Source organism: Peiella sedimenti, from assembly GCF_030504955.1.
In the GTDB taxonomy this organism is placed as follows: domain Bacteria; phylum Pseudomonadota; class Alphaproteobacteria; order Caulobacterales; family Caulobacteraceae; genus Brevundimonas; species Brevundimonas sedimenti.
Map to the genome: position 1 here is coordinate 275,415 of NZ_JAUKTR010000001.1, position 52,653 is coordinate 328,067.

General features: G+C 70.7%; 63 protein-coding genes (1 of these 63 cut by a window edge). 44 read left to right on the forward strand and 19 right to left on the reverse strand.

The genetic code is table 11. The features are described from left to right. Positions 1-288 precede the first annotated feature (288 nt). The 4 genes from Q0812_RS01340 to Q0812_RS01355 form a co-directional block, all read right to left on the reverse strand. A complete protein-coding gene (locus Q0812_RS01340) occupies positions 289-1,320 on the reverse strand; it encodes an endo-1,4-beta-xylanase (protein ID WP_302108493.1) in 1,032 nt (343 codons plus the stop codon). Next, positions 1,320-1,733, reverse strand: coding sequence for a flagellar FliJ family protein (locus Q0812_RS01345; protein WP_302108494.1), 414 nt, complete (start codon positions 1,731-1,733; stop codon positions 1,320-1,322). Before Q0812_RS01345 ends, Q0812_RS01340 begins: the two co-directional genes overlap by 1 nt. Beyond that, positions 1,730-3,082, reverse strand: coding sequence for a flagellar protein export ATPase FliI (gene fliI / locus Q0812_RS01350; protein WP_302108495.1), 1,353 nt, complete (start codon positions 3,080-3,082; stop codon positions 1,730-1,732). The genes Q0812_RS01345 and fliI overlap by 4 nt, the downstream gene beginning before the upstream one ends. Before the next feature lie 71 nt (positions 3,083-3,153). Further along, positions 3,154-3,627 carry a hypothetical protein gene (locus Q0812_RS01355; protein ID WP_302108496.1) on the reverse strand — a complete coding sequence of 158 codons (474 nt, stop codon included), beginning with the start codon at positions 3,625-3,627 and terminating at the stop codon, positions 3,154-3,156. 251 nt (positions 3,628-3,878) lie between these two features. Between Q0812_RS01355 and ctrA the strand changes: the two genes are divergently transcribed. Further along, the gene (ctrA, locus tag Q0812_RS01360; RefSeq protein ID WP_302108497.1) at positions 3,879-4,580 is read left to right on the forward strand and encodes a response regulator transcription factor CtrA; all 702 of its coding nucleotides are present in this window, start codon (positions 3,879-3,881) and stop codon (positions 4,578-4,580) included. Positions 4,581-4,641: 61 nt separating this feature from the next. On the opposite strand, the gene Q0812_RS01365 is transcribed toward ctrA, so the two are convergent. Further along, on the reverse strand, positions 4,642-5,124 hold the full coding sequence (locus Q0812_RS01365; RefSeq protein ID WP_302108498.1) for a hypothetical protein: 483 nt from the start codon (positions 5,122-5,124) through the stop codon (positions 4,642-4,644). A gap of 77 nt (positions 5,125-5,201) precedes the next feature. On the opposite strand from Q0812_RS01365, the gene Q0812_RS01370 reads away from it, so the two are divergent. Together Q0812_RS01370 and arsC are read left to right on the forward strand one after the other, a co-directional pair. Further along, positions 5,202-7,052, forward strand: a complete 1,851-nt coding sequence (locus Q0812_RS01370; RefSeq protein ID WP_302108499.1) for a M20/M25/M40 family metallo-hydrolase — start codon at positions 5,202-5,204, stop codon at positions 7,050-7,052. Positions 7,053-7,056: 4 nt separating this feature from the next. Then, positions 7,057-7,404 (forward strand): arsenate reductase (glutaredoxin), encoded by a 348-nt coding sequence (gene arsC, locus Q0812_RS01375; protein WP_302108500.1) that lies wholly within the window; start codon positions 7,057-7,059, stop codon positions 7,402-7,404. A 40-nt stretch (positions 7,405-7,444) separates the two neighbouring features. Here arsC and Q0812_RS01380 read toward each other — a convergent pair whose 3' ends face one another. Genes Q0812_RS01380 through chpT form a run of 3 tightly spaced genes read right to left on the reverse strand, consistent with a single transcriptional unit; the run spans position 7,445 to position 9,361 of the window. After that, positions 7,445-8,257, reverse strand: coding sequence for a CheR family methyltransferase (locus Q0812_RS01380; RefSeq protein WP_302108501.1), 813 nt, complete (start codon positions 8,255-8,257; stop codon positions 7,445-7,447). A 12-nt stretch (positions 8,258-8,269) separates the two neighbouring features. Then, positions 8,270-8,635 carry a response regulator gene (locus Q0812_RS01385; protein ID WP_302108502.1) on the reverse strand — a complete coding sequence of 122 codons (366 nt, stop codon included), beginning with the start codon at positions 8,633-8,635 and terminating at the stop codon, positions 8,270-8,272. A gap of 48 nt (positions 8,636-8,683) precedes the next feature. Continuing rightward, positions 8,684-9,361, reverse strand: a complete 678-nt coding sequence (gene chpT, locus Q0812_RS01390) for a histidine phosphotransferase ChpT (RefSeq protein ID WP_302108503.1) — start codon at positions 9,359-9,361, stop codon at positions 8,684-8,686. Between the two features lie 99 nt (positions 9,362-9,460). Here chpT and cysQ point away from each other — a divergent pair, with 99 nt between their 5' ends. Both cysQ and cysK read left to right on the forward strand, forming a co-directional pair. After that, positions 9,461-10,252 carry a 3'(2'),5'-bisphosphate nucleotidase CysQ gene (gene cysQ, locus Q0812_RS01395; protein WP_302108504.1) on the forward strand — a complete coding sequence of 264 codons (792 nt, stop codon included), beginning with the start codon at positions 9,461-9,463 and terminating at the stop codon, positions 10,250-10,252. A 108-nt stretch (positions 10,253-10,360) separates the two neighbouring features. Next, complete coding sequence (gene cysK, locus Q0812_RS01400; protein ID WP_302108505.1) at positions 10,361-11,329, forward strand: cysteine synthase A; 969 nt, start codon at positions 10,361-10,363, stop codon at positions 11,327-11,329. Between the two features lie 5 nt (positions 11,330-11,334). On the opposite strand, the gene Q0812_RS01405 is transcribed toward cysK, so the two are convergent. After that, positions 11,335-12,045 (reverse strand): hypothetical protein, encoded by a 711-nt coding sequence (locus tag Q0812_RS01405; protein ID WP_302108506.1) that lies wholly within the window; start codon positions 12,043-12,045, stop codon positions 11,335-11,337. A 158-nt stretch (positions 12,046-12,203) separates the two neighbouring features. Here Q0812_RS01405 and Q0812_RS01410 point away from each other — a divergent pair, with 158 nt between their 5' ends. The 11 genes from Q0812_RS01410 (at position 12,204) to Q0812_RS01460 (ending at position 22,207) form a co-directional block, all read left to right on the forward strand. Beyond that, complete coding sequence (locus Q0812_RS01410) at positions 12,204-12,761, forward strand: DUF4287 domain-containing protein (protein WP_302108507.1); 558 nt, start codon at positions 12,204-12,206, stop codon at positions 12,759-12,761. Next, on the forward strand, positions 12,758-13,369 hold the full coding sequence (locus Q0812_RS01415) for a TetR/AcrR family transcriptional regulator (protein WP_302108508.1): 612 nt from the start codon (positions 12,758-12,760) through the stop codon (positions 13,367-13,369). Before Q0812_RS01410 ends, Q0812_RS01415 begins: the two co-directional genes overlap by 4 nt. After that, the gene (locus Q0812_RS01420; RefSeq protein ID WP_302108509.1) at positions 13,366-14,382 is read left to right on the forward strand and encodes a hypothetical protein; all 1,017 of its coding nucleotides are present in this window, start codon (positions 13,366-13,368) and stop codon (positions 14,380-14,382) included. Before Q0812_RS01415 ends, Q0812_RS01420 begins: the two co-directional genes overlap by 4 nt. Positions 14,383-14,397: 15 nt before the next feature. Continuing rightward, positions 14,398-14,937, forward strand: a complete 540-nt coding sequence (locus Q0812_RS01425) for an ATPase (protein WP_302108510.1) — start codon at positions 14,398-14,400, stop codon at positions 14,935-14,937. Between the two features lie 30 nt (positions 14,938-14,967). Then, positions 14,968-16,170: a DUF2336 domain-containing protein gene (locus Q0812_RS01430; RefSeq protein WP_302108511.1), complete on the forward strand. Its 1,203-nt coding sequence runs from the start codon at positions 14,968-14,970 to the stop codon at positions 16,168-16,170. 173 nt (positions 16,171-16,343) lie between these two features. After that, complete coding sequence (locus Q0812_RS01435) at positions 16,344-16,778, forward strand: Ros/MucR family transcriptional regulator (protein ID WP_302108512.1); 435 nt, start codon at positions 16,344-16,346, stop codon at positions 16,776-16,778. 201 nt (positions 16,779-16,979) lie between these two features. Beyond that, positions 16,980-17,321, forward strand: a complete 342-nt coding sequence (locus Q0812_RS01440) for a helix-turn-helix domain-containing protein (RefSeq protein ID WP_302108513.1) — start codon at positions 16,980-16,982, stop codon at positions 17,319-17,321. Further along, positions 17,318-18,019: a DUF6456 domain-containing protein gene (locus Q0812_RS01445; protein ID WP_302108514.1), complete on the forward strand. Its 702-nt coding sequence runs from the start codon at positions 17,318-17,320 to the stop codon at positions 18,017-18,019. The genes Q0812_RS01440 and Q0812_RS01445 overlap by 4 nt, the downstream gene beginning before the upstream one ends. Positions 18,020-18,117: 98 nt before the next feature. Continuing rightward, entirely contained in the window at positions 18,118-19,233 is a 1,116-nt protein-coding gene (locus Q0812_RS01450) for an MBL fold metallo-hydrolase (RefSeq protein ID WP_302108515.1), read from the forward strand. Positions 19,234-19,302: 69 nt separating this feature from the next. Beyond that, positions 19,303-20,886, forward strand: a complete 1,584-nt coding sequence (locus Q0812_RS01455; protein WP_302108516.1) for a peptide chain release factor 3 — start codon at positions 19,303-19,305, stop codon at positions 20,884-20,886. 115 nt (positions 20,887-21,001) lie between these two features. Further along, entirely contained in the window at positions 21,002-22,207 is a 1,206-nt protein-coding gene (locus Q0812_RS01460) for a hypothetical protein (protein ID WP_302108517.1), read from the forward strand. Between the two features lie 6 nt (positions 22,208-22,213). On the opposite strand, the gene Q0812_RS01465 is transcribed toward Q0812_RS01460, so the two are convergent. From Q0812_RS01465 to Q0812_RS01490, 6 genes are all read right to left on the reverse strand, one after another. Beyond that, on the reverse strand, positions 22,214-23,308 hold the full coding sequence (locus tag Q0812_RS01465; protein ID WP_302108518.1) for a DUF2336 domain-containing protein: 1,095 nt from the start codon (positions 23,306-23,308) through the stop codon (positions 22,214-22,216). Then, on the reverse strand, positions 23,305-23,967 hold the full coding sequence (locus Q0812_RS01470) for a hypothetical protein (protein ID WP_302108519.1): 663 nt from the start codon (positions 23,965-23,967) through the stop codon (positions 23,305-23,307). Before Q0812_RS01470 ends, Q0812_RS01465 begins: the two co-directional genes overlap by 4 nt. Before the next feature lie 42 nt (positions 23,968-24,009). Next, complete coding sequence (locus tag Q0812_RS01475; RefSeq protein WP_302108520.1) at positions 24,010-24,783, reverse strand: ABC transporter permease; 774 nt, start codon at positions 24,781-24,783, stop codon at positions 24,010-24,012. A gap of 8 nt (positions 24,784-24,791) precedes the next feature. After that, complete coding sequence (locus Q0812_RS01480) at positions 24,792-25,535, reverse strand: ABC transporter ATP-binding protein (protein ID WP_302108521.1); 744 nt, start codon at positions 25,533-25,535, stop codon at positions 24,792-24,794. A 2-nt stretch (positions 25,536-25,537) separates the two neighbouring features. Further along, a complete protein-coding gene (locus Q0812_RS01485; RefSeq protein ID WP_302108522.1) occupies positions 25,538-26,542 on the reverse strand; it encodes an ABC transporter substrate-binding protein in 1,005 nt (334 codons plus the stop codon). A gap of 711 nt (positions 26,543-27,253) precedes the next feature. Further along, positions 27,254-29,059, reverse strand: coding sequence for an ABC-F family ATP-binding cassette domain-containing protein (locus Q0812_RS01490; protein WP_302108523.1), 1,806 nt, complete (start codon positions 29,057-29,059; stop codon positions 27,254-27,256). Between the two features lie 158 nt (positions 29,060-29,217). Between Q0812_RS01490 and Q0812_RS01495 the strand changes: the two genes are divergently transcribed. The 6 genes from Q0812_RS01495 (at position 29,218) to Q0812_RS01520 (ending at position 33,181) form a co-directional block, all read left to right on the forward strand. Beyond that, positions 29,218-29,694: a YcgN family cysteine cluster protein gene (locus Q0812_RS01495; RefSeq protein WP_302108524.1), complete on the forward strand. Its 477-nt coding sequence runs from the start codon at positions 29,218-29,220 to the stop codon at positions 29,692-29,694. Between the two features lie 112 nt (positions 29,695-29,806). After that, the gene (locus Q0812_RS01500; protein ID WP_302108525.1) at positions 29,807-30,196 is read left to right on the forward strand and encodes a hypothetical protein; all 390 of its coding nucleotides are present in this window, start codon (positions 29,807-29,809) and stop codon (positions 30,194-30,196) included. Beyond that, positions 30,171-31,289: a DNA-packaging protein gene (locus tag Q0812_RS01505; RefSeq protein WP_482817135.1), complete on the forward strand. Its 1,119-nt coding sequence runs from the start codon at positions 30,171-30,173 to the stop codon at positions 31,287-31,289. The genes Q0812_RS01500 and Q0812_RS01505 overlap by 26 nt, the downstream gene beginning before the upstream one ends. A 109-nt stretch (positions 31,290-31,398) precedes the next feature. Next, complete coding sequence (locus Q0812_RS01510; RefSeq protein WP_302108526.1) at positions 31,399-32,559, forward strand: phage portal protein; 1,161 nt, start codon at positions 31,399-31,401, stop codon at positions 32,557-32,559. Further along, positions 32,559-32,768 (forward strand): hypothetical protein, encoded by a 210-nt coding sequence (locus Q0812_RS01515; protein WP_302108527.1) that lies wholly within the window; start codon positions 32,559-32,561, stop codon positions 32,766-32,768. The genes Q0812_RS01510 and Q0812_RS01515 overlap by 1 nt, the downstream gene beginning before the upstream one ends. Further along, positions 32,765-33,181, forward strand: a complete 417-nt coding sequence (locus Q0812_RS01520; RefSeq protein ID WP_302108528.1) for an HK97 family phage prohead protease — start codon at positions 32,765-32,767, stop codon at positions 33,179-33,181. The genes Q0812_RS01515 and Q0812_RS01520 overlap by 4 nt, the downstream gene beginning before the upstream one ends. A 33-nt stretch (positions 33,182-33,214) precedes the next feature. Here Q0812_RS01520 and Q0812_RS13745 read toward each other — a convergent pair whose 3' ends face one another. Then, positions 33,215-33,943 (reverse strand): DUF805 domain-containing protein, encoded by a 729-nt coding sequence (locus Q0812_RS13745; RefSeq protein WP_425281534.1) that lies wholly within the window; start codon positions 33,941-33,943, stop codon positions 33,215-33,217. After that, positions 33,913-34,485 carry a DUF3885 domain-containing protein gene (locus tag Q0812_RS01525; RefSeq protein WP_302108529.1) on the reverse strand — a complete coding sequence of 191 codons (573 nt, stop codon included), beginning with the start codon at positions 34,483-34,485 and terminating at the stop codon, positions 33,913-33,915. The genes Q0812_RS13745 and Q0812_RS01525 overlap by 31 nt, the downstream gene beginning before the upstream one ends. A gap of 821 nt (positions 34,486-35,306) precedes the next feature. Between Q0812_RS01525 and Q0812_RS01530 the strand changes: the two genes are divergently transcribed. From Q0812_RS01530 to Q0812_RS01540, 3 genes are all read left to right on the forward strand, one after another. After that, positions 35,307-35,870, forward strand: a complete 564-nt coding sequence (locus Q0812_RS01530; protein WP_302108530.1) for a dihydrofolate reductase family protein — start codon at positions 35,307-35,309, stop codon at positions 35,868-35,870. Continuing rightward, complete coding sequence (locus tag Q0812_RS01535) at positions 35,864-36,265, forward strand: hypothetical protein (protein WP_302108531.1); 402 nt, start codon at positions 35,864-35,866, stop codon at positions 36,263-36,265. The genes Q0812_RS01530 and Q0812_RS01535 overlap by 7 nt, the downstream gene beginning before the upstream one ends. Positions 36,266-36,355: 90 nt before the next feature. After that, on the forward strand, positions 36,356-36,931 hold the full coding sequence (locus tag Q0812_RS01540; protein WP_302108532.1) for a hypothetical protein: 576 nt from the start codon (positions 36,356-36,358) through the stop codon (positions 36,929-36,931). On the opposite strand, the gene Q0812_RS01545 is transcribed toward Q0812_RS01540, so the two are convergent. Continuing rightward, complete coding sequence (locus Q0812_RS01545; RefSeq protein ID WP_302108533.1) at positions 36,917-37,072, reverse strand: hypothetical protein; 156 nt, start codon at positions 37,070-37,072, stop codon at positions 36,917-36,919. The two genes, Q0812_RS01540 and Q0812_RS01545, sit on opposite strands and share 15 nt — an antisense overlap. Positions 37,073-37,201: 129 nt before the next feature. On the opposite strand from Q0812_RS01545, the gene Q0812_RS01550 reads away from it, so the two are divergent. The 8 genes from Q0812_RS01550 to Q0812_RS01585 all read left to right on the forward strand — a co-directional run bounded on the left by Q0812_RS01550 (position 37,202) and on the right by Q0812_RS01585 (position 41,062). Further along, positions 37,202-38,428, forward strand: a complete 1,227-nt coding sequence (locus Q0812_RS01550) for a phage major capsid protein (RefSeq protein WP_302108534.1) — start codon at positions 37,202-37,204, stop codon at positions 38,426-38,428. Positions 38,429-38,655: 227 nt separating this feature from the next. Then, positions 38,656-38,901 (forward strand): head-tail connector protein, encoded by a 246-nt coding sequence (locus Q0812_RS01555; protein WP_302108535.1) that lies wholly within the window; start codon positions 38,656-38,658, stop codon positions 38,899-38,901. Between the two features lie 17 nt (positions 38,902-38,918). Continuing rightward, complete coding sequence (locus Q0812_RS01560; protein WP_302108536.1) at positions 38,919-39,215, forward strand: phage head-tail adapter protein; 297 nt, start codon at positions 38,919-38,921, stop codon at positions 39,213-39,215. 18 nt (positions 39,216-39,233) lie between these two features. Beyond that, entirely contained in the window at positions 39,234-39,659 is a 426-nt protein-coding gene (locus tag Q0812_RS01565) for a DUF3168 domain-containing protein (RefSeq protein ID WP_302108537.1), read from the forward strand. Continuing rightward, entirely contained in the window at positions 39,659-40,075 is a 417-nt protein-coding gene (locus Q0812_RS01570; RefSeq protein WP_302108538.1) for a phage major tail protein, TP901-1 family, read from the forward strand. The genes Q0812_RS01565 and Q0812_RS01570 overlap by 1 nt, the downstream gene beginning before the upstream one ends. Further along, positions 40,076-40,354 carry a GTA-gp10 family protein gene (locus Q0812_RS01575; RefSeq protein WP_302108539.1) on the forward strand — a complete coding sequence of 93 codons (279 nt, stop codon included), beginning with the start codon at positions 40,076-40,078 and terminating at the stop codon, positions 40,352-40,354. Beyond that, a complete protein-coding gene (locus tag Q0812_RS01580) occupies positions 40,351-40,530 on the forward strand; it encodes a phage tail assembly chaperone (protein WP_302108540.1) in 180 nt (59 codons plus the stop codon). Before Q0812_RS01575 ends, Q0812_RS01580 begins: the two co-directional genes overlap by 4 nt. Next, complete coding sequence (locus Q0812_RS01585; RefSeq protein WP_302108541.1) at positions 40,520-41,062, forward strand: phage tail tape measure protein; 543 nt, start codon at positions 40,520-40,522, stop codon at positions 41,060-41,062. The genes Q0812_RS01580 and Q0812_RS01585 overlap by 11 nt, the downstream gene beginning before the upstream one ends. Before the next feature lie 12 nt (positions 41,063-41,074). Here Q0812_RS01585 and Q0812_RS01590 read toward each other — a convergent pair whose 3' ends face one another. Further along, complete coding sequence (locus Q0812_RS01590; RefSeq protein WP_302108542.1) at positions 41,075-41,542, reverse strand: DUF805 domain-containing protein; 468 nt, start codon at positions 41,540-41,542, stop codon at positions 41,075-41,077. An 80-nt stretch (positions 41,543-41,622) separates the two neighbouring features. Between Q0812_RS01590 and Q0812_RS01595 the strand changes: the two genes are divergently transcribed. From Q0812_RS01595 to ccmE, 11 genes are all read left to right on the forward strand, one after another. Further along, on the forward strand, positions 41,623-42,219 hold the full coding sequence (locus Q0812_RS01595; protein WP_302108543.1) for a phage distal tail protein, Rcc01695 family: 597 nt from the start codon (positions 41,623-41,625) through the stop codon (positions 42,217-42,219). A gap of 1 nt (position 42,220) precedes the next feature. After that, complete coding sequence (locus Q0812_RS01600; RefSeq protein WP_302108544.1) at positions 42,221-42,874, forward strand: baseplate hub domain-containing protein; 654 nt, start codon at positions 42,221-42,223, stop codon at positions 42,872-42,874. Next, positions 42,871-43,299: a C40 family peptidase gene (locus Q0812_RS01605; RefSeq protein WP_302108545.1), complete on the forward strand. Its 429-nt coding sequence runs from the start codon at positions 42,871-42,873 to the stop codon at positions 43,297-43,299. Before Q0812_RS01600 ends, Q0812_RS01605 begins: the two co-directional genes overlap by 4 nt. 5 nt (positions 43,300-43,304) lie before the next feature. After that, positions 43,305-47,033 carry a baseplate multidomain protein megatron gene (locus Q0812_RS01610; RefSeq protein WP_302108546.1) on the forward strand — a complete coding sequence of 1,243 codons (3,729 nt, stop codon included), beginning with the start codon at positions 43,305-43,307 and terminating at the stop codon, positions 47,031-47,033. A gap of 62 nt (positions 47,034-47,095) precedes the next feature. Next, positions 47,096-48,019, forward strand: a complete 924-nt coding sequence (locus Q0812_RS01615; RefSeq protein WP_302108547.1) for a DnaJ C-terminal domain-containing protein — start codon at positions 47,096-47,098, stop codon at positions 48,017-48,019. Between the two features lie 65 nt (positions 48,020-48,084). After that, entirely contained in the window at positions 48,085-48,402 is a 318-nt protein-coding gene (locus Q0812_RS01620; protein WP_302108548.1) for a PepSY domain-containing protein, read from the forward strand. A 2-nt stretch (positions 48,403-48,404) separates the two neighbouring features. Next, entirely contained in the window at positions 48,405-49,082 is a 678-nt protein-coding gene (locus tag Q0812_RS01625) for a response regulator transcription factor (RefSeq protein WP_302108549.1), read from the forward strand. A gap of 14 nt (positions 49,083-49,096) precedes the next feature. After that, positions 49,097-50,461 carry an ATP-binding protein gene (locus Q0812_RS01630; protein ID WP_302108550.1) on the forward strand — a complete coding sequence of 455 codons (1,365 nt, stop codon included), beginning with the start codon at positions 49,097-49,099 and terminating at the stop codon, positions 50,459-50,461. Between the two features lie 75 nt (positions 50,462-50,536). Then, the gene (locus Q0812_RS01635; RefSeq protein WP_302108551.1) at positions 50,537-51,838 is read left to right on the forward strand and encodes a hypothetical protein; all 1,302 of its coding nucleotides are present in this window, start codon (positions 50,537-50,539) and stop codon (positions 51,836-51,838) included. 35 nt (positions 51,839-51,873) lie between these two features. After that, on the forward strand, positions 51,874-52,443 hold the full coding sequence (locus Q0812_RS01640; RefSeq protein WP_302108552.1) for a tetratricopeptide repeat protein: 570 nt from the start codon (positions 51,874-51,876) through the stop codon (positions 52,441-52,443). Then, positions 52,443-52,653, forward strand: the beginning of a protein-coding gene (gene ccmE / locus Q0812_RS01645) for a cytochrome c maturation protein CcmE (protein ID WP_302108553.1). It continues 251 nt past the right edge of the window; the window shows 211 of its 462 coding nt (coding positions 1-211); its start codon is at positions 52,443-52,445; its stop codon lies off the right edge, out of view. The genes Q0812_RS01640 and ccmE overlap by 1 nt, the downstream gene beginning before the upstream one ends.

A 52,653-nucleotide genomic window follows, 5' to 3' on the forward strand; every position in this document is an offset into this window, starting at 1 on the left:
GCCAAACCTGCCAGTCGCGCCAACTGACCCGCTGAACCCTTCTCCCACGAGGGGAGAAGGAAAGGCGACCGAACGACTCGGACTCGAAAACACCGTCCGAAGCGTCCGAAGCGTCCGATGAGTCCGGATCAGCAGCGATGAGAAAGACCCGCCGCCCGGCTAATAGGGGCGATCAGGAGGCAGGGTAGGACTGCGCGCAAAGCCGTGCATAAGTTGCGGGGCAGGATGGGCTTTCCGCGTGCTCGGTAAAGCGGGACGGTCCAGCCGGTGCGGGGACAAGGGCCGCCGCTACGCCCGCAGCGCCGCCGCAAACGCCTGAGCCGCCGGTTTGGGCCGGCCATCGTCGTCAAACAGCAGCGGCCGGTCCGGGCTGAGCGGATTGTGCTCGCCGCCCCGGCGCAGCCAGCTGTCGCGGTCGCGCGCCCCCCAGACCGTTACGCCGAAGCGCTGGGCCGGAGGTAGGTCGCCCATGGCCTCGACCGCCTCGGCGAACAGGCGCGGCTGGCGCGCCGGGTCGCCTGCGTCCGTGGAGACATCGATCTCGGACACATGGACCGGCAGGCCCAGGGCGGCGAGCTCGCGCACAGTCTGGCGGATCGCCCCGTCCGGCAGATCGCAGTCGATGTGGGTCTGGGTTCCCAGTCCCGAGAGGGGCGCGCCGGCGCGCAGCAGCCGCTCGGCCAGGGTCAGGAAGGACCGCCGCTTGGCCGGGTTGGATTCCAGATTGTAGTCGTTAAGGAACAGCGGAACGTCGGGGTCCGCCTCGCGCGCCGCCTCGAACGCCTCAATGATGTAGCCGTCCTGGCCCAGCGCCCGCGACCACAGACAGTCGCGCAGGCCCGAGCCGTCGTCGCGGATGGGCTCGTTGACCACGTCCCAGCCCGTCACCTGTCCACGATAGCGGCCCATGACACGCGCGATATAGCCGCGATAGGCGCGGCGGAACTCAGCTGGACGATCCGCCAGGGCCTCGAAGCTGGGGCCGCCCTGGGCGTACCAGATCAGGGCGTGACCGAAGACGCCCAAGCCCATCTGGCGAGCGCGGGCCACCAGCTGGTCGGAGCGGGAGAAGTCGAGGCCGCCGTCCTCCAGCAGGATGGCCTCCATCTTCATTTCCCACTCGGGCGTAATGCGGTCGAAATGAGTGCGGGCGACCTGGGTCCAGCCGCCGTCGTCGAACTGGCCGGTCATGGCGGCAAGCCCGAGCGGAAAGGAAGCGGCGTCCTTCAGCGGGGCCAGGGTCTGGGGCGACGGCTTGGAGGCGCCCGCCCCGCAGGCGGCCAAGGCCCCTGCGCCAAGCAGGAGCGAGCGGCGCAGCATCAGCCGGCCGCGCGCCGGCGCAGCGCGATCTCGTCGAAGGCGGCGGTCTCGCGCTTGGCGCGCTCGGCCAACTCGGCCAGGCGGGTCAGCTCGGAGACGTGCTCGAACTTCTTCAGCTCTTCAAAGGCGGAGGTGAGGGCGTCGCGGGCGCCCTGCTCCTCGGCGGTGACTTCGCCCAGGGCGTGTTCGGCGGCGGCGCGGCGCACCGTCCAGCCGTCGAGGAAGGCGTTCAGCAGCAGGGCCGCTTCGCCGTCGGAGCGGGCGCGCTCGGTCTCGACCTCACGTTCGGCGTCCAGGCAGGCCAGACGCATCTCGGCCGACGCGCGGCGGGCGGCGACCTCGGCCAGACGCTTCTGCAGCCCCTCGACCTCGAAGCGCGAGATGCGGATGAGCGATTGAGCCCATTGGGTCATTGGACGCCGTCCTTGATCATGCCTTGGTCGAGTATGGCGGCCAGCTGGGTGAAGCTGTCGTTAAGACGCGTCGTTTCCTGGGGGCCTTGGCCAAGGAAAGCCTCCAGGTCGGGGTTCAGGGCGATGGCCCGGTCCACGATCGGGTCGGCGCCGGTGCGATAGGCCCCGATGCGGATCAGCTCTTCCATGTCGTTGTAGGCCGACAGGCACTGGCGCGCGCGACGGGCGATCTCGCGCTCGGGCGGGGTCTGGCAGCCGGGCAGGGTGCGGCTGACGGACTTGAGCACGTCGATGGCCGGGAAGCGGCCGCGCTCGGCGATCTTGCGGTCCATGACGATGTGGCCGTCCAGGATGCCGCGCACGGCGTCGGCGATGGGCTCGTCGTGGTCGCCGCCGTCCACCAGCACGGTGAAGAGGCCGGTGATGGCCCCGCCGGGCGAGCCGTCGGGACGCAGGGGGCCGGGGCCGGCGCGCTCGAGCAGCTTGGGCAGCTCGGTGAAGACGGTGGGCGTATAGCCCTTGGTGGTGGGCGGCTCGCCCGCGGCCAGGCCGATCTCGCGCTGGGCCATGGCGAAGCGGGTGACGCTGTCCATCAGGCAGAGGACGTGCAGCCCCTCGTCGCGCAGGGCCTCCGCGACCGACAACGTCATGTAGGCGGCCTGACGGCGCTTGAGCGCAGGCTCGTCCGAGGTGGCGACCACCACCACGGCGCGGCGGACGCCCGCCTCGCCCAGGGTCTCCTCGATGAACTCGCGCACCTCGCGGCCGCGCTCGCCGATCAGGCCCACCACGACGGCGTCGCAGGCGGCCTCGCGCGCCAGCATGGACAGCAGCACCGACTTGCCGACGCCGGAGCCGGCGAAGATGCCCATGCGCTGGCCCTCGCAGGTGGTGGCGAAGACGTCCAGCGCCCGCACGCCCAGGTCCATGCGCTCGCCCACCCGGCCGCGCGAATGGGCGGGGGGCGGGGAGGCGCGCAGGGGATAGGGGATGGGGCCCGTCGGCAGCGGGCCCTTGCCGTCGATGGGCTGGCCGAAGGCGTCGATGATGCGGCCCATCCAGGCGCGGCTGGGCCGCACGGCGGCTCGGTCGCCCGTCAGACGGATCTCGGCGCCAGGGGCCACGCCCTCGACCGGGCCGTAAGGCATGAGCAGGGCCTTGGCGTCACGAAAGCCCACCACCTCGGCGGGCAGGGCGGTCTGATCCCGGCGCACGATCTCGGCCCGAGCGCCCACCGCCAGGCGGGACAGGCCGCCGCGCGCCTCGATCAGCAGGCCGTTGACGGCCGCCACCTTGCCGGTGACGACCAGAGGATCAACGGCGCGGACGGCGGCGGCGAGGCTGGACAAGAACAGGCCTGAAGGCTGGACCGAAGGGGATCGGCCCAGCCTTGCCCGGCATGGTTAACGCGGGATGAAGTTTAGGCCGCGCGGCGCTCGCGCAGGTCCGCAAGGACGCGGGACGCCTCGGCGCGGAAGCCCGTCAGCTCGTGATCCAGATAGTCGCGCGCCTTCTCCCAGGGCGTGCGGTGCAGGCGGCCGTGGGACAGGTTGTGGCCCAGACGCCGGCCCTGAGTGGCGGCCATCATGCCGGCGCTGGCCAGCTTGGCGCGGGCGCGGGGCGAGCGGCTGACCAGAAGGGCGCCCAGGGCCAGACCCGCCACCAGGGCGACGCCCGTGGAAATGCGAGGATGCGCCTTGACCGTCTCCTTGGCGCGCTCGGCGCCCCGCAGCGAACGCTCGCGCACGTCGGTGGCCATGCGGCGGGCGCGTTCGCGCAAGTGGGCGGTCCGATCCTCGGACGAGGCGTCGTTGAGGCCGACGACGTTCTCGTTCGGCATATCGGGCAGGCCGGTCTGGGTCGTCGAGGTGGTGGGCGTTTCGGTGCGGGGCATAGCTGTCTCCGGCTTGAGGGGGGCTCTGTGTAAAAACAGACCGAAGGCAGGGCAGGTTCCGTCCAATCGTCCCTGGCGTCGGAATCGAATCGTTGACGAGGGTGCTGGACGCCGATTCGCAAATCAGCCTACGATTCGAACCGTTGGTTAGCTTTAACCAATCTTAAGGTTTTCGGCGTCAGCGTGCCGGGGAGAGCCCTGAACGCCAAAGCTTTAGGGTGCAATGGCCAAGCTTCGCTGGAGGGGGCTGGATGCGAGTTCTGCTTATCGAGGACGACAGCGCCACGGCGCAGAGCATCGAGCTGATGTTGAAGTCGGACGGCTTCAACGTCTACACGACCGACCTTGGCGAAGAAGGCGTGGATCTGGGCAAGATCTACGACTACGACCTCATTCTTCTGGACCTGAACCTGCCGGACATGAGCGGCATGGAGGTCCTGCGGCAGCTGCGCGTCGGCAAGATCAACACGCCGGTGATGATCCTGTCGGGCACCTCTGAGATCGAGACGAAAGTCAAGACCTTCGGCGGCGGCGCCGACGACTACATGACCAAGCCCTTCCACAAGGACGAGCTGATCGCGCGCATCCACGCCGTGGTCCGCCGCTCCAAGGGCCACGCCCAGTCGGTCATCAAGACGGGCGAGATCCTGGTCAACCTGGACGCCAAGACGGTCGAGGTGAACGGCCACCGCGTGCATCTGACCGGCAAGGAATACCAGATGCTGGAGCTGCTCTCCCTGCGTAAGGGCACGACCCTGACCAAGGAGATGTTCCTGAACCACCTTTACGGCGGCATGGACGAGCCCGAGCTGAAGATCATCGACGTCTTCATCTGCAAGCTGCGCAAGAAGCTGGCTACGGCCGCGGGCGGCAAGCACTACATCGAGACCGTCTGGGGCCGCGGCTACGTGCTGCGCGACCCGCAGGAGGGCGCGGCGACCGTCGCCGCCTGACGCCTCTCTCGTTCAAGACACTGAAGCGCTCGCCGGGAGACTGGCGGGCGTTTTCGTTTGGCTAGGGACCGGGCGTCATCTGCATTACGGCGAAGAACGCCGGTGTCCCGTCTCCACGAGGCAGGCCAATCCCGATGATTGGCTGGCCATCCCGCTCGTACTGAACGCCCCTTGAGCCGGGAACTGAGACCAAACCGTCGACCTCGAAAGGGTGGGCGGAGAGATAGGAGTCCACCGCAGCGTGATCCCAGGCGGACACGAAGATTGTGCAGACACGGCGTGGCTCCCCGCCTTCGCTGCCCCTGCCAAAGATCGTCATGTAATAGTCGGACGATCCACGTCGACGTCCCGCCCGTAGTTCAGCGCCCTCGGGGATGTTGGAGAAGCCTCTCTCCACGAGAAAGGCATGGGCCTCCTGCGCAGTCCGCTGGCCAAGCGCGTAGTTGACGCAGGCCTCCAACTGCAGGGGCACCGTCGCCAAGTCGGCCTCAGAGATAGTCGGAGCTGGCTGGGCCAGCAGCGCCGCGGCGAGCAGGGAAAGCATGGAACCTCCAGGATCGGCAGCCTTCTTGCCATGCTGGCTTGGCCGCCGATACCCTCATCCTCTGGAGGAGGCGGGGCATGAAACGGATCTGGTTGGCGGCGGCGCTGATGGCGTTGCTCGCCCTGGGACTGGGCTGGTGGTCGATGCGGCCGCCGGCGGCCTTGGGGACTGACGCGCCGGCTGAGCGGTTCTCGGCCGGACGGGCCATGCAGACCCTGGCTGAGATCGCGCGCGCGCCGCATCCCTCGGGCAGCGCCGAGCACCGGCGGGTCTTCAACCACCTGTCGCGCCGGATGGGCCAGCTGGGCCTGGAGACGGGCGCTCAAGGCGGGCCCATGAGCCAGGCGGGCGCCGCGCGCTATCGCCGCTGGTTCGGCGAGCAGGCCCAGGTCCCCCAGGCGCTGAACCTGATCGGCGTGCTGCCGGGGACGGACCGCAGCCTGCCGGCGGTGGTGATCATGGCGCATTACGACACGGTGCCGGGCTCGCCGGGGGCGGGCGACGACTCCTCGGGCGTGGCGGCGGCGCTGGAGGCGGTCAGGGCCGTCAAGGCGCAGGGCCCGACCCGGCGCGACATCATCGTGCTGCTGACCGACGGCGAGGAGCTGAACCTGGAGGGGGCGCGCCTGTTCTTCGCCGCCCATCCGCTGAGAAGCGGCGTCGGCGCGGTCATCAATCTGGAGGCGCGCGGCTCGGGCCGGGTGCTGATGTTCGAGACGGGGCCCGAGGCCGGGGCCCTGGCCGACCTTTATGCGCGCGAGGTGGAGCGCCCCTCGGCCCACTCCATGGCGGCGGCCATCTACAGCCTGATGCCGAACGACACGGATTTCTCGATCCCGCGCGAGGCCGGGATCGGCGGCTACAACCTGGCCTTCACCAGCGGGCCTGAGACCTACCACTCGCCCAGTTCGACGGTGGACCGGGTGGACCCCGGCTCGATCCAGCATATGGGCGACCATGCGACGGCTCTGCTGGGCGCGATGGCGCGGGCCGAGGCGCTGCCGGCCGAGGCCCCGAACAAGGCCTATGCCGACGTCTTCGGCCTGATGGTCATTTACCCGGCGTGGGTCGGGTGGCTGCTGCTGGGACTGGCGGCGGTGCTGGGCGTGGCGGCGGCCCGTCGCCTGGGACTGCGGGTCCGGGACGCGGCGCCGGCCCTGTGGTTCCCGTTGTGGCTGCTGCTGAACGCCGCCCTGCTGCACCGGCTGATGGACGCGACGGCCAGCGGCGGGGCCATGGGTTACTATGACCGGCTGGGGTCGATGGGGTTGCTGGGCCTGATGGCGGGGGGCGTGACCGCCGCAGGTCTGTTGGCCGGGCCGCACCTGACCGGCTTGCGGCCCCGCTGGATCGCCGCGGCGGTCGTGGTCCTGCTGGGCGCGGCGACCGCGGTCCTGTCCGGCGACCTCAACCTGTTCCAGGCGGTGCTGACCCTGCTGGCGGCGGGCGTCTGGCTGATCGCGCCCCGGCATGGCCATCGTCGCGAAGACGGTTGGCGGCCCGCCGTGGGGGCCGTGGCGGCGCTGCTGCTCCTGGCCACGGCGTTGCAGGCGCTGCTGGCGCCGGCGGCCTATGTGCTGGCCTGGCCCGCGCTGATCGCGGCCCTGATGCTGGCGGCAGCGGCCTTCCTCGATCCGAGGTTGGACCGGCCCTGGACGCCCTGGATGCTCGCCGTCATCGGCGGCGTGGCGGCGGCCTGGATTGTGGGGCTGTACTGGATGGTCTTCATCAACATCGGCTTTGGTCTGCCCGAGGCGATGGCCGTTTTCGCCCTGATCCTGGCCGGCCTGATCTGGCCGGTGCTGGCTCGGTTGCCGCGCCGGGCGGCGCTGGGGCTGGCGGCCGTGGCCGTGGGCGTCGCGGTTTGCGCGGCGGTGGTCGAGCGCCTAGATGGCGTCGCGCCGACCGTACCGACCTACCAGGGATGAGCCGATGGCCGTGACCGTCTTCCACAATCCGAACTGCTCAACCTCGCGCCGCGTGCTGGAAGAGATCAGGGCCGAGGGCTACGCGCCCGAGGTGGTCGAGTACATGAAGGCCGGCTGGACCGAGGCGGGTCTGAGGGACCTGCTGGCGCGGATGAACGCCTCGCCCAGGGACGTGCTGCGCACGCGCGGCGGCCAGGCCGAGGAACTGGGTCTGCTTCAGGACGGCGTCTCGGATCAGGCCCTGCTGAAGGCCATGATCGAGCATCCCGTTCTGGTCGAGCGGCCGATCGTGAAGGCGGGCGACAGGGCCGTGCTGGCCCGCCCGGCGGAGCGCTGGCGCGAGGTGGTTTAGGGTTATCTCCCTTCCCCTGGAGGCGGGAGGGCTATTGCCGCTACGCCACCTGACGTTCGGCGGGCGCGGCCTTGACGAAGACGCCCCGCCGCCCGGCGACCAGCCGGAAGGGTGCGCCCGGGGCCAGGATCGGCTCGCTGGGCGCCGTGATCAGAACGCCGTCGGAGGCGAGGACGCCGCTGAGGCTTTCAAGCACGCGCAGACGGCGTTCAGGCTCCATGTCGCCCAGCACGTTGCGGCACAGGATCATGTCGAAGGGACCCGCCGGCGGCGGGTCCAGCAGGTTGGCGCGCTCGAAGCGCACGGCGCCGCGCAGCTGCGGCTCGGCGCGCCACATTTCGCCGTCCTTCTCGAACCATTCCAGGACCCGGCGGGCGGAGAGGCCGCGCTGGACCTCGAACTGGGTATAGAGGCCGCTGCGGGCCTTCTGGACGGCCTGTTCCGAAATATCGGTGGCGAGGATCTCGATGCCGGGCGCATGGGCCTCAGCCGCCGTGACGGCGAGCGAATAGGCCTCCTGCCCCGTGGCGCAGCCGGCGGACCACAGCCGCACGCGGCCGCGCGCCTTGGCCAGGGCGGGCAAGAGCTGATCCTTGAGCAGGGCGAATTGCTCGCGATGCCGGAAGAACTCGGTGTCGCCCGGCAGCAGCGCCTCGATCACGCGCCAGCCCAGCGAGTCGACCCCCTGGGCCGGCAGGGCGGACATGAGAGCGTCGAGCGAGGCGAAGCCCTCGCGCCGGGCCACGGCGCCCAGGCGCGTCTCAATGCCGTGGGCGCGGCTGGAGTCCAGCAGCTGACCCGTGCGGCCGCGCACCATCTCCCTGAGACGCTCGAGAATGACGGGGTCGATCACAGCGCCCCTCCGTCAGGCCAGTCCGACTTCGGCGAACTTGGAGGTGATGATGTCGCCGTCGAAGGGCTTCATGACGTAGTCGTCGGCGCCCGCGCCCAGGGCCTCGCGGATGCGCTCGGGCTGGTTCTCGACGGAGCAGAAGATCACCTTGACCTTCGCGCCGTCGGGGTCGGCGCGCAGGCGGCGCAGAAAGGTCAGCCCGTCCATCACGGGCATGTTCCAGTCGAGCAGCACCGCCGTGGGCATGAGCGCCGCGCAATAGGCCAGCGCCTCGGCGCCGTCGGCCGCTTCGTCCACCTCGTAGCCGAGGTTCTCGACGATGCGGCGGGCGACCTTCCGGATGATGCGGCTGTCGTCGACGATGAGGCAGCGGGCCATGGCCGCAATCTGGGCCGCGCTGGTTAAGAGTTCGTTCGGGAAACCCTCTCAGGCCGGCATGCGGATGCGGATATCCACGCGATCCTGACCGGTCTCGAAGCTCAGCTCGCCGCCCGCCGCCCTGACCGTGTGGAACAGCCAGTAGGGCTGGGTCCACTGGCCCGCCAGCATGCCATCTCCGACGGGTTCACCCGAGAGCCCGGCGACGGCCTCGGCCTTGAAGCGCGCGCGGGGGCCTTCGGAGACTGCGGTCATGACAAGGGCGCCGCCCTCCTGGGCCAGGGTCAGGGTCGCGGTCCCGCCTGAAGGGAGACAGCCGCCCGCCAGCTGGGCCAGGTTCAGCGCCGCGCGCGCCTGGGGCTTGCCGAACTGGGCCGCCGACGAGGTCCAGGTCAGATTGGCGCGCAGGTCTTCGAAGACGCCCTGGGCCAGGGTTTCCAGCTCTTCGCTGGAGAAGCGCTCGGAGGTGGTGGCCGCGCCGAACGCCACGCGGGCGAAGTGCACCAGCTTGACCAGCTTGCGCGCGCTGGCCTCGACCAGGCCCATGGCCTCTTCGCGCATGTCCTGGGCGGATGGGTCCTTCAGCAGGTCCAGGCCCGACACGATGGCGCCGGAGGGACTGATGAAATCGTGGCAAAGCTTGGCCGCGATCAGGGTCGCCAGCTCGTCGGCGGACGGCGAGCCGTCAGGAGCGGTGAGATGTCCAGGAGCCGGTACCGGAGACATGGGCGCGCCCTCGAGAAACTGTCGATTGTCAGCGAGCCGCAAGGCTGACGTGATTTGCGGCGTCGTCAAAGAGCGACGGGTGCTCTAAAGGCCCCCGCCATGAGTACGTTCGCGGAAGATGTGACCTCCGGCCGGATCGGCGCCCGGCTGGCTGAAATCGCCCAGGCGGCGGCGGAGGTGATCCTGCCCTACTGGCGCGCCGGCGGCGCGGTGACGATCAAGGCGGATGAAAGTCCCGTGACCGAAGCCGATCATGCCGCCGAGGCCCTGATCCTTGAGCGGCTGGCGGCGCTTTATCCCGGCGTGGCCGTGGTGGCCGAGGAGCAGTCCGCGGCCGGCCTGTCGCCGGAAGCCGTGGGCGAGGCCTTCTTCCTGGTGGACCCGCTGGACGGGACGCGCGCCTTCGTGGCGGGGCGGGAGTTCTTCGTGGTGAGCATCGGCCTGGCCGTGGCCGGGCGGGCGGCCGCGGGGGCGCTGGCGGCGCCGGCGCTGGGGGTTGTCTGGCATACGGGCGAGGGCGGCGCTTTCAGGCGGCGCTTCGACGAGACCGAGGCGGCGGCCATTCAGGCGCGGCCTCTGACGCCGGGCCAGGGCGCCGCCCTGGTATCTCACACCCTGACGCCGGAACAGGCCGAACGCATCGCCGCGAGCGTCGGCTGCGCCGCCTGGCGGGGCATGGATTCAGCCGTGAAGTTCGGCCTGATCGCCGAGGGGGCCTACGACGCCTATCCCAGGCCGGGCCGCACCATGGAGTGGGACACCTGCGCCGGAGAGGCCGTACTGACCGCCGCCGGGGGCCGCGTGCTGGACGAGGCGGGGCGGCCCATGCGCTACGGCCGCGCGGCGGATGGCTGGGAGAACCCGGGCTTCCTGGCCGAGGGCGTCAGGTGAGATGATGTCTCCTCCCCATGGCTGCGCCATAGGCGAGGAGACCGCGGGCGCCCCTCGCATCGCGGCCGGCGCGCTCTTATCTGCTCCGGAGCGAAAGAGGAGCCGCCCATGACATCGCCGTCGCCGCGTTCGACCGAAGGCCGAGGCCGCATCTACGACTCGGTGCTGGACACCATCGGAGACACCCCCCTGGTGCGGCTGCCCCGGCTGGACGCCGAGCTGAGCCCCCGAGCGACCGTGCTGGCCAAGCTGGAGTTCTTCAATCCCATCGCCTCGGTGAAGGATCGGATCGGCGTGGCCATGGTCGAGGCCATGGAGCGCGACGGGCGCCTGAAGCCCGGCGGGATCATCATCGAGCCCACCAGCGGCAATACCGGCATCGCTTTGGCCTTCGTGGCGGCGGCCAAGGGCTACAAGCTGATCCTGGTCATGCCCGAGAGCATGTCGATCGAGCGGCGCAAGATGCTGAAGCTGCTGGGCGCCGAGCTGGTGCTGACCCCGGCGGAACAGGGCATGAAGGGCGCCATCGCCCAGGCCGGGCAGTTGCTGGAGGCGACGCCGGGCGCGGTGATGCCGCAGCAGTTCGACAACCCCGCCAATCCGGACATCCATCGGCGCACCACTGCCGAGGAAATCTGGCGCGACACGGACGGCAAGGTGGACATCGTCATCTCGGGCGTGGGCACCGGCGGCACCCTGACCGGGGTGGGCGAGGTGCTGAAGGCCAGGAAGCCGGGCGTGCGCATGATCGCGGTGGAGCCCGAGGCCTCGCCCGTTCTGTCGGGCGGCCAGCCCGGCCCGCACAAGATTCAGGGGATCGGCGCGGGGTTCGTGCCCGGCAATCTGGACACCCGCTTGATCGACGGGGTCGAGACCATCTCGAACGACGACGCCGTGGAGATGGCGCGGCGCGCGGCGCGGGTCGAGGGCCTGCCCGTGGGCATCTCGTCGGGCGCCGCGCTGACGGCCGCCTATCGCGTGGCGGGTCGTGAAGAGAACGCGGGCACGACCCTGGTCGTCATCGTGCCCAGCTTCGCCGAACGCTATCTGTCGACGGTGCTCTTCGAGGGCTTGTGACTGGATCAGCCCAGCACGCCGCCTAGGAGCCCGATGGCCGTGGTCGGCAGATAGGCCACGAGCGCCGCAAGAAAGGTCGCCAGTGTAAGGACGGCCGCCTTGACGACGCCCCCAAGGGTCGACCGGTACCACCTGCCCTTTCCGATCCTCAGGAAGGCGATGAAGGACAGGATGACCATGACCAGGCTCATCCAGCCGGCGGTTGCCGGCATGTAGGCCAGAAAGCCGATCGGCACGAACGGCAAGGTCCAGACGTTCAGGTAGTGGAAGGTGCCCCGGAACGCCCGTCGCCAACCCAGGTTTTCCGGATCCCACCAGCGGAGCAAGGGCGCTGACGCCAGCGCGTACAGGACCGCGTTGATGGGCACGAGGACCAGCGACATCCAGTTGTCGGCGTCGCTGAGGAAGACGTCCCGGCTCTTGCCCGAGCGGGCGATAAGCGGATCGAGCACCTCGGATCCCAACTGGCCCAGCATCAGCGTCGCCCCGCCCATCAGGAACAGCTGCAGCATCAGGATGCCGCACAGGGTGAAATAGAAGCGGAGGGGCCGCGCATACTCGCCGCCGCCGGTCGGGCCCAAGTTCATGTAAGCCTCGAGCATCGCCGCCGGACGCACGAACGCATCGCGGACGGTCCTCAGCTCCCGCCGGCCGAAGCCGGTGGTGTCCTCGCTGAGATGGTCAAGGCCGGGACTGGAATCTGGCTTGTCCGTCATCTGTCGCCCCCTGCGGCCTCACGCATCCAGCGCCGATAGTCCCGCTCAGCGAACGCCGGTCAAGGCCCTGGCGCCGTCTTGAACGCCTGCTCAAGGATTCGGCTTGACTCTCCCTCTTGAACGACCGTTCAATCCCGTCGTCCGAGAAGGAGGCGCCGATGGCCGACCCGAACGCCGAGCTGGCGACCATGATCGCCAATCTCGAGGCCAAGACCGGCCTGACGCTGGACGGCTGGACCGCCCTGGTCCGAACTCGGGGCCCCGAAAAGCATGGGCAGATCGTCGCCTGGCTGAAGTCCGAGCACGGCCTGGGTCACGGCTACGCCAATCTGGTGGCGCACAAGGCGCTGGGGTCGGACGCAGGCTCGCAGGGCGAGGACGACCTGCTGGCGGCCATGTTCGCGGGGCCGAAGGCGGCCATGCGGCCTGTCTATGATCGGGTGCTGGCGGTGCTGGACGGGCTGGAGGGCGTCGAGCTGGCGCCCAAGAAGGGCTATGTCAGTTTCCGCCGGTCCAAGCAGTTCGGCCTGGGCCAGCCTTCGACCAAGGACCGCTTCGACCTGGGGCTGAACCTGAAGGGCGTGGAGCCGGAGGGCCGGCTGGAGGCGGCCGGGTCGTGGAACGCCATGGTCACGCACCGGGTGCGGCTGGGCTCGGCCGAGGAGGTTGACGCGCAGGTGGCCGGCTGGCTGACCCAGGCCTGGGAGCGGGCGTGAGCAGCGCCGCCGAGGTCCGCGCCCGGGTCGTGGAGGCGGCCATGGAGCTGTTCTGGGCCAAGGGCTATGGCGGGACCTCCGTGGCGGAAATCCTGGCCAAGACGGACTTGAACGCCGGCAGCCTGTATCACGTGTTCCCGGGCAAGCAGGACGTGCTGATCGCGGTCCTGGAGGCCTATCGCGACGGCATCCGGCCGCGCCTCTTGGAGCCGGCCTGGCAGGGGGTGGAGGACCCCATCGAGCGGGTCTTCGCCCTGCTGGAGCACTACCGCCGCATGATCGTCGCCACCGACGGCGCCTTCGGCTGTCCGATCGGCAACCTGGCCCTGGAGCTGAGCGAGCCGGACCCGGCGGTGCGCGATCTGCTGGCGCTGAACTTCGACAACTGGGCCGCGGCCGTCACCGAATGCCTGGCGGCGGCGGGGGACCGCCTGCCCCCGGAGGTGGACCGTGACGAGCTGGGGGCCTTCGTCCTGACCACCATGGAGGGCGGGGTGATGCTGTCGCGCACGAACCGCGACGTGGCCTACTTCGACCGGGCCGTGAAGGTGCTGAGGCATTACTTCGATCTTTTGATCCGCGAAGGAGCGAGGGAGGGCGCGACATGAGGAAAACGACCCTGTGGGCGAGCGCCGTCGCGGCGCTGGCGCTTCTTGGGAGCGGGATAGGCGTCGCGGCGGCCGCCCAGGACCTGCCGATCGCGGCCGAGAGCCGGTCTGCGGCCTTTGACCCGCTGCTGCCGCTGATCGGCAAGACCTGGCGCGGGCGGGGCATCGGCGCGCAGGGCGTCGAGGACGTCGTCCGCTGGGAATGGGCCGTGGGCGGCCGTGCGGTGCGGACGGTCCACGCCGTCGCGGGCGGCGTCTATGGCGGGGAGACGCTGATCTTTCCAGACCGCGACACCGGCCAGCTGATCTTCCACTACTTCACCTCGGGCGGCTTCCATACGACCGGCGTCATTCGAGAGACGGCCCCCGGCGTTCTGGAGATCTCCGAGACAGTCCACGGCCTGGACGCCGTCGAGCAGCTGAGGTCGACGCTGGAGATCGAGGGCGACGTCTATCGGACGCGAACCCAGGTGGAGCGCGACGGGGGCCGGGCCGATTTCGGCGGCTTTGACTACCGGGCCGAAGCGGCGGCTTCGGGACCGCCGGACTGGTGGGACGCCCACGTGGCCCATCTGACCGAGGGCGGCGGCCGGTGGGTCACGCCCAACGCCTCGGCGGGGGACGATCCGCAACAGCCCAGCGCCTTCGCCCTGGAGTGGCGCGCCATCCATGACGGCAAGGTCCTGAGCGGCCGGCTGTTCGGTCTGGACGAGGCGGGCCGCGAAATCGCCGAATACTGGACCTTCCGCGAATACCACCATCCCGGCCGCGGGGCGGTGGTGGTGGAGCAGTGGGGACCGGGCGGCATCTATGGCGAGGGCGAGACGGTCTCGACCGAGCCGGGGCGGCGGCGCACCACCCAGACCTTCTGGATGCCGGACGGCCGCAGCTGGCGCGAGGGTCACGTGACCCTGGAGCAGGGCGACGTCCAGACCTCGGAAGTGTTCGATATCGACGCGGCGGGGGCCTGGACCTCTCGCATGTCCAACACCTGGCGCCGCGCGGCGTCCTGAACGGAAGGAGAGCCCATGCGGCGTCTTGTGACGATGATCTGCGCCGGCGCCGCGATGGCTCTGGCGGCGACCTCGGCCTCCGCCGAGGTGGTGGAGCAGCGGGACGACGGCTTCACCCTGCGCTTCGAGGCTCCGCTGACGGGCGAGCTGGATCACGCCTGGGCCACGGTCGGCCGCATCGGCGAGTGGTGGGAGGACAGCCACACCTATAGCGGCGACGCCTCGAACCTTACGCTGGACCTGAGCCCCGGCGGCTGCTGGTGCGAGACCCTGCCGGGTGAGACGCCGGGCGCGGTCAAGCACGGCGAGGCGGTGCTGATCTGGCCGGGGCGCACGGCCCGCTTCTTCGCGGCCCTGGGGCCGTTGCAGGCGACGGCGCCCTCGGCGGTGCTGACCATGACCTGGCCCGAGGGTGAGGACGGGGCGCGCAAGATCGTCTGGACCTATGTGGTCGAGGGCCGCGGCATGGGCCAACTGGCTACGGTGGTCGACGGAGTGATCGGCACGCAGTTCCGCAACTACGCCGCCCTGGCCAACGCGCCCGCCAACGGCTGATTAACAAAGACCTGCGCAGGCTGGTCCGCCATGACTGACCCGGCCGAGGTTCAGGAGTCCGCGCCCCCCACGGGCCGCGCGCGACGGGCGCTGCTCAAGCGCCTGGCCGATGTCGTGTCTCTGCCGGAAAGCCGGGTGAACGCCTTTGAACGCTCGGTGGTCGGCGACCTGCTGGTCGAGATCCTGAGCGCCGCGAGCGCCGAAGAGCGCGGCCGGGTGGCGGCGCGGATCACAGGCCTGTCGGAGACGCCCGCCAGCCTGGTGCGGCTGTTCCTGCGGGACGAGATGAGCGTGGCGGGGCCGTTCATCGAAGACTGCGCCTCGCTGTCCGATGCGGACCTGATCGCCTGCGCCCTGGAGTGCGGGCCTGAGCACCGCATCGCCATCGCCCGGCGCAAGCACCTGAGCGAAGCAGTCGGCGAGGTGATCATCGGGCGTCAGGAGGCCGAGGTGATGACCGCCCTGGCCCACAACCCCACGGCGAAGCTGTCCCAGTCGACGCTGGAGCTGATGGTGGCGGCGAGCCGGGACCTGACGGAGCTGGTCCCGCTGCTGCTCAAGCGGCCCGAGCTGAGGCCCGCGGGCGCCTATGTGATGTTCTGGTGGGCCGATGCGGCGGGGCGGCGGCTGATCCTGTCGCGGTTCGCCGTCTCGCGCGAGGTGATGCAGGAGGCCGTCGGCGACATCTTCGCCGCGGCGGCCGAGGAGGGCTGGAGCGATCCCCTGGCGCGCAAGGCCCTGCAGTTCATCGAGCGGCGGCAGAGAAACCGGGCCGCGGTGGACAAGAGCCCCTTCGACAGCCTGGACCAGGCGGTGGCGGCGGCCGAGGCCGGCATGACGCCGGACCTGGCGCGCGAGATCGGCTATCTGGCCGGCGTGAAGCCCACGACCGCGGCCAAGATCCTGTCGGACAAGGGCGGCGAGCCGATCGCCATCGTGTGCAAGGCCACCGGCCTGCCCAAGAGCGCGGCCCTGCAGATCTGGCGCGGGCTGCGCCGGCCTGAGACCAATGCGTCCGGCGAGACGGAAGAAGCGCTGGATCGGATGCTGACGACCTATGACATGATGTCGGTGGATCGCGCCCAGACTGTGCTGAGATACTGGAACTGGTCGCTGTCCTCGGCCCTTACGCCGGCTTTGTTGAAGGCGATACGCGAAGGCGACGAAAGCGGGTTCGAGGATTTCACAGCCGCGCAGAAAGCCGCCCTGCTGGCCTTTTCCACCGATCTTTAGACGGCCTGCGGGTTTTCTATCGGGGGTTGTTGATCTGCGGACGCACCCCGCAGACTATTTCTACAACTGATGCACTAGTCTTGTTGCAAGATTAGCCAAAGACCCGTAACAGGCCTCGCCATAAGTTGTCCTTCAAGCCAGGACGGGGCGCAGGATTCGGGAGAATGATCGCCATGGAAGACAATGCCGCCATCATCGAGATGACCGCCGACATCGTGTCGGCCTATGTCAGCAACAACAACGTGCAGGCTGCTGATGTGCCGGGTCTGATCCAAAGCATTCACGCGGCGCTGACCCAGGCCGCCACCGGCGCCACGGCCGAGCCGGAGCCCGAGCCCCAGGAGCCGGCCGTGCCGGTGCGCCGCTCGATCACGCCGGACTACCTGATCTGTCTGGAAGACGGCCGCCGCTTCAAGTCGCTGAAGCGCCACCTGCGCACCAAGTACGACATGAGCCCCGAGGAGTATCGCTCCAAGTGGGGCCTGCCCAAGGACTATCCGATGGTGGCGCCGAACTACGCCAAGGCCCGTTCGGACCTGGCCAAGCAGATGGGCCTGGGCCAGGGCGGCCGCAAGCCGGCCCGCGGCGGACGCAAGCCCGCGCGCTGATCCACCCATCGCCTAAGCATCGTGGACGCCCGCCGCAGGGGACCTAGCGGCGGGCGTTCTGCTGTCCGGAGCACCCTTGTCCACGGCGTCAGAAGCGGACGCGGCCTGCGTTCGCAAGGATTGAGCGCCTCGACATAGGAATATTATCCTCACTCTCGCCGATCCCGCCATGCTCGTGCGGCTCGGTAGAGGGAGTGACGGATGAACGGATGTGAGCCTGACCGCGCCAGAACGGCGCTGGTGGCGGACGTGGTGAGCCTGGCCACGGGGATCGAACCGGACGAGGTGCTGTCGGAGCGGCGTCTGCGGCCCGCCGCGGTTCGGGCCCGGCACATGGCCATGTACCTGGCCAATGTGGTCTATGGCTGGCCCCTGCAAAGAGTGGGGCAGGCGTTCGGCCGCGACCGCTCGACCGCCAGCCACGCCTGCGGCGCGATTGAGGACCTGCGCGACGACCCGGTGATGGACCGGCTGCTGGACCGGCTGGAGGCCTGTCTGCGCCACGCGCCGGGCGGCGACCTGTTCGAACAGGCGGGCGCATGAGGCGGCTGGCGTCGGAGCGCGAGCTGCTGACCCTGCTGGGCAGGGCGGGCGTCTGGCTGGATGAAACCCATGAGGGCTTTGTGGTGCGCACGTCGCCCGACCGGCGGCGCAGAGCCGTGGCCCAGGTCGGCGGGGTGGTGGTGCAGGGCCTGATGGAGGCGGATCGTCTGACGACCCTGCCGCGCGGGGGCTGGCGGCTGAGGACCGGGCAGGACGACGGCGGCCGCCCCGGCCTGGTCCCGGCCAGACGGGAGGTCGTCGAGAGCGACGGGCGGCGGGTCAGCCGCCGCGTCAATGCCGGCGAGTCGCCCCTGGCCTGGCTGGCGCGGCGCAGGGACGCGCGAGGACAGCCGTGGCTGACCCCGGCCCAGGCGGCGGCGGGAGAGCGGCTGCGCGAGGCCTTCGAGCGGGCAGGCGGCGGGCCGCGCGTGACCATGCGCTGGGACGCGGCGCCCGGCCAGGCGGGGTTTCGCCCCGGCGCCATGACGTCCGGCGACCTGGGGGTGGAGGCGCTGCGCCGGATCGAAGGGGCGTTGGCCGCCGTGGGGCCGGAGCTGCGCGGCCTGGTCGAGCGGGTGTGCCTGTACGGCAGCGCCCTGGAGGCCGCCGAGCGGGCCATGGGCCTGCCGCGGCGGTCGGGCAAGACCCTGCTGCGACTGGGCCTGCAGCGGCTGGCGGAGCACTATCGGCTGGTGTGAGCGGCCCGGCGCCAAAACGGCAAGATGGGACCGCGACAGCCGGTCAGAAAAGCGGAATGCTCAGCGGCCAGGTTAGGGCGTCGACACTGGAGGGCGGGATGATCCGATGGGCGGCGAGCCTCGGTCTGATCCTGGCGATCACGCTGGCCGCGCCGGGGGCCCACGGCCAGTCGCCCGCAGGCGCCTATGAGACGCTGAGGCTGATCGACGGCGTGCGGGTGCTGATGAACCCGGCGGATCACGCCAGCTTCGCCAGCAGCAATGTGGTCATCATCGAGCAGGCGGACGGCCTGGTCGTCGTGGACAGCGGCTTTTCGCGGGCCGATGGCGACCAGATCGTCAGCTACATCCGCTCGTTCACCGCAAAGCCGGTCAAGGCGCTGATCTACACCCACTGGCACAACGACCATCACCAGGGCGCCTCGCAGATCCAGGCGGCCTGGCCCCAGGTGCGGATCATCGCCACCGAGGCGGCCCGGCGCGGCATCGACGGCCCGGCCCGGCTGGAAGGGGTGGGCTATGAGACCAATCCCGCCTGGGAGGCGCTGCTTGCCGGCCAGTTGCGGGACGTGGCCGCCCGGTATCAAGAGGCCGCCGCCAACCCCGAGAACGACGCCTGGCGCCGCCATCGCTTCGGCCAGGCGGCGCAGCAGAGCCTGGACGGAATCCCCGCCCTGGTGGGGACGCGGCTGACGGCGCCGACCGAGCTGTTCACGGCCGACCTGGTCATCGACGACCCGCTGCGACCCGTGCACATCCGCCATCTGGGCCGGGCCAATACGGACGGCGACCTGATCGTCTGGCTGCCCAACCAGCGCGTGGTGGCCACGGGCGACATCGTCGTTTCGCCCATTCCCTTCGGCTTCGGCAGCTATCCGGGCGACTGGATCGAGACGCTGGGCCGGATCAAGGCCCTGGGCTTTCACGTGCTGATCCCGGGACATGGCCTGCCGCAGAGCGACAGCGCCTATATCGACCGGCTGATCGCGGCCATCGCCGACATCCGCACCCGGGTCGGCGCCCTGGCCGCCGAGGGGCTGACGCTGGAGCAGGTGCGCGAGCGGGTGGACTATGCGGAGCAGACCGCGATCTTCGGGCCCTCGCCGGCGCGGCAGGCCAACTTCCAGAGCCTGTGGCTGAGCCCCATGACCGAGAACGCCTACAAGGAGGCGACCGGCGTTCCCATCGTGCAGGGGCAGGGCGAACTGCCCTGAGGCCGCCGAGGGTCGCGCCCGGGGCGCGGCGCGTGACATTCGGCCCGGCGCAGGCTAGGTCCGCGCGCCATGTCAAAACCCGACCTCGCGGCGCAGGCGGCGCGCCGGCGCACCTTCGCCATCATCAGCCACCCGGACGCCGGCAAGACGACCCTGACCGAGCATCTGCTGCTGGCCTCGGGCGCGATCCGCCAGGCGGGCGCCGTGCGGGCGCGCGGCGAGAACCGCCGGACGCGGTCGGACTGGATGAAGATCGAGCGCGAGCGGGGCATCTCGGTCTCGGCCTCGGTGATGACCTTCGAGCGCGACGAGGTGGTGTTCAACCTGCTCGATACGCCGGGCCACGAGGACTTTTCGGAAGATACCTATCGGACGCTGACGGCCGCCGACGCGGCGGTCATGGTGCTGGACGCCGCCAAGGGCATCGAGCCCCAGACGCTGAAGCTGTTCGAGGTGTGCCGCCTGCGCGACATCCCGATCCTGACCTTCATCAACAAGATGGACCGCGAGGCGCAGGACCCCATGAGCCTGCTGGACGAGATCGCGGCCAAGCTGGCGCTGGACCCGGCGCCCCTGTTCTGGCCGGCGGATTCGGGCGTGCGCTTCCGGGGGATGCTGGACTTAAGGGGCGACCGTTTCCTCGGCTACGAGAAGGACCGCGATCAGGAGCACCCGGGGCCCTGTCCGCTGGCGGCGGCGACCAACCTGGCGCCGGACGAGCGGGCGATGCTGGTGGAGACGGCGGACCTGGTGCGCGAGGGCTATCCGTCCTTTGATCTGAAGGCGTTCCGCGAGGGGCACATGACGCCGGTCTATTTCGGCTCGGCGCTGAGGCATTTCGGGGTCGAGCAGCTGCTGGACGGGCTGGCGGACCTGGCGCCGTCGCCGCGGGCCACGCGGGCCGAGGTGGCCGGCCAGCCCGGCGAGATGCAGCCCGGCGACCGGCAGGTGTCGGGCTTCGTCTTCAAGATTCAGGCGAACATGGACCCCAACCACCGGGACCGGGTGGCCATGCTGCGGCTGTGCTCGGGCGAGTTCAAACGCGGCATGAAGCTGAAGGTGCAGGGCACGGGCAAACAGCTGACCGTCTCGGCGCCGGTGATGTTCATGGCCTCGGACCGGGAGCTGGCCGAGGAGGCCTATGCCGGCGACGTGATCGGGGTGCCGAACCACGGCGTGCTGCGCGTGGGCGACAGCCTGTCGGAGACGGGCCAGGTGCGTTTCGCCGGCCTGCCGGACTTCGCGCCGGAAATCCTGAGAAGGGTGCGGGTCAAGGATCCGCTGAAGGCCAAGCACCTGAAGAAGGCGCTGGAGAGCCTGGCCGAAGAGGGCGTGACCCAGCTGTTCCGGCCCGAGATCGGCGCGGACTTCATCGTGGGCGCCGTGGGCCAGCTGCAGTTCGAGGTCATGGCCGACCGGCTAGCCAACGAGTTCGGTCTGGAGGTGATCTTCGAGAACAGCCCCTTCTCGGAGGCGCGCTGGATCACGGGGCCGCAGGCCGAGATCGACGCCTTCGCCAACATCAACAAGACGGCCATGGCGCGGGACATCGACGGGCTGATGGTGTTCCTGGCCAAGTCGGCCTGGGACGTGAACTACGCCGCGGAAAAGCGGCCCGAACTGACCTTCAGCCGCACGAAGGAACGGGCCTAGGCCGGAACAATCCGGCCGATGAGGCGTCTCACCCTTGACCGGCCTGGCCTTTGCGAGGCCAAGTGCGGAAAGGGAGCGGCGAACCAAGCTGGGACGCCGCTGGTTGGCGAGGCGCATGATCGAAGCCCTGAAAGTGCTGTTCGGCCAGGCCGGCGCGGACGCCATGACGGCGGCCTCGGCGCTGGAGTTGGCGCCGCTGGAGCTGCTGTCGGCCCAGGCCGCGGGCGCCAAGCCCCTTGCCGCGACGGCCGTGCTGCGTGAGCAGGCGCGGCGGACCGGACGGCAGGCGCCGCTGGATCGGGCCGAAAGCCTGGCCGAACGTGAGATCGCCGGCGCGCGCGGGCGGCGGCTGCGCGCGGCGCGGCTGGACCTGGCGCGAACCCTGATGCTGAGGGCCGAGCTGTTCGGCCTGTCGGCTGTGCGCGAGCGGCTGGAGGCGGCGATCACGGCCTGTGGCGGCAACCGGTTGACCCCCGTGGAGGCGGCTGCGCTGGCGGGTCTGGTGGGGCGCAAGGCCGCGCTGGACGCCTATGCCGAAGAAACGGCCGAGGGTCTGTTGGCCGCCGGAGCCCTGCTGGACGCGGCCTGCGAGAAGCTGCGGCCGCTGCGCGCGACGGAGCCGGACGCGGCCGAGGCGCTGCTGGCGCGATCCGGGCTGGCCTTCATCGCCGGCGTCAAGCTGGGACAACCGGAGCTGCTGGATCAGGCGGGCGAGGATCTGCGCCTGATCGTGGAGGAGAACGACGAGGACTTGAGGCCCCTGACGCGGGCGCGGGCCTTGGCGCTGTGCGGGGCGGGCCTGTCGTTCCTGTCGGAATGGGCCGGAGACGACGCCGGCGTCGAGCGGGGCCTGGCCCTGATGGAGGCGGCCGCCGAGGTCTTCACCGAGGACCACAGCCCCCTGGACGCGGTGGCGGTGAACCTGAGCCTGGGCCTGGCCCTGGAGCGGGCCGGGGCCGACGGGCTGGCGCATCTGTCGCGCGCGGCGCTGGGCGCCGGCGGCGATGGCGCCCATGTGGAGTTGCGGGCCAGGGCGGCCTGGCTGGACGCGCGGCTGAGCCGGGCGGCCAGGGACCCGGCAAGGGCGCAGCGGCTGAAGCGCGAGCTGGTCACGGGCCTGGGCGCGCCGCGCAGTCAGGCCCAGCGGCTGCGCTGGGCCATCGATCAGATCGCCCTGGCGCGGTTGAGCGGCGAACGGCGGCCGGGCGCGGACATGGCGCTGCTGGAGGCCGAGGACATTCTCAAGGAGGCCGATCTGTTCGACCTGGCGCGTCGCGCCGGGGCCGAGCTGAAAGCCCCGCAGGGCAGCGCCGCGCCCTAGGCCTTATTACGCAGCGGCGGCCAGATCGGCGCCGCGGCGCATCTTCCAGAAACGCAGGGTGCGAAGGGCCGCGTCGCGCGGCAGTTCGGCGTAGAGGCGACCGTATTGCTGGGCCTTGCCCATGGCCTCGCCGTCGTCGTTGAGCAGGATCAGGGCGCAGGTCAGGAACAGGCCGCGGTCCAGATCCGCGGCGCGGCAGACCACCGCCAGGGCGTCGAGCTGGCGCCGGCTGACGATGTGGCGCGCGGTGACGAAATCGATGTCGGCCAGCTGGCTGAGGGCGATGAGGAAGTGGGTCTGGCCGCCCGAGCGCAGGAAGCGGGCCAGCATCTGCGGCGTCAGCTGCCCGGCGGCCTGCATCTCTTTCACATAGGCTTCGGCCTCGGCGTAGTCGGCCGGCAGGGCCCCGTCGAGGCGGGCGACGCGGTCGCGCCCGGCGTGAAGCGCGGCTTCCAGGGCGGCGGGGTCGAGGGTGGCGTTCTGCTGCAGGATGCGGGCGCGCAGGGAGGCCTCGACCGTGAAGTACATCTCGTTGAGCAGATCAGGCGGCAGGCTGGCGCGGTTGACCACCGCCTGGTGCAGCGCGGGGTTGGCCTGGGCGCGGTCGACCACCGTCTCGGCCGACTTGCGCGACAGGACGGCGCCCTCGTTGGCGAGGAGCACGTTCAGGGTCTGATCGTCGCCCCGCTCGACGATGACGTCGGCGACGGCCTCGGACACCTCGGGGCGGACCGAGACGGCGCGCAGGTGATCCTGGCCGCGCTCGCTGACCACGCGCATGAGATCCTGTTCGGTGAGCACCGGCGACTGGCTGAGCACCGGGGCGGCCACGTCGATCTCGTCCATGGCCAGGGTGCGCACCAGTTGCAGGGGCGCATGGGGCGAGGGGGCGAAGCGGGCGGCCAGCTCGGCGCGGACCGCCACCTCCATGTCGCGCGACAGCTGGGCCAGAACGGCGCCGTAGAGGTCGTTCTCCGCGCCAGAGGCGGGCGCGGGCGCGCCGAAGAAGATGTCGGTCACCTCGCGCAGCAGCTCGCGCCGCTTCTCGCTGGATGGCTCCTTGGCCAGGGCGATGAGGTCGGTCAGACGCGTCTCGGTCACGGCAGGTCGCTCTCGACGGCGGCCACCATGCGGCCGTTGCGCACGACGGCGGGCGCCTCGGGCGGAGCCGCCAGATCCTGGGTCTCGGTCGTGACCGACACGAGTTCCGAGGGGGGATCGTTCAGGTCGATGGAGGCGGGCATGGCGATGGGGTCGGGCTGGCGGCCCTGCTCGCGGTGCGTGGAGTAGAAGCGCACGCCGTCGGGGCGCGCGGCGGGCTGTTGCGGCTGGGCAGGGGCGGCGGCGGGCCCCTGGGCGCCGGTCAGCCGGAAGATGGGCGCGTCACGGCGCGGCGCCATGGGATCGGCGGCCGGGACCGGCTGGGGCCGCTGGGGCGCGGGCGCGGCTGCGGGCTGGACCACGGGCGGCGGCGCGGCCATGACCGGCGCCGGAGCAGCCTGGAGCGGCTGAACGGGCGCGGCCTGGAGTGGGGCGCCGATGGGACGGTTGGGGCGGCGAGCCGGAGCGCTGGGCGTCGGAGCAGCGGTCGCCGGAGCCGCCGCGCGTGCGGGCGTCGCGGGCTTGCCCGGCCAGGTGAGGTAGCGCAGGCCCATGCGCTCGGACGGACGAGCGACGGCCTGGGGTGCGGCCTGGGCCAACGCCTGGGACGCCCCGGCAAGGGCGGCGAGGCCGATCAGAATGGCTGTGGCGCGGCGCATAGCGGACTTCCCGACAGAGCCTCCACGTTAAGGATCAGGGCCTTAATCGCGGCCTAACGCCGATCCTTTCCAGAAGGCGAACGCGGACCGCTCGAGCCGTTGCAGGACGAGGTTGAGGGCAAGGCCCAGCAGGGTCAGGACCAGAAGGGCCCCGAACATCTCGGCCGTGCGCAGGCGATTGCCCGCCTCAAGAATTCTGAACGCCAGGCCCTGATGGGCGCCCGAGCCGGAGACGAACTCGGCCACCACGGCGCCGACCACCGCCAGATTGGCCGAGACGCGCACGCCTTCAATGAGATGGGGCACGGCCGAGGGGGCGCGCAGGCGGGCGAGCCGCTGAAGGGGCGAAGCGCCGTAGAGGCTGAAGAGGCGCTCCAGGTTCGGATCGGCGGCCTTGAGGCCGGTCAGGGCGCCGGAGAAGACGGGGTAGAAGGCGACGATGGCCGCCAGGGCCACGGTGGCCCGCCCGGCATGGTCGAGCCCGGCCCAGACCACCAGCAGGGGTGCGATGGCGACCACGGGCGTGACCGACAGGGCGATGGCCAGGGGGCGCACCATGCGCTCGGCGAAGGGGCTGAGGGACAGGGCGGCGGCCAGGATCAGGCTGAGGATGACGGCGATGGCGAGGCCCTTGAGCGCCACCAGAAAGGTCGTGCCGGCCGAGGCCAGCAGCACCGGCCAGGTGTCCTGAAGCGCGGCCCAGATCAGGGTGGGCGAGGGGAGGAGATAGGGGGGCGGCTGGGTCAGCCGGCAGAACCCCTCCCACAACAGCAGGAGCAGCAGGGGGCCGAGCAGGGCGGGCAGGAGGCGCCTCACGGGGCCTATCATGGGGCGGCCCTCCAGCCCTGGCGGGCGGCGGCCTCGACAGCGGCGACGGCGCCGAGGAAGGGCTCTGAGCCACGGAAGCCGTCGGGGCGCGGCCGGGGGGCCGGGACGGCGACCTCGGCCTGGAGGCGGCCGGGGCCGCTGGTCAGGACGAGCACCCGGTCGGCCATGTAACAGGCGTCCTCAAGGTCGTGGCTGACAAAGACGAGGGCGCAGGCCGTCTCGGCCTGGAGCGCCTGGACCTGATCCATGAGGGCGCGACGCGTCAGGCCGTCGAGGGCGGCGAAGGGCTCGTCCAGCAGGAGCAGGCGGGGCCGGGCGATCAGGGCGCGGGCCAGGGCGACGCGCATGGCCATGCCGCCGGACAGCTGGTGAGGGTGGAGGCGCGCGGCCTGGGCCAGGCCCACCTGGGCGAGGGCGGCCTCGGCCTGATCCCCGGCCGGGCGGCGGGCGGCGCCCGAAAGGATCAGCGGCAGGGCCACGTTGGCGCGGGCGTCGAGCCAGGGCGCGAGGGTCGGCGACTGGAAGACCATGCCGATGGCGGGGCCGGTCAGGTCCGCCTCGCGCGCGCCGCGCGTGGGGGCCTCGAGCCCGGCGATGAGGCGAAGGGCCGTGGACTTGCCGCAGCCGGACGGGCCGACGAGGGCCAGGCTTTCGCCCGGCTGGATGCTAAGGTCGAGCGGCCCCAGCGCCGGGCGTCCGCCGTAGGCCACCTCTACGCCGCGGAGGCGCAGCAGCGCCATGGTCAGGCGGAGACGAAGCTGTTGTCGAAGGCCTTGCGCCAGTTCAGGCCGGGGTCATAGACCCCCTGGGCGGAGGTGACCTCGAAGAACTCGCGCCAGCGTTCGGCCGTCATGGCGCCGGGACGGGCGGTTCCGTCTTCGCCGAGGACGACGCCGTAGGTGCGCAGCATCTCGCGCGCCTGATCCAGCAGGTCCTGGGTCATCTCGGGGTTGTCGCGCAGGATGAGGGCGTCGGCGGGCCGGGGGTCGCCGGTCAGATAGCTGATCCAGCCCTCGGTGCTGGCCTCGATGAAGGCGTCGGTGGCGCGGCGGTTGTCGCGTACGAAGGCGTCGGGCGCCAGCACCATGCAGGCGTAGGACGGATAGCCCTCGTCCGCGAGCAGGAAGACGCGCGGCGGGCGGCCCAGGGCCTGTTCGATGATGTAGGGCTCGCTGGTCAGATAGCCCTGCTGCACGGCGCGGGGATCGGCCAGGAAGGGCGCCGGGTTGAAGGTGTAGCGGCGGATCTGGTCGTCGGTGAAGCCGTACTTGGCCTTGAGCCAGACCCAGAAGGCGGTGATGGAGGCGTCCGCCAGCAGGATGGGCCGGCCGCGCAGATCGGCGATGGATTCCAGCGCCGGGTCCGGGTGGGCGATGAGGACCTGGGGGTCCTTCTGGAAGTAGGCGGCGATGGCCTTCACCGGGGCGTTCTCGGCCACCAGGTTCATGGCGATGAAGCTGTTGGAGCCCATGCCCAGCTCGACCGCCGTGGAGGCGAGCAGCTGGGGCACGTTCACGCCCGGGCCGCCCTGGATGATCTGGACGTTGAGGCCGCGCCGTTCGTAGAGGCCGGTGGCCAGGGCCTGGTAGAAGCCGCCGTGCTCGGCCTGGGCGCGCCAGTCGGTGGCGAAGCGGATGCGCACGCGGCCGGACTCGTCCACCGGCGCGGGGGTGCGTTCGCAGGCGGCCAGGGCCAGGGCGCCCGCCCCGGCCAGCATCGTGCGTCTGTCGAGAATCCCCGGACCCATGGGGCGAAGCTTAAGGGCGTGAGGCCCGCAAGAGAAGGGGCCGGAATTGAGCGAGGGGACGAAGCGTCCGGGCGAACCCTTGGCCTCGTCCCCTCGCCAAGTCCGGGTTGGACTTGGCCTTTGGGTCCAGGTCGGATCGGATGCGGCGGCGAACCGGCGCTGTCGTCTCCGTGCCTAATCAGCTCAGGTCCGAGAGGGGAACGGGCGAACCCGAACACCTGTCGATCCCGACCCGGTTCCCCAGCGGTCCGAGGACCGCTGAAGCCTGGGCCCTGTCCTTCCCGCGGGTTCCCCCGCAGCCGGATCAGAGAGCTGGACCCACCCGCTTGAAGCCCGGGTCTCCCCGGATTTCCGCGCCGTGGTGTCCCTCGGCCCGTTGACGTTCCCGCGAAACCGACTATGAGGCAAGCTCCGCATAACTACCTAACGCGCATGCCGCGTGGGCCGCCGGTGGATATCCCCGCAAAATCTGTGCAGATCGGCGAAGAAGGCTCGCTGAGTCAGCGCCTTGCGTTTTCCACAGGATTCGCTGTTCAGGCAGGAATGCGAGGTCAGGCGGGGCGAGCCCTCCATATCAACCGCTCACCCCCGCGCAAGCGGGGGTCCAGTCCTGTGGGTGGCCTAGGGTGCAGATGAGCTGATCCGGCGATCCGAGCCGCCAAGCTGGACAGAACTGGATCCCCGCTTGCGCGGGGATGAGCGGAATAGGGGTTAGACCCCCAGAGCCGCCTTCTTTTCCTCGAGCTCCAGCCAGTCCTCCTCGGCGCGGGCGAGACGGGCGCGGGCGGCGTCGAGCTCGGCGGTCAGGCGCTGGAAGGCGGCCGGATCGCGGGCGTAGAGGGCGGGGTCGGACAGACGCTCCTCAAGCCCGGCGATGTCGGCGGGGAGGGCGGCCATTTCGGCCTCGGCCTCTTCGAGACGGCGGGCGTCCTTGTAGGAGAGCTTCTTGGCTGGCGCTGGAGCCTGCGGCTTGCCCCCTCCACCGCCTTTCAGGCGGTCCCCCTCCCCCCCTAGCGGGGGAGGCGCGAAGAAGCCCGGGTTCTGACGCACGAAGTCGGACCAGCCGCCGGGCGTCTCGACCACGTCGCCGCGGCCATTGAGCGCGATGGTGGAGGTGGCGAGGCGGTCGACGAAGTCGCGGTCGTGGCTGACCAGGATCAGGGTGCCGTCGTAGTCGGCCAAGAGACCCTCGAGCAGGTCCAGGGTCTCCATGTCGAGGTCGTTGGTGGGCTCGTCCAGCACCAGCAGGTTGGCGGGCCGGGCCAGGGCGCGGGCGAGCAGCAGGCGGTTGCGCTCGCCGCCCGACAGGGTGGAGACGGGCTGGCGCAGCTGGGCCTCGCGGAACAGGAAGTCCTTGGCGTAACCGGCCACGTGGCGGCTCTCGCCGCGCACCAGGATGCTGTCGCCGCCGCCTGGGGTGAGGGCGTCCCACAGGGTCATGTCGGACTTCAGATCGTCGCGCGCCTGGTCGAGATAGACGACCTGGAGATTGGCGCCGAGGCGCACGGTTCCGGCGTCGGGCTCAAGCTCGCCCAGCAGGATCTTGAGCAGGGTCGTCTTGCCGGCGCCGTTGGGCCCGACGATGGCCAGGTGGTCGCCGCGCATGACGCGGGTGGAGAAGGGCTTGAGGACCGTCCGCTCGCCGAAGCGCTTGGAGACGCCCTTGAGCTCGGCGACCAAGCGGCCCGAGGTCTGGCCGGCGTCGAGGCCGGCGACCAGCTCGCGCGGCAGGTCGGCCATGCGGCGGGCCCGTTCGGAGCGGAGCTGCTCCAGCTGGCGGGCGCGGCCCTCGTTGCGGGTGCGCTGGGCGGTGATGGAGCGGTAGAAGGTGTAGGTCTCGGCCTCGATCTTCTTGGTCAGACGGCGCAGGGACTCGGCCTCCTCCTCCATGACCTTGCGCGACCAGGCGTCGAAGACGGCGAAGCCCTGGTCCAGGGTGCGCACGCGCCGGCCCTCCAGCCAGAAGCAGCGGCGGGTGATGCGGTTGAGGAAGGCGCGGTCGTGGCTGACCGTCAGGACGGCGGCCGGCGAGACCTGGATCATGGTCTCGAGCGTGTCGATGGCCAGGATGTCCAGGTGGTTGGTGGGCTCGTCCAGCAGGATGAGGTCAGGCGCTTCGGCGAAGGCCTTGGCCAGGGCGACGCGGCGGATCTCGCCGCCGGACAGGCCTTGCGTGGACTTGTCCGGATCAAGGCCGAAGTCGCCGAGGCGGGCGTCCGCCTCCCAGGCGGGGGCGCCGCCGGACGTGGCGTGGTCGCGCAGGGTGGCGCCTGTGATGACCGGCTCCTGCGGCACATAGGCGAAGGTCAGGCCCGACTGCAGGGTGCGCTCGCCCGAGTCCGGCTCGATGACCCCGGCGATGAGCTTGAGCAGGGTCGACTTGCCCGCGCCGTTGCGGCCCACCAGACAGGCGCGGTCGCGCGGCTCGATGGCCAGGTCGACGCCGTCGAACAGGGGCAGGGGACCGTCCTGGAGGCGGACGTCCTTCAGCGCCAGGATGGGGGCGGGGCGGCTCATGCGCCCCCCTCGCAAGGCGCGGGGGGCGGGTCAATACGCGCGGGAGACTTGTCGCGGGCTTCAAGCTACTAGGCGCGAGATGAGACAGGTTTCGCCAGCCGCTCGCCCCCTCCACCGCTTCGCGGTCCCCCTCCCCCGCTCCGCAGGGGAGGAGACAGATGGGTGACCGCCCCTACTGGGAGACGAAGCGGCTGGACGAGATGTCGCCCGAGGAGTGGGAGCGCCTCTGCGACGGCTGCGGTCTGTGCTGCCTGGTGCGGTTCGAGGACGAGGAGACCGGCGACGTCATCCCGACGCGGGTTCACTGCAAGCTGTTCGATCCGGACGCCTGCGCCTGTTCGGACTACGCCAACCGCAAGACGCACGTGCCGGACTGCATCAAGCTGACGCCCGGCAATATCGAGGCGCTGGAGTGGATGCCCAGGTCCTGCGCCTACCGCCGGCTGTACGAGGGGCGGCCCCTGGCCTGGTGGCACCCGCTGGTCTCGGGCGATCCGGAGACGGTGCACCAGGCCGGCGTCAGCGTGCGTGGCCAGACCGTAAGCGAAGAGACCCTGGCCGACCCGGAGGATGCGCTGGACTACGAGGCGTCGGACTGGGTCGAGGAGCGAGGGACGCAGGCGAAGGGGGAATAGCGCCGGCGCTGTTCACCCATGGCGGGGCGCCGCGGCCTTGCGGGGCCTTGGAAAGCCGGAAAAGTCGCGCCGACTTACGCTGTGGTGGACGCTGGTCCGCTATCCTTCGGGCATGGTCGCAAAACTGGATCAGGCGGCTCTGACCGCCGAGATCAGCGCGATGATGGAGGCCACAAAGGCCTACGACGTCGAAGAGCTGGAGCGGCGCGCCCGCGCCCTGGCCCAGGTGGTCAAGGCCCATGTGGCGCTGCGCGAGCTGGGTGTGGTGACGGAGGATCAACCGGCCGATGCCCGAAGCGAAGACGAGGCGCGCGAGGAGATCTGGCGCCGCCTTACTCGCCTTCGACAGTCGATCCTTGCAGAAGAAGCTGCTGAACGCGCTGAGCGACGCAGAGCTGGCTCTGGTCGAGAGGGACTGGAAGACTTGGTCGAACCGGAACCAGCGCCCCAAAGATGGTTCCTGGAAGACCTGGCTGCTGCTGGGCGGGCGCGGGGCGGGTAAGACGAGGGCGGGGGCTGAATGGCTGCACCGCCAGGCCGTGGCCGGGGCGCGGCTGGCCCTGGTGGGGCCCAGCCTGCACGACGTGCGCGAGGTGATGATCGAGGGGCCCTCGGGCCTGAAGGCCGTCGCCTCGCCCCTGACGCGGCCCAGCTATGAGGTGAGCCGCAGGCGGTTGGTGTGGCCGTGCGGGGCCGAGGCCCACATCTATTCGGCGGAGGACGCCGACGGCCTGCGCGGGCCGCAGCACCACGCCGCCTGGGCCGACGAGTTCTGCGCCTGGAAGAACCCCGGCCAGGCCCTGGCCATGCTGAGGATGGGCTTACGGCTGGGGGACGATCCGCGCCTGCTGGTGACGACGACGCCGAGGCCTCTGGCGGCCCTGCGGCGCCTGATGGAGGAGCCGGGGACCGAGGTGGTGCGCGTCTCGACGGCGCTGAACGCCGCCAATCTGTCGCCGGGGTTCTTGGAGGATTTGCGACGGCTCTACAGCGGCACACGGCTGGAGGCGCAGGAGCTGGACGGCCAGGTGCTGGAGGACTTGGGCGGCCTGTGGACCCACGACATGATCGCGGCGGCGCAAGGGTGCGCGCGGCTGGACTGCGAGACGGTGGTGGTGGGGCTGGACCCGCCCGCCAAGGCGGGCGGCGACGCCTGCGGCATCGTGGTGGCGGGCGTCAGGGACGGCCGGGCCCATGTGCTGGCCGACCGCACGGTGAAGGGCCGAAAGCCGCTGGAATGGGGTCATGCCGTGAGCCGCGCCGTGACGGATTACGGCGCCCACTGGGTCATCGCCGAGGTCAACCAGGGCGGCGACATGGTCACGCAGATCCTGAATATGGCGGGGTGCGGCGCCCCGGTGAAGCCGGTCCATGCCGTGGCCGGCAAGGCCGCCCGGGCGGAGCCGGTGGCGGCGCTGTACGAACGCGGACTGGTCACGCACGCGCCGGGGCTGAAGGCCCTGGAGGAAGAGATGATGGGCTTTGGCGCGGAAGGATCGAAGCGCTCGCCTGACCGGGTGGATGCGCTGGTCTGGGCGCTCAGGTTCCTGATGCTGAGGCATGGCGGCGAGGGGCCGCGGTTGAGGCGGGTTTGAATAACCCCGGCCCATTCCCGCGAAAGCTGAGCCTGCGGACGTAGCGCAGGCTGGAAAGAACTGGGCCCCCGCTTGCGCGGGGGCGAGCGGACATAGGCAAGGCAGGACAATGATTGACTGGCGGCGGCCGTTCGGCCGGCGGCGCGAGGCCGCGCCTGAAACCAAGGAAAGCGCGGCCGGGCCGCTGATCGCCCTGAGCGGTCCGGGGCGGCCCGTATGGACGCCGAGGGACTATGAGAGCCTGGCGCGCGAGGGTTTCGCCAGGAACGCCGTGGCCTATCGCTGTGTGCGCATGATCGCCGAGGCGGCGGCGTCGTGCCCGCTGGCGGTGTTCGAGAAGGGCGAGCGGCGGGACGATCATCCCCTGGCGCGGCTGATCGCGCGGCCCAATCCGGAGCAGGCGGGGGCCGAGCTGCTGGAGCAGCTGTACGGATACCTGCAGACCAGCGGCAACGCCTATCTGGAGGCGGTGGGCGAGGGCGAACCGGAGGAGCTGTACGCCCTGCGCCCCGACCGGGTGAAGGTGATCCCCGGTCCCGTCGGCTGGCCCGCCGGATACGAATACGCCGTGGGCGGCCGGGCGACCCGGCTGATGCGCGCGGGCGACGGGTTCTCGCCGGTGCTGCACCTGAAGCTCTTCAACCCGGCGGACGACTGGTACGGCTTCTCGCCGCTGGAGGCGGCGGCCTTCGCCATCGACGTGCACAATGCGTCGGGCGCCTGGAACAAGGCGCTGCTGGACAACGCGGCGCGGCCATCCGGCGCGCTCGTTTATGGGGCCAAGGACGGGACGCGCCTGACCGACGAACAGTTCGACCGGCTGAAGGCCGAGCTGGCGGCCGATCATGCGGGCCAGGCCAACGCCGGGCGGCCCCTGCTGCTGGAGGGCGGGCTGGAGTGGCGGGCCATGTCGCTGAGCCCGGCCGAGATGGACTTCATCGCCGGCAAGGCGGCCGCCGCGCGCGAGATCGGCCTGGCGTTCGGCGTGCCCTCGCAGCTGCTGGGGATTCCGGGCGACCAGACCTATGCCAACTATCGCGAGGCCAACGCCGCCTTCTGGCGCGGCGCGGTGGCGCCGCTGGTCAGAAAGACCGCCCACGCCATGACGGCCTGGATCGCGCCGCGCTTCCCTGATTTGCGCATAGAGCCGGATCTGGAGGCCGTGCCGGCCCTGCAGCCGGAGCGGGACGCGCTGTGGGCGCGGCTGGAGGCGGCGAGCTTCCTGACGGATGTGGAGCGCCGGCGGCTGGCCGGGCTGGAGGCGGGCTGATGGCCAGGTGTCCCGTGGCGGTGGCCGTGACCCTGGCCATTCAGGCGGCGGCGGCCCTGCTCTGGGCCGGAGCGGCGGCGGCGCGGATCGACGCGCTGGAGGCCAGGGTGGCCGAGCAGGCGCAGGTGAACGAGCGGCTGGCCCGGCTGGAGGAACAGGCGAAGGCCGCCAGGGCCTCGCTGGCCCGGATCGAGGCGCGGCTGGGATGAGCGGGCCGGTTGCGATTGAGGGCTACGCCTCGCTGTGGGGCCGGGCCGACCTGAACGGGGACGTGGTGCAGAGGGGCGCCTTCGCCGAGAGCCTGGCGCGCACGGGGGCGGCGGGGGTGAAGATGCTGAACCAGCACGACGGCCGGGCGGTGGTCGGGCGCTGGGACCGGGTGGAGGAGGACGAGACCGGCCTGTTCGTCAGCGGCGTCATCGAGGACTGGTCGAACGAGGCGCGTGTGGCCGCGCATCTGGCCAGGGCCGGGGCGGTGGACGGCCTGTCCATCGGTTTTCAGGCGCGACGGGCGCGACGGGAAGAAGGTTTGCGCGTGCTGAGCGAGATCGAGCTGTGGGAGGTGTCGCTGGTGGTTTTTCCGATGGAGCCGAAGGCCCGCTTCCAGATCGTTGGCGAATAACGGATCACGACCCCTTGCGGGGTTCCAGAGCAGTCAGTTCCGGGGCGGACGGTAGTTGTCCATTCTTGGCGACGCCACATCAAAGGGATGCTTCGGCACTGGTCCCCACCGGTTTGCCACGGGGTCGCCGGGCCGCGCCCCTAACTCTATCGCCACCCACGCCCAAGCAACGACTTGGGGCACCCAAATCCATGCGGGGTTGAAAGGCAAAGAGCCATCGAAAGCGGAGACGCCGAAACTGACTGCCGCGCTCACCATACTTGTTGCTGCATAGGCCCAGAATGCGATTGGCCTGACATCCCGATCGTGTGCGCGTCTAATCGAGATGTTCCGTTGAACTACCAAGGCGATTGCCAGAATAGCAGCGTGGCCGAGTCCCAAAAGGATGGTGGACTGGAGTGATGCATCCGCTAGCCCTTGGCCATCCGCCAACAAGCCCCGATACAGAAGCCCGACAGCCCAAGCAGAGGCAATGTTCGCCATGATGAACGTCGTCCACCACTCGATCCGTCCGACCCTGCCGCTCATGCTGACCCTCCTTCGGGAATGAGTATCAGACCCTCTCGACCGGCAAAACTGACGTCCGAATCCCACGCTTAGCGGCAATCCATGCGGTCCGCCTTCTGGCGCTGTGTAACAGCCGAGAACGCTGGTCAGCTTTCCCATGCTGCCGGGGCGAGGTTTGGGGTGGTTGGCGGATGACGCTCCCGACCCATTGCGGACCTTCCGGCCTATAGATTGAGCGGATGCGTCGGTAGCCATTCGGAGTGTTGGGCCGCCAGCCGCTGAACGGCCCCGGCGTCTCTCAAGAAGAGGTCAGCGCCGCCGTCATAGGGAGCGAAGATAGCCCCATCCGCGCCCATCCATAAGGTCGGCCCCGCCTTCTCATCGGCAATGGACAGAAGCAGATCGTCGAAACGACCGGGTGACCAGCGGACTTGAGCGGCATACACCCGCCAAGGACGCCCCTCCTCGCCATCGCCTTCAAGAAACTCGAAAGCGAAATCCAGTTTCCACTCGCGCGTGGCCCGGAACGGATCGTGTTGATCTGCCAGGTCCCGTTCTCCGGCGAGCAACACCCAGTGGGCTTGCACGAGCCAACAGGGGCGGTCGCCCAGCACTTCTGAAGCCAGCACATTCTGGCGGCTCAACAACAACGAGCGTTCCTCGTCCGTGTCGGCATATCGTTTCGACGCAGGGAGTGAGTGAAAGCGCAGATGGTTTGCCGCTCCCTCGCCAAGCAGCATCCAGCCGATCGGTCGTTCACCACGGTGAAACTGCGCCCAAGCATTTTCGAATGACATTGTTGGAGCGTAGCAGGAGAGTGTGGCGCCGTCTGCTTCCCACCCTTAGCGATCGTCAGCGAGGTCCGCTGTCAGGCGCTGTGTAACAGCCGAGAACGCTGGTCAGCTTTCCCATGCTGCCGGCGGCGAGGTTCGGGGTCATTAGTGAATGACCGCTCTCGACCCATTGCGGACACTAGCCGTCCTCGCCGAACACTGAAGGTTCGATGTCCATAGTCGCTCCCTTCAGTCGCTGCTTTGCGCACGAGGAGTGGGCATAGACTTGTTGGATCGGGTCGTCGTTGGTTCGGGGACCATCGTGCCAACGCCATAGGCCCTCAAGCGTCACAAGGATCGCCCCGTCGTCGGAACGTTCGATCCCCCGGTCGCAGAACCAACACGAATATTCGGCCATGATCGTAGCTTAGCGTTGGAGATGTCCGCTTCCCACCCTTGGCGGACTCTCGCGACGTCCACAATTCAGGTCTGTGTGATGGCCGGTAATGATCAGCTTCCCCATGCTGCCGGGGGCGAGTTCGGGGTGGTGGCTATTGCCGGGCGGAGAACCCTGAGACACGTTCAGCGGATGGGCTCTACGATCATCACCCCTAAGCAAGGTCTGTGGGCTGCGCTTTCCGTCCTGCTGCTGCTGGCCGGGCTTGCCGCATCGCGCCGAGCCGGCGTGCTGCAATACTTGTGCTTCGTGGTGCTGGCGGTCGGCTTTGCGGCCTACGTCATGGGGTTGGTACGTCTTGATCATCGCGGGTGTCCAAGGGGTGTGAGTCCCTTCGATCGATGCGCCCGACTAGGCCTTCCCCGCTGCCCGACCTAAGCTCGCCGCCATGGGACTTCTGACCTTCTGCATGAACGTCACGCTGGACGGCTGCGTCGATCACCAGGAGGGGATCGCCGACGACGAGACCCACGCCTTCTACACCCGGCTGATGGACGAGGCCGGGGCCATGCTGTGGGGCCGCGTCACCTATGAGTTGATGGAGGCCTACTGGCCGCTGGTCGCGCGCCGCGAGGTGGAGGCGCCGCCGGCCCTGCAAGACTGGGCCGACAAGCTGGAGACCAAGCCGAAGTATGTGGTCTCGGCCACGCGGACGGACTTCCCCTGGACCAACAGCCATCATCTGGCGGGGGATTTGCGGGCCGGCGTCGAGCGGCTGAAGGCGGCGACGCCGGGCGGCGTGCTGCTGGGCAGCGGCCAGCTGGCGGCGGCGCTGGACCGGCTGGACCTGATCGATGAGTACCGGTTCCTGATCCACCCCAGGATCGTTGGGCGAGGCCCGACCCTGTTCGAGAGCGGGTTGCCCCGGACGCGGCGGCTGGCGCTGATCTCGGCCAGGTCCATGAGCAACGGGGCGGTGGCGATGCATTACCGGCGCGAGCCGCCATGCTGAAGCCGGGGATGTCGGCGCCGTTGGGAATGGGGCTGTTCGCCCTGTTCGCGGTGCTGGCTGGGCTGGCGCTGCTGATGGCGACCAACCATGCGGCGCCCGGCTGCACCGGACCGGCGGTGGCCCGGTGCGACTATGTGGCGGTGGCCACGGATGCGCTGGAGGACCGCGGCTATTCATTCCGGCCGACGCTGGCGACCGGCGTCTATGACGAAGGCTCGTCGGTGCGGGTGCAGCAGATTATTCCCTTTGATCCGAATGCGCTGGTGCACGGCTCATCGGTACTGATCGACAAGCGCAGCTGCCGCGTCTGCATGATCGACGATCACCAGATGGCTGAGAACGGCACGCTGGGGCGCCTGCTGATGCGGGCGCCGGCGGTGGAGGCTCTGGGCTAGGTCGTTTCTCACCGCTTGCTCACATTTCGCTCATGCCGCTCACGGCCCGCTGCGGCAGGGTCGGCGCCTCATGCCAGAGGAGGCGAGACGATGCGGGCGGACGTGGTGAAGACGGGCCAGTGGTACGACACGGCCCTGAGGGCCCTGATGTGGGGCGGGGCGGGGGCGCTGTTGCTGGCGCCGGCCGTGGCTATGCGGTTCACCAGCGAGGTGAACTGGACGGGATCGGACTTCATCTTCGCCGGGGTGCTGCTGTTCAGCGCCTGCGGGACGATTGAACTGGCCCTGCGGGCGAGCGGCGCCCTGTCCTATCGGGCCGGGGTGGCGACGGCGGTCGGGACCGCCTTCCTGCTGATCTGGGCCAATCTGGCCGTGGGCATTTTCGGCGACGAGGACAACGCGGCCAACCTGTGGCTGTTCGCCGGGCCGCTGGCGGCGGTGATCGGCGCCATCGTGGCGCGCGGCCGGGCCCGGCGCATGATGTGGGCGATGATCGCGGCCGGCGCCGTGCAGGCGGCCATGGGGGCCGTGGCGGCCCAGGCGGGCGCCTGGGAGCTGGATCCGCGCGGCCTGTGGCAGGGATTGATCGCTTCGGCGGTTTTCACCGGCATGTGGCTGCTGGCCGCGGCCTTCTTCAGCGCGGCGGGGCGGTCAGCCCGAGACTGACCGCCAAGCCAGCCTGAGCAGACCGACCACGGCCGCGGCCGGGATCAGGATCAGCAGACCCTTGAGGATCAGCCAGACCAGGCTGAGACCGAGGAAGGCGGGCAGGCCGATGTCGCGTTGCGGCGGGTCTTCGGGCGTCATCGGCGCAGCAATACAAACCCCGCGCCGCTCGTCGAGGCCGCGCGGGGCGATCATTCCCGAGCGCGTGAGGCGCCGGGTCTTGCGGGGGGCGCGGCCGACGGGGTCGCGCCCCTTTTATTTGGAGCACCCATGAAAGAGACCAAGCAAGCCGCCTCGAGCCCCGAGGCGCGCGCGGCCATGCACGAGATGATGGCCGCCTTCGAGGCCTTCAAGGCGGCCAATGACGAGCGGCTGGAGGCGCTGGAGCAGAAGGCCGGGGACGGCCTGCTGGAGGAGAAGGTGGGCCGCATCGACCTGGCCCTGCAGGCGGCGCAGCGGCGCCTGGACCGGGCCATGAGCGAGGCGCGGCGGCCAGCCATTGGTGAGGCGGCTAACGACCCCGACAGGATGGGTGGCGAGGCCAAGAGCGCCTTCGCCGGCTATCTGAAGACGGGCGCGGCGCACGGCCTGATCGAGGTGAAGGCGGGCCTGTCCACCGGGCCCAGCTCGGGCGGCTATATCGCACCGGCCCAGACGGAACGGCTGATCGAGCGGCGGCTGATGGCGGCCAGCCCCATGCGCGAGATCGCCACGGTCAGGACCATCGGCCAGGGTGTGTTCAAGAAGCCGGTCTCGACGGCGGGCGTGGAGGCCGGATGGGTGGCCGAGACGGCGGCGCGCCCTGAGACCGATCCGGCGACCCTGGCCCTGCTGGAGTTTCCGGCGGCGGACCTCTACGCCAATCCGGCGGCGACCCAAGGGTTGCTGGACGACGCGTTCCTGGACCTGGACGAATGGCTGGCCGCCGAGGTGGAGGACGCCTTCGCCGCCCAGGAGACCGAGGCCTTCGTGCTGGGCGACGGGACCAACAAGCCCAAGGGCTTCCTGGCCTATGAGACGGTGGCCGACAACGCCCACGCCTGGGGCAAGATCGGCTATGTGGCCACGGGCGTGGACGGGGATTTCGGCGACGATCCGGTGGACGATCTGATCGACCTGATCCATGCGCCCAAGTCGCAGTACCGGGCGCAGGGCCGCTTCGTGCTGAACCGCAGGACGGCGGCGCGCATCCGCAAGTTCAAGGACGCGGACGGCAACTATGTCTGGAGCCCGGCGGTGCAGCCGGGGGCGCAGGCCAGCTTGCTCGGCTATCCGGTGACGGAGATCGAGACCATGCCGGATGTGGCCGAGGACAGCCTGTCGGTGGCCTTCGGCGACTTCCGCAAGGGCTATCTGATCGTCGACCGGGCGGGGGTGCGCGTGCTGCGCGATCCGTTCTCGGCCAAGCCCTATGTGCTGTTCTACACGACCAAGCGCGTGGGCGGCGGGGTGCAGAACTTCGATGCGCTGAAGGTGCTGAAGTTCAGCGCCAGCTGAGGAATTGGCGAGTGGTTAGTGGCGAGTGGCGAGTGATCGCTGCTCGCCGTCGGCCCTATGCGCCTGATCTCGCCCCCTCCACCACGCTGCGCGTGGTCCCCCTCCCCCGTTTCACGGGGGAGGATTGAGTGTCGCGACCCTGATCTCCTCCCCCGCATGCGGGGGAGGGGGACCGCCTGAAAGGCGGTGGAGGGGGCGGGAACACCCCCAGACATAAGAGATTCCTCATGACCGACCCCGTGACCCTGGCGGAGGCGAAGCTGTTCCTGCGTGTCGAGCACGACGCCGAGGACGGGCTGATCCAGCTGATGATCGAGGCGGCCAAGGCCGCCGTGGAGGCCGAGGCGGGCGTGGTGCTGGACGCCGGCTCGGCGCCGGGGCTGCGCCTGGCGGTGCTGGGCCGGGTCGCCCAGGCCTATGACCGGCGGGAGGGCGGCCCGGTGCCGCCCGAGCAGCGGCGGGTGCGGCTGTGACGCCTGTGGACAGAACCTTGGCCGAGCTGTTCGAGGCGGTGGAGGCCGAGACGCCGCTGGGCGGGCGCACGCGCGCGCTGAATAGACTGGGGCGGCTGTGGCTGACCGTGCTGTCCACGCGGCGAAGCGAGGACAAGCCGGGCGAGGCGCCGCCCGTCGGCAGCGCGGAAAGCCTTGCAGAGTGCCGGTCCGACCCGCGCCTGACCGAAGGGCGATGGGTGCGCATGGGCGGCGCGGACTGGCGCGTCGTCCACGCCGAGCCGGACCGGCCGAGACTGGGCCGGATGACGCTGCGTCTGCGGCGCGAACCGTAAGCTCGAAAGGTCCACACCATGATTGATCCTGAACGGGCCCTGCAAAGGGGCCTGATCGACCACCTGCGCGGCGATGCGGCGCTGAAGGCCCTGCTGGGCGATCCGGCCCGCATCTGGGACCAGCCGCCGGAAAAGCCGCTCTATCCGTACCTGGTGCTGGGGCGGCTGGAGGCGCGGTCCCTTGAGGGACTGGCGGGCGGGCTGGAGCAGGCCCTGACCCTGACCTGCGTGTCGCGCTTCGGCGGCGCCGAGGAGGCCAAGGCGGTGACGGCGGCGGTGCGCGCGCGTCTGCATGACGCGGACCTGACGCTGGAGGCGCACCGGCTGGTCAGCGCGGCGGTCACCTACTCAGACGTGTTCCGGGGCGCGGACTGGCGCTCGACCTATGGCGTGGTGCGGCTGAGGGCCGTGACCGAGCCGCTGATCGAAGAGGAGGCGGCCTGATGGGGGCGCAGAAGGGCAAGGATCTGCTGCTGAAGATCGGCGACGGGGCCGAGCCGGAGGCGTTCACGACGGTGGCGGGCCTGAGGGCGCGGACCATCTCGCTGAACGCGCGCAGCGTCGACGCCACCGATGCGGACAGCGCCGGGCGCTGGCGCGAACTGCTGGCCGGGGCGGGCGTGAAGTCGGCGGCCGTGTCGGGGCAGGGCGTGTTCCGCGACGCAGCCAGCGACGCCCTGGTGCGGGAGGCCTTCTTCGAGCAGGCGGCGAGGACCTGGCGGCTGATCGTGCCGGACTTCGGCGTGCTGGAAGGGCCGTTCCTGGTGGCGGCCCTGGAATACGCAGGCGAGCACGACGGTGAGGCGAGCTTCGCCCTGACCCTGTCGAGCGCCGGCGAGATCAGCTTTGAGGCGCTTTAGATGAACGGGGTGCGCGGCGAGGTGGAGGCCGAGCTGGGCGGCCGGATGAGGCGGCTGTGTCTGACGCTGGGCGCCCTGGCCGAGATCGAAACGGCGCTGGGGGTCGGCGGGGCCGGGGCCCTGGCGGAGCGGATGGCGGGCTTGAGTGCGCGGGAGGTTGAGGCGGTGTTGGCGGCCCTGCTGAAGGGCGGCGCGGAGGGCGATGCGGACCTGTCGGACGTGACGCCGCTGGAGGCGGCCCGGGCGATCGCGGCGGCCTTCCGGGCGGCGGCGCCGTGACGGACTGGGCTGCGGTCCTGAAGACCGGGCTGGCGCTGGGGATCGGCCCGGAGGCCCTGTGGCGGCTGTCGCTGAGGGAATGGCGGCTGCTGACCGGCGGCGAGGCGGGCCTGAAGCGCAATGGGCTGGAGGCGCTGATGGCGCGCTGGCCCGATGGAGGCGAGCATGAGGTTTGAAACGGAACGCCCGCTGGATGAGCAAGCGCTGGGTGAGCGTAATTTGGCCGAGGGCGCGGCGGCGCTGGAGGCGCTGAAGCAGGCTGGGCAGGAGGCCGCCAAGGCCATCGACGACAGCTTCGCCGAGGCGGGGGCGAGCCTGGCCCGGTCGCTGGCGCGCGCGGCGGCGGACGGGGAGATCAGCCTGGCCGAACTGGCGCGGGCGGTGCTTGGCGCCGTCAACGCGGCCTATGGCGGCCATGGGAGTCTTGGCGGGGGCGGCGAGCTTGCCGAGGCCATCGGCCAGGCGGTCAGCGGCGCCTTTTCAGGCGCGCGGGCCGACGGCGGGCCGGTGCTGGCGAGCGGAAGCTATCTGGTGGGCGAGCGGGGGCCGGAGCTGTTCCGGCCCAGCCACGCCGGGAGCCTCGAAGCCCCCGGCGGGCGGGCGGTGACGGTGAACGTCACGGTGCAGGGCGATGCAGCCCAGCTGTTGCGCTCGGAAGCGCAGATCGCCCAGGCTCTGGCGCGGGCCGTGAGCCTGGGCGTTCGCTAGATCACAAGCCGATTACGAGCCGATCAGGGGCGTCGTGCGCGGCGGGCCGAAGCGGTTCTCGCCGGGATCGCCCTTGCTGAGGCCGACCCAGAGCAGGAAGCCGATATTGACCACGAACAGGACCAGGCCGATCAGGCCCGCCGAGCCCGCGCCCGCCATGGCGGCGGTGGCCGCGGCTTCGTCGGTTCCGGTCATGGCGGCCCCGCCGACGGCGGCGAAGATGGCCCCGCCCATGAGGAACAGGCCGATGACGTTGACCACGAACGGGATCAGCACCAGCCAGGCGGACTTGCCGAAATCGTGCAGGCGCTTGGCGTAGACGGCGATGTTCGGCCAGATCAGCAGGATCGACACGATCATGCCGATGACGGGGATCATGCCCAGCACAATGCCGGCGACGAGTAGAATCAGCCAGCCCAGCCAGAAGTCCTTCTGACCGATGCGCCCGTCCGCGCTGAGATAAAGTGTTTTGAAGTCCACGGTTTGTCCCTCCCTGAACGCCCGAGTTCAGGGAGCGTAGGCGCTCATTGAGCGAGCGACAATCTCCCACGAGGCGAAATATGTCCTTTGACGAGGTGCGCCTGCCGGCGCGGCTGGCCTTCGGCTCGACCAGCGGGGTCGAGCGGCTGACCGAGATTACGACCCTGGCCTCCGGGCTGGAGCGGCGCACGACGCCCTGGGCGAAGGGTCGGCGACGCTATCTGATCGGCGGCGCGGTGCGGCCGCTGGAGGAGGCGGCGGAGCTGGTCGCCTTCTTCGAGGCGCGGCGGGGACGGCTGACAGGTTTTCGTTTCCGTGACTTCACGGACTTCAAGTCGTGTGGTCCGACCGGCCCGATCAGCGCCGCGGACCAGGCCATCGGGACCGGCGACGGCGAGACCACGGTCTTCCAGTTGAGGAAGGGCGAGCGGATCATAACCAAGCCGGTCGGATCGTCGGTGGTCGTGGGGGTGGACGGCGAGGCGGCCGACGCGGCGGTGGATGAGACGACCGGGGTCGTCACCCTGGCCGAGGCGCCGCCGGAGGGCGCGGCGGTGACCGCGGGCTTTCTGTTCGATGTGCCGGTGCGTTTCGACGCCGACCGCATCGACGTGCAGCTGGAAGGCTTCGACAGCGGCCGGGTGGCCGCGGTTTCCCTGATCGAAATCAAGGTCTGAGATGCGCGACATTCCCGACGCGCTGGCCCTGCGCATGGCGCAGGGGACGGCGAAGCTGTGCCATGCGTGGATCCTGACGCGCGCCGACGGCGGACGACTGGGCTTCACCGATCACGACCGGCCGCTGGAGGTGGACGGCGTGACCTGCCGCCCCGGCTCGGGGCTGACGGCGGGGGCGGCGGGCGCCGAACTGGGCCAGGCGGCGGACGCCTCGGCCCTGGGGGTGCTGGACAGCGAGGGGCGGGACGAGGCGTTGCTGAACGCGGGCGCCTTTGACGGCGCCGAGGTCGCCCTGTGGCGGGTGGACTGGGAGCAGCCGCAGCTGAAGGTTCGGCTGTGGACGCAAGTCGTCCGGCGCATCGTGCGCGAGGGGCAGGCCTTCACCGCCGAGCTGGAGGGGCCGCTGGCGCGGCTGAACAGGCCGGCGGGACGCACCTATGCCCGCAGTTGCGATGCACGGCTGGGGGACGGGCGCTGTGGCGTCGATCTGAGCGATCCGGCCTATGCGGGCCTGAGTTGCGATCAGCGCTTCGAGACCTGTCGCGACCTGTTCGGCAACACGGACAACTTCCGAGGTTTTCCGTCCATCCCGGGCGAGGACTTCCTGACCCTGTATCCGGCCGCGGGCGAGCGGCACGACGGCGGCCGCCGATGAGCCGGGTGGTGGAGGCGGCGCGCGGCTGGCTGGGCACGCCCTATCGTCACCGGCAGAGCGTGAAGGGCTGGGGTTGTGACTGCCTGGGCCTGATCCGGGGCGTGTGGCGCGAGACGGTCGGCCCTGAGCCGGAGACGCCGCCGCCCTATTCGCCCGACTGGGCCGAACGCGAGGGCGGCGAAGCGCTGGCCGAGGCGCTGGGTCGCTGGATGACGCCGGTCGATCCGGCGGCGGCCGAGCCGGGCGACGTGCTGCTGTTCCGCATGAACGAGGGCGCGCCCATGCGCCACGCGGCGATCACGAGCCGAGCGGGTGAAGGCGGGCGGGTCATCCACGCCTATTGGGGCCGCTGTGTCGTCGAGAGCCGGCTGATCCCCTGGTGGCGCGCCCGCATCGGCGCGGCCTTCCGGTTTCCTGAGAGGTAGAACAGATGGCGCAGGTGGTCCTGACCCAGATCGGCGCCTGGGCGGGCGCAACGCTGGACCGGATGGCGCTGGGCGCCCTGGAGCCGCCGAGGCGGCGGGGCGGGCGCTTGAGCGAACTGCGCCTGTCATCGACGGCCGAGGGGACGCCCATGCCCCTGGTGCTGGGGACCATGCGGGTTCCAGGCCAGCTGATCTGGGCGGCGAGGTTCAAGGAACACACCGAGCGGTCGGGCGGCGGCAAGACGCCCCGGGTCGAGGAGAGCCGCTATTCCCTGTCCTTCGCCATGGGCCTGGGCGAAGGGCCGATCGACGGGCTGGGGCGCGTCTGGGCCGACGGGAAGGCCATGGAACTGTCGGGCGTCAACCTGCGGCTTTATCGCGGGGACGAGGGTCAGGCGCCCGACCCGCTGATCGAGGCGGTGGAGGGCGCGGCGCCCGCCTATCGCGGCACAGCCTATGTGGTGTTCGAGGACCTGCCGCTGGGGCCGTACGGCAACCGCCTGCCGCAGCTGTCCTTCGAGGTGTTCCGGCGGCCGCGCGGCGAGAGCGAGGGGCTGGAGGACCTGTTGACCGGGGTCAATCTGATCCCCGGCTGCGGCGAGTTCGCCTATGCGACCGAGCCCGTCATGCGGCGCGAGGGGCTGACCCGCTCGCGGCCGGAGAACGTGCACAACGCCGAGGGACGGGCGGACCTTCTGGCGTCGCTGGACCAGCTGACTGCCGCCGCGCCGAACCTGGAGCGGGTGACGCTGGTGGTCGCCTGGTTCGGCGATGATCTGAGGGTGGGGCATTGCCGCATCCGGCCGGGCGTGGACGCGGCGGCCAAGGACACCGTGCCGCTGACGTGGCGTGTCGCGGGACTGGAGCGGGGCGAGGCGCACCAGATCAGCCAGACCGAGGCCCGCGCCAACTATGGCGGCACGCCCTCGGACCAGACGGTGGCGCAGGCGGTCCAGGCGCTGAAGGCGCGCGGGCTGAAGGTGGTGATCCATCCCTTCCTGCTGATGGACGTGCCGGAGGGGAATGGACTGCCGGACCCCTATGGCGGCGAAGAGCAGGGGGCGTTTCCGTGGCGCGGGCGGATCACCTGCGACCCTGCGCCGGGGCGGCCGGGCAGCCCGGACGGGACGGCGGCTGTCGTGGAGGAGGTGGAGGGGTTCTTCGGCGGGCCGGAGGAGGAGGGTCTGCGCCGCTTCGTGCTGCACTATGCAGCGCTGGCCGTGGAGGCGGGCGCCGACGGGCTGTTGCTGGGGTCGGAGCTGAGGGGCGTGACGACCTTGCGGGCGGCGTCCGGCGTCTATCCCGCGGTGGATCAGCTGTGCGCCCTGGCGGCGGAGTGCCGGACGGTGCTGGGGCCCGAGCGCAGCCTGTCCTATGCGGCGGACTGGTCGGAGTATTTCGGGCATCAGCCGCCGGATGGGTCGGGCGACGCGGCCTTTCACCTGGACCCTCTGTGGGCGCACGGGGGCGTGGATCATGTGGCCATCGACTGGTACCCGCCGCTGACGGACTGGCGGGACGGGCCTGAGCATCTGGACGCTCTGGAGGGTTGGGGCGGGGCGGACGACCCCACCTATCTGGCGGCGCGGATCCGGGGCGGCGAGGGCTTCGACTGGTTCTATGCCGACGAGGCCGCGCGCGAGGCGCAGGACCGCACGCCGATCACGGATGGGGCCTACGCAGAGCCCTGGGTGTTCCGGCCGAAGGCCTTGCTGGAGTGGTGGTCGAACGAACACTACGACCGGCCCGGCGGGGTGCGCACCGATACGCCCACCGACTGGGTTCCGGGCTCGAAGCCGATCCGGCTGGCGGAGTTCGGCTGCGCCGCCGTGGACAAGGGCCCGAACGCGCCCAACCTGTTCCTGGACCCGAAGAGCGCCGAGAGCGCCCTGCCGCCGTTTTCGAGCGGGGGGCGGGATGACGCCGTGCAGCGGGCGGCGCTGACGGCGCTGCTGGGCTTCTATGGCGCGGCCGAGAACAACCCGGTCTCGCCCCTGACCGGCCGGCCCATGATCGAGGCCATGGACGCCTGGTGCTGGGACGCGCGGCCCTTTCCGGCTTTTCCCGCCGAGACCGAGGCGTGGGGCGACGGCGGGGCCTGGAGGACCGGGCATTGGCTGAACGGGCGGCTGGTGGGCGAGGCCGAGGCCCTGTTCGGCGAGGTGATCGCCCGGGCGGGCGTGGCGTTCGAGGGCGGCGGCCCCTTGCCACGGCGCGTTGAGGGCCTGATCGCCTGGGGCGGTGAGGCGCCCGCGGGCGTGCTGGAGGACCTTCGCGCGGCGTGCGGCGCGGACCTGATCGAGACGCCGGGGGGCGGTCTGCGGCTGAAGGCGCGGACGGATAAGGTGGAACTCGAGCTGACGGGCGATGCGCTGGCGCGGAATGCGCGTGGCCTGACCCTGCGGCGCGAACGGGTGCTGGCGACGGCGCCGGGATCGGCCCTGGTGCGCTTCCTTGATCCGGATCGCGAACACCAGGTTGCGGGCGTAACCGAGGTTGCAGGGACGGGGGGCGCGGGCGCGATCAGGCGCGACCTGGGACTGGCCTGCCGGGTCGAGACGGCGCGGGCGGCGGCGCACGATCTGCTGGAGACGGCAAGGGGCGGCGAGGCGGCGACCGTGTGGGCGGCGCCCGAGACCATGCTGCGCCTGGAGCCCGGCGATGTGCTGGCCGTGGACGGTCTGGACGGCGCGTGGCGCGTGGCGGCTCTGGCCCAGGACGAAGCGCCGCATCTGACGCTGGCGCCGGCGCTTGCGGCCCGCAGGGCCGTGGCGGGCGACCCCTCTGGCGGGACGGCCACAGCGGTGCAGGGGCCGCCGCTGCTGGAGGTGCTGGACCTGCCGCCCCTGCCCGGGCGGGCCGCGGACGATAGGCCAATGGCTGTGGTGGCGGCCGAGCCGTGGCGGCCGTTCGCGGTTCACGCGGGTGTGGGGCCGGGCGAGTTGACGCGGCGGGGCGAGGTGCTGACACCGGCGAGGGTCGGGCGTCTGACACGGCCCCTGGCCGGCGCGGGGACGGCCCTGTGGGATCGGGCCTCCGTGCTGGAGGTGGAGTTGGAGGGCGCTGCGCCGGCCGGCGTGGGCGAGGCGGCGGCGCTGAGTGGGCGGGGGTTGATCGCGGTACAGGCGCTGAACGGCGGCTGGGAGCTGCTGCACTTCGCCGAAGCGGCGCTACTGGAGGGCGGCGCCTGGCGGCTGAGCGTGCTGTTGCGCGGCGTGTCCGGCACGGAGGAGGCGGCGGCTGAGGGCGCGCAAGCGGGCGCGCTGGTCGTGTGGCTGGATGAGGGCCTGCCCAGGCTGGAGGTCTCGGCGCACGAGCGGGGGCATGCGATGCTGTGGCGCGCCAGCCCCTATGGCGCGGCGGCGGGCGTGTTCAGCACCGACGTGGAGCGGACCTGGAGCGGCGTCGCCGGCAGGCCCTTCGCGCCCTGCCATCTAAGGGCGCGGCCCCACGACGGCGGGCTGGAGGCGACGTGGGTGCGGCGCGGCCGGACCGGCGGCGACGCCTGGGACCTGGAGCCGCCTTTGGGCGAGGCGTTCGAGCGCTATCGGGTTCGGGTGCTGGCGGGCGATGCTGTCCTGCGGGAAGATGATACGACCGAGCCGCGGTGGGCGTACGCCGGCGCGGATCAGGACGCTGACCTGGCCGCCGCGGGAGGCGCGCCGCTGGTGATCGAGGTGAGCCAGTATTCGGACGTCCGGGGCTGGGGGCGGGCGGCGCGGCTGACGCTGTAGGCTTGCGTCGCGGCGGCGATAGCCTAAGTCGGGGCCGACCATCTGGAGGCATCGACGGCAAAGTGGCGGCAGACCCTTACGCAGAACTGGGCGTTGCGCGTTCGGCCAGCCAGGACGACATCCGCAAGGCGTTCCGCAAGCTGGCCAAGGAGCTGCATCCCGACCGCAACCCGGGGGACAAGGCGGCGGAGGACCGCTTCAAGCGCGTCAGCGCGGCCTTCGACCTGCTGGGCGACGAGGACAAGCGCAAGCGCTTTGACCGGGGCGAGATCGACGCCGATGGGCGGGAGGTCTTCCGCGGCTTCGGCGGCGGTCAGCCCGGAGGCGGTCAGGGCGGAGGCCAGGGCGGCTTCAATCCCGGCGGCGGCTTCGGCGGCCGCTTCGAGGGCGTCGATCTGGACGAGATCTTCGACATGTTCGGCGGCGGCGGCGCGCGCGGCGGCCGGCGCGGCCCGGCCAAGGGCGGCGACGTGCGGGCGCGGGTGGAGGTCGGTCTGGAGGACACCATTCTGGGCGCGACGCGCCGCATCGCCTTTACCGACGGCCGGACGCTGGATGTGACCATTCCCAAGGGCGCCAGCGACGGCCAGGTGCTGCGACTGAAGGGCCAGGGCCAGCCGGGGCGCGCCGGCGGCCCCGCCGGCGACGCCCTGATCGAGCTGCGCATCCAGCCGCACCGGCTGTACCGCCAGGAGGGCCCCGATCTGCACATGGACCTGCCCGTATCGCTGCCGGACGCGGTGCTGGGCGGCAAGGTGCAGGCTCCGACGCCCGAGGGGACCGTGAGCCTGAATATCCCGAAGGGGTCGAACTCGGGCGCCAAACTGCGTCTGAAGGGGCGAGGGGCCTATGCGCGGCCCGGCGGCGCCCGGGGCGATCTGTTCGCGCACCTGGTCGTGACCCTGCCGGAGACCCAGGACGAGGAGCTGGTCAGGTTCGCCGAGACCTGGCGGGCCAAGCGCCCCTACACGCCCCGCCCTCGCTAGAGGCGACAGGCTGGTTTACGCTGCGTTCAGGCGCCGTTCAGAGGAACGCCGGTAATCGTCGGGCCATGTTGTTCCGTTCGATCCTTGTCGTCTTGGCGTTGGCGGTCGCTGCGCCCACCACGGCCGAGGCCCAGGTCCAGGGCGGCCTGGGCATGCAGCTGCGCCAGGAGCGCGCGCGCGAGGAGTCGCGCGGCGGTCGTCGCGTCGAGCTGGGCGAGGTGGTGCGCCGCCTGCAGTCCAGCCGTCCCGGCCGCATGCTTGGCGCGCGCGAGCAGGGTGGCGGCGACCGGGTGGTTTATGTGATCCGTTGGGAATATCCCAACGGGCGGGTGTCGGACATCATGGTCGACGCCCGCACGGGCGCCGTGATCGGAGAGCAATAAGCATGAGAGTCCTGCTGGCCGAGGATGACGCCGACCTTTCCCGGCAGCTGAAGAGCGCCCTGGTCGACGCTGGCTACGCCGTGGACCACGCCGCTGACGGCGAGGAAGCCCACTTCCTGGGCGACACCGAGCCCTATGACGTGATCGTCCTGGACCTGGGATTGCCCAAGATCGACGGAGTCTCGGTGCTGGAGCGCTGGCGCCGCGACGGCAAGGCGACCCCTGTGCTGATCCTGACGGCGCGCGGCGCCTGGTCCGATAAGGTTTCGGGCTTTGACGCCGGGGCCGACGACTATCTGACCAAGCCCTTCCACACCGAAGAGCTGCTGGCGCGGATACGCGCCCTGCTGCGCCGGTCGGCCGGTCACGCCAGCGCCGTGCTGACGTGCGGCGCGTTGCGGCTTGATCCGCGGGCGGCCCGCGCCAGCGTGGACGGCGAACCGCTGCGCCTGACCTCGCTGGAGTACCGGCTGCTGCACTATCTGATGATGCATCAGGGCCGGGTGATCAGCCGCACCGAGCTGGTGGAGCATCTGTACGAGCAGGACTTCGATCGCGATTCCAACACCATCGAGGTGTTCGTGGGCCGGCTGCGCAAGAAGATCGGCTCGGACCGTATCCAGACCGTCCGCGGCCTGGGTTATCGGCTGTCGGCCCTGCCGGGCGAGGCCGAAGGCTGAGCGCCGGGCCCGCCATGCCGCGCGGATCGCTGGCGCGCCGGCTGATCCTACTGGCGGCCGCCTGGAGCCTGGCGGCCCTGGTGCTGACCGGGGCGGCGCTGACCGCGTTCTTTCGGGACGCCTCGCTGCAGCGCCTGGACCAAAGCAATCAGGAAACCCTGGACGCGGTCGTGGCCGTGGCCAACGTGGTCGACGGCGAGGTCGTCGTGCCGCAGATCCGCGACGAGCCCTCCCTGCGCATCTTCTCGGGCAAATACTGGTTGGTGGCCGAAGCCGGCGAGGGCGAGCGGCTGACGGTGCTGGAACAGTCGACCTCGCTCTGGGACGGTGATCTGCCCCTGCCGCGGGGCCGGTCCCTGAACCTTGAGGAGAGCGGGCCCGACATCTACGGGGGCGAAGGCCCGCGGGGCGAGCCCTTACGCATCATGGCCATCCGGCGCACCCTGCCCAACCGCTCGGAGCCGCTGATCTTTCTGGCGGGCATCGACCGGACGGCGGTCAATGCGGACGTGCGGCGTTTCTCGACCCTGACCTGGACGGCGCTGGCGCTGCTGGGCTGCGGGCTGGTGGCCGCGGTGTTCTTCCAGGTGCGGCTGGGCCTGCGGCCGCTGCATGATCTCAGCCGCGAGGTCGGCGCCGTTCGCCGGGGCCGGTCCTCGGCGGTGGAGGGCGCCTATCCGGTCGAGATCGCGCCCCTGGCCGAAGAGCTGAACGCGCTGCTGGAGCACAACAGGGAGGTGGTGGAGCGCCAGCGCATGCATGTGGGCAACCTGGCGCACGCGCTGAAGACGCCCATCTCGGTGATGCTGGCCGAAAGCGAGGGCAAGAGCGACGGACTGGCCGATGTGGTCCGCCGTCAGGCCGAGGTCATGCGCGGCCAGGTGGACCACCACCTGCGCCGCGCCCGCGCCGCCGCCAGGGCGCAGGGCGGCGGCCAGCGCACCCAGGTCGAAGAAGTGCTGGACGAACTGGCGCGGATGCTGGAGCGCGTGTTCCAGTCCAAGGGCGTCGAGATCGACTGGGACGCCGAGCCGGACCTGTGGTTCCGGGGGGAGCGCCAGGACCTGCAGGAGATTCTCGGCAACGTGCTGGAGAACGCCTGCAAATGGAGCCGCCGCCGCATCAGCGCGGTGGCCGTAGCGGACGGCGAAACGCGCCTGAGAATCGTCATCGAGGACGACGGCCCCGGCCTGGCCGCTGATCAGCGCGAACAGGCCCTGAAGCGCGGCGAGCGGCTGGACGAGAACGCGCCGGGCTCGGGCCTGGGCCTGTCCATCGTGAAGGAGCTGTGCGCCGCCTATGGCGGCACGGTGGCGTTGGGTGAGAGCCGACTTGGCGGCCTGGCCGTGACGCTGGAGCTGCCGCGCGCCGAAGCCTGAGCGGTAAAGGGGTTCATTAACACTGATCGTTCACCGTACGCCGGTGTTTACGCATGATCGCAGGGCCGAAAGACCATGGCCAAGCTGACAGACGTGCAGGCGGCGGCGGTCCGGCAGCTGGTCAAGGCCGCGCCGGACGAGATGCTGCATGTGCTGGAAACGGCCTTTCGCGGCGGCGGCGAGCGCGCCGCCCAGGTGAGCGCCGAGGCCGAGGCTGAACGGGTCGGACGTGAAGCTCGAGCCCTGGTCTTCCAGCCTCTGATGGGAATGCTTCATCCGCGCGCCGACGGCGTGATCGGCGCCCAGCTGCCGAGGGGCGCGCTGGAGCGGCTGTGGGCCGCCGCCGGCGTCGATCCGCGAGCGCTGCTGGACGAGCTGAGGCTGATGGATCCGGACGCCTGGGGCCCGGTTCTGGACGCCTGCGCCGCCAACGCCCTGGAGGCTCTTGAGGCCGAGGAGGCCGCCGGCGAGCTTCGCGACTGGCTGAAGCTTGTGCCGCTGGGCCGCAGCGCCCTGACCCGGCTGGACGTGTGGCTGACGCGCCCCTCGGGCGAAGACGCGGCGGCCTTCCGTCTGGCTCTGCGCGACGCCGATGCGCTGGTCGAGGACGGCTCGCGCCGGCTGCTCGAGATGCTGTTCAGTCAGGTCGAGGAGTCGCGCCGCACCCTGATGCTGCTGACGCTGGCGACGGATCGCGTGACGGAGTCCTTCCTGCGCGGATCGGAGCTGGCGACCTTCGTCGACCGGCAGCTGGATGCGGTTGAGGCGCGCCTGGCCGGGCTGCTCAAGCTGGACATGGCCGCCGGGCTGAAGTCCATCGAACGCGCCGCAGGGGAACTGACCTGGGCCGTGCAGCTGATCGATGAGGTCCAGGCGCTGGTGGAGCTGTCGCCCGAGGGCGCCTGGGGCAAGCGGGTGGCCGACGCCCGTCGCAAGGCCTCCGGACTTGTGGAAGAGCGCCTCAAGGCCGCGCCGGCCGCCGTCGGCAAGGCCTTGCCCATGGAATCCGTGACGGTGGCGGGAACCATGCGCCGCAAGGCGCCGCGCCTGCGCCCCCCTGCTGATCCCCTCCATACGGAGACGGCTCTGGGCCTGACCGCCTATGGCGCGGCGGTGCGCGGGGCGGCCAGCCTGCTGGGCTGTTCCACCCTGAGAAACAGGGTGGCGGAGGAGACCGCGGACCAGGCGGACCACTACGCCGAAGAGCTGTTGCAGATGGTCAACGGCGGGGAGTGCGCCGACCTGGGCGAGGCGCGGCGCATGCTGGATGTCTGCGCCGATCTGCTGCACCACAGCCGCGGCCCCGACGCGGCCAAGGTGCTGCGGCGCCGTGTGGCGGTCGCAGGGCCGCCCGCCCCCTCGCAAGTCGTCGCCTGATGGCTTAAGTACGCCCCCGCTTCGGCGAGGTGGCGATGACCTTCTTCTGGATGATCTGCGGACTGACGGCGCTGGGCGCCGGGCTGGTCGTTCTGATCGCCGCCCGTCGCGCATCGGCGACCGCCGCCGACCGCACGGATCAGCGGGTGCTTCTGGGCGGGGTGCTGGGCATGGGTGTGCTGGCGGCCGGGCTCTACGCCGTGACCGGCGCGCCGGGGACGCCGGACCAGCCCTATGCGCAGCGCGTTGAAGCCTGGTCGCAGGAACTGGAGACCCTGGACGCCACGCGGCTGGCCGCCGTCGCCGAGCGTGCGGCGGAGCGGGCGCCGGACGACGCCACCGCCTGGGCCTTTCTGGGGCGGGCGCGCATGGCGGCGGGCGACCACCTGGGCGCGGTCTCGGCGTTCCGGCGTTCCCTGAGCCTGGGCGGAGCCTCGGCCGAGGTGTGGGCGCGTCTGGGCGAGAGCCTTTATCAGGCGGGCGGCCAGCAGTTCAGCGAGGATGCGGTCAACGCTTTTGGCCGCGCCCTGCAGATGGACCCCGCCCAGCCGGTGGCGCGCTATCGCATGCGCCAGGCGGCGGCCGAGTTCGGGCTGAGCCGCTGATGAGCTGGTTGCCGAAATCCCCCAAGGCGCGGCGACGCCTGATCCTGGTGGCCGCCATAGCGCCGGTGCTGGCGCTGGCCGTGGCGCTGACGCTTTGGGGCCTGCGGGGACAGGTGGTCTATTTCTACAGCCCCTCTGATCTGGCCGCGCGGCCGCCCGAGACCGGGCAACCCCTGCGGCTGGGCGGGCTGGTCGAGGCGGGGAGCGTCT

What these genes read in the sequence shown, in the direction of transcription:
- Q0812_RS01340 (WP_302108493.1), bottom strand. Translation starts at nt 1,320, where the DNA reads ATGCTGCGCCGCTCGCTCCTGCTTGGCGCAGGGGCCTTGGCCGCCTGC.
- Q0812_RS01345 (WP_302108494.1), bottom strand. Translation starts at nt 1,733, where the DNA reads ATGACCCAATGGGCTCAATCGCTCATCCGCATCTCGCGCTTCGAGGTC.
- Q0812_RS01355 (WP_302108496.1), bottom strand. Translation starts at nt 3,627, where the DNA reads ATGCCCCGCACCGAAACGCCCACCACCTCGACGACCCAGACCGGCCTG.
- ctrA (WP_302108497.1), top strand. Translation starts at nt 3,879, where the DNA reads ATGCGAGTTCTGCTTATCGAGGACGACAGCGCCACGGCGCAGAGCATC.
- Q0812_RS01365 (WP_302108498.1), bottom strand. Translation starts at nt 5,124, where the DNA reads ATGCTTTCCCTGCTCGCCGCGGCGCTGCTGGCCCAGCCAGCTCCGACT.
- Q0812_RS01370 (WP_302108499.1), top strand. Translation starts at nt 5,202, where the DNA reads ATGAAACGGATCTGGTTGGCGGCGGCGCTGATGGCGTTGCTCGCCCTG.
- arsC (WP_302108500.1), top strand. Translation starts at nt 7,057, where the DNA reads ATGGCCGTGACCGTCTTCCACAATCCGAACTGCTCAACCTCGCGCCGC.
- Q0812_RS01385 (WP_302108502.1), bottom strand. Translation starts at nt 8,635, where the DNA reads ATGGCCCGCTGCCTCATCGTCGACGACAGCCGCATCATCCGGAAGGTC.
- chpT (WP_302108503.1), bottom strand. Translation starts at nt 9,361, where the DNA reads ATGTCTCCGGTACCGGCTCCTGGACATCTCACCGCTCCTGACGGCTCG.
- cysQ (WP_302108504.1), top strand. Translation starts at nt 9,461, where the DNA reads ATGAGTACGTTCGCGGAAGATGTGACCTCCGGCCGGATCGGCGCCCGG.
- cysK (WP_302108505.1), top strand. Translation starts at nt 10,361, where the DNA reads ATGACATCGCCGTCGCCGCGTTCGACCGAAGGCCGAGGCCGCATCTAC.
- Q0812_RS01405 (WP_302108506.1), bottom strand. Translation starts at nt 12,045, where the DNA reads ATGACGGACAAGCCAGATTCCAGTCCCGGCCTTGACCATCTCAGCGAG.
- Q0812_RS01410 (WP_302108507.1), top strand. Translation starts at nt 12,204, where the DNA reads ATGGCCGACCCGAACGCCGAGCTGGCGACCATGATCGCCAATCTCGAG.
- Q0812_RS01420 (WP_302108509.1), top strand. Translation starts at nt 13,366, where the DNA reads ATGAGGAAAACGACCCTGTGGGCGAGCGCCGTCGCGGCGCTGGCGCTT.
- Q0812_RS01425 (WP_302108510.1), top strand. Translation starts at nt 14,398, where the DNA reads ATGCGGCGTCTTGTGACGATGATCTGCGCCGGCGCCGCGATGGCTCTG.
- Q0812_RS01430 (WP_302108511.1), top strand. Translation starts at nt 14,968, where the DNA reads ATGACTGACCCGGCCGAGGTTCAGGAGTCCGCGCCCCCCACGGGCCGC.
- Q0812_RS01435 (WP_302108512.1), top strand. Translation starts at nt 16,344, where the DNA reads ATGGAAGACAATGCCGCCATCATCGAGATGACCGCCGACATCGTGTCG.
- Q0812_RS01440 (WP_302108513.1), top strand. Translation starts at nt 16,980, where the DNA reads ATGAACGGATGTGAGCCTGACCGCGCCAGAACGGCGCTGGTGGCGGAC.
- Q0812_RS01445 (WP_302108514.1), top strand. Translation starts at nt 17,318, where the DNA reads ATGAGGCGGCTGGCGTCGGAGCGCGAGCTGCTGACCCTGCTGGGCAGG.
- Q0812_RS01450 (WP_302108515.1), top strand. Translation starts at nt 18,118, where the DNA reads ATGATCCGATGGGCGGCGAGCCTCGGTCTGATCCTGGCGATCACGCTG.
- Q0812_RS01455 (WP_302108516.1), top strand. Translation starts at nt 19,303, where the DNA reads ATGTCAAAACCCGACCTCGCGGCGCAGGCGGCGCGCCGGCGCACCTTC.
- Q0812_RS01460 (WP_302108517.1), top strand. Translation starts at nt 21,002, where the DNA reads ATGATCGAAGCCCTGAAAGTGCTGTTCGGCCAGGCCGGCGCGGACGCC.
- Q0812_RS01470 (WP_302108519.1), bottom strand. Translation starts at nt 23,967, where the DNA reads ATGCGCCGCGCCACAGCCATTCTGATCGGCCTCGCCGCCCTTGCCGGG.
- Q0812_RS01480 (WP_302108521.1), bottom strand. Translation starts at nt 25,535, where the DNA reads ATGGCGCTGCTGCGCCTCCGCGGCGTAGAGGTGGCCTACGGCGGACGC.
- Q0812_RS01485 (WP_302108522.1), bottom strand. Translation starts at nt 26,542, where the DNA reads ATGGGTCCGGGGATTCTCGACAGACGCACGATGCTGGCCGGGGCGGGC.
- Q0812_RS01490 (WP_302108523.1), bottom strand. Translation starts at nt 29,059, where the DNA reads ATGAGCCGCCCCGCCCCCATCCTGGCGCTGAAGGACGTCCGCCTCCAG.
- Q0812_RS01495 (WP_302108524.1), top strand. Translation starts at nt 29,218, where the DNA reads ATGGGTGACCGCCCCTACTGGGAGACGAAGCGGCTGGACGAGATGTCG.
- Q0812_RS01500 (WP_302108525.1), top strand. Translation starts at nt 29,807, where the DNA reads ATGGTCGCAAAACTGGATCAGGCGGCTCTGACCGCCGAGATCAGCGCG.
- Q0812_RS01510 (WP_302108526.1), top strand. Translation starts at nt 31,399, where the DNA reads ATGATTGACTGGCGGCGGCCGTTCGGCCGGCGGCGCGAGGCCGCGCCT.
- Q0812_RS01515 (WP_302108527.1), top strand. Translation starts at nt 32,559, where the DNA reads ATGGCCAGGTGTCCCGTGGCGGTGGCCGTGACCCTGGCCATTCAGGCG.
- Q0812_RS01520 (WP_302108528.1), top strand. Translation starts at nt 32,765, where the DNA reads ATGAGCGGGCCGGTTGCGATTGAGGGCTACGCCTCGCTGTGGGGCCGG.
- Q0812_RS13745 (WP_425281534.1), bottom strand. Translation starts at nt 33,943, where the DNA reads ATGGCTACCGACGCATCCGCTCAATCTATAGGCCGGAAGGTCCGCAAT.
- Q0812_RS01525 (WP_302108529.1), bottom strand. Translation starts at nt 34,485, where the DNA reads ATGTCATTCGAAAATGCTTGGGCGCAGTTTCACCGTGGTGAACGACCG.
- Q0812_RS01530 (WP_302108530.1), top strand. Translation starts at nt 35,307, where the DNA reads ATGGGACTTCTGACCTTCTGCATGAACGTCACGCTGGACGGCTGCGTC.
- Q0812_RS01535 (WP_302108531.1), top strand. Translation starts at nt 35,864, where the DNA reads ATGCTGAAGCCGGGGATGTCGGCGCCGTTGGGAATGGGGCTGTTCGCC.
- Q0812_RS01540 (WP_302108532.1), top strand. Translation starts at nt 36,356, where the DNA reads ATGCGGGCGGACGTGGTGAAGACGGGCCAGTGGTACGACACGGCCCTG.
- Q0812_RS01545 (WP_302108533.1), bottom strand. Translation starts at nt 37,072, where the DNA reads ATGACGCCCGAAGACCCGCCGCAACGCGACATCGGCCTGCCCGCCTTC.
- Q0812_RS01550 (WP_302108534.1), top strand. Translation starts at nt 37,202, where the DNA reads ATGAAAGAGACCAAGCAAGCCGCCTCGAGCCCCGAGGCGCGCGCGGCC.
- Q0812_RS01555 (WP_302108535.1), top strand. Translation starts at nt 38,656, where the DNA reads ATGACCGACCCCGTGACCCTGGCGGAGGCGAAGCTGTTCCTGCGTGTC.
- Q0812_RS01565 (WP_302108537.1), top strand. Translation starts at nt 39,234, where the DNA reads ATGATTGATCCTGAACGGGCCCTGCAAAGGGGCCTGATCGACCACCTG.
- Q0812_RS01570 (WP_302108538.1), top strand. Translation starts at nt 39,659, where the DNA reads ATGGGGGCGCAGAAGGGCAAGGATCTGCTGCTGAAGATCGGCGACGGG.
- Q0812_RS01575 (WP_302108539.1), top strand. Translation starts at nt 40,076, where the DNA reads ATGAACGGGGTGCGCGGCGAGGTGGAGGCCGAGCTGGGCGGCCGGATG.
- Q0812_RS01585 (WP_302108541.1), top strand. Translation starts at nt 40,520, where the DNA reads ATGAGGTTTGAAACGGAACGCCCGCTGGATGAGCAAGCGCTGGGTGAG.
- Q0812_RS01595 (WP_302108543.1), top strand. Translation starts at nt 41,623, where the DNA reads ATGTCCTTTGACGAGGTGCGCCTGCCGGCGCGGCTGGCCTTCGGCTCG.
- Q0812_RS01600 (WP_302108544.1), top strand. Translation starts at nt 42,221, where the DNA reads ATGCGCGACATTCCCGACGCGCTGGCCCTGCGCATGGCGCAGGGGACG.
- Q0812_RS01605 (WP_302108545.1), top strand. Translation starts at nt 42,871, where the DNA reads ATGAGCCGGGTGGTGGAGGCGGCGCGCGGCTGGCTGGGCACGCCCTAT.
- Q0812_RS01610 (WP_302108546.1), top strand. Translation starts at nt 43,305, where the DNA reads ATGGCGCAGGTGGTCCTGACCCAGATCGGCGCCTGGGCGGGCGCAACG.
- Q0812_RS01620 (WP_302108548.1), top strand. Translation starts at nt 48,085, where the DNA reads ATGTTGTTCCGTTCGATCCTTGTCGTCTTGGCGTTGGCGGTCGCTGCG.
- Q0812_RS01625 (WP_302108549.1), top strand. Translation starts at nt 48,405, where the DNA reads ATGAGAGTCCTGCTGGCCGAGGATGACGCCGACCTTTCCCGGCAGCTG.
- Q0812_RS01630 (WP_302108550.1), top strand. Translation starts at nt 49,097, where the DNA reads ATGCCGCGCGGATCGCTGGCGCGCCGGCTGATCCTACTGGCGGCCGCC.
- Q0812_RS01635 (WP_302108551.1), top strand. Translation starts at nt 50,537, where the DNA reads ATGGCCAAGCTGACAGACGTGCAGGCGGCGGCGGTCCGGCAGCTGGTC.
- Q0812_RS01640 (WP_302108552.1), top strand. Translation starts at nt 51,874, where the DNA reads ATGACCTTCTTCTGGATGATCTGCGGACTGACGGCGCTGGGCGCCGGG.